This window comes from Afipia birgiae 34632, from assembly GCF_000308295.2.
GTDB lineage: Bacteria > Pseudomonadota > Alphaproteobacteria > Rhizobiales > Xanthobacteraceae > Afipia > Afipia birgiae.
In genome coordinates this window covers 2,204,818-2,262,488 of record NZ_HG326652.1, presented here as the reverse complement: position 1 = coordinate 2,262,488, position 57,671 = coordinate 2,204,818, and the positions used below count along the sequence as shown (strand labels likewise).

The window sequence follows — 57,671 nt, the reverse complement described above, 5'->3', positions numbered from 1 at the left end:
ACTTGACTGTTGCCCGCCCGGTTCTCGATCGGCTTGGCATTCCGGCCACCGTTTATGTGACGTCGGGCTTTGTCGACGAAAACGGCATGTCGTGGGTAGACCGGATCGAGTATGCGATAGAAAAGACTCGGCACGGCGTTTTGAGATTACCCTGGTCGCAACGGGCATCCCACTTCGCGAACCCTGCAGAAAAGATAGCGATCCTCAACGACATTCGCAGGAACGTCAAATCGACGCCTGGTCTCGACGTTGATGGATTTGTCAGCGATGTCTTTCGGCAATTGGACTTGGAGGAGGTGCGGTCGAGTGATGATCAGCTTGATCGAAAGATGACATGGGATCAAGTGCGGAGCTGGCGCACGGGCGGTTGCTTAGTGGGCGGCCACAGTCATACGCACGCGATCTTGAGCTTCCTCTCAGGGCCGCGACTGGAGCAAGAGATTGATATCAGTCTCCGGATGTTGAAGGAGAGAACAGGTATCGTCGCTTCCCACTATTCCTATCCCGAAGGCCTCGCACACTGTTATTCCGAGGAAGTTATCCGGGCGCTCAAGGCGAGGGGGATCGCTTGCTGCCCGACGGCCATTGACGGCACCAACCGGCCAGGCGCGGACCCATTTCACCTTCATCGGGTGATGGTGAGCTAATGTGCGGAATCGCAGGATATCAGGGTCGGAAGCCGCTCGCGCAGGCGCGGATCGACGCTTGTCTTGCGTTGATGAATCGCCGTGGTCCTGATTATCGTGAGGCGCGAAGCTGGCAGACGCCTTCCGGGACACACACAACGCTGCTGCATAGTCGGTTGTCGATCATCGACCTCGATCCGCGCGCCAATCAGCCGATGGGCTTCGAGAAAGCGTGGATTTCGCTGAACGGCGAGATCTACAACTTTGTCGAACGGCGTAAGGAGCTTGAAGCCGCCGGTGTCGCGCTCAAGACGCGGTCGGATACGGAGGTGCTGCTCGCGTCGCTGCGCCGTTTCGGATGGGACGTGCTCGACAAATGCGAGGGCATGTGGGCTTTCGGGCTTTACGATGAGCAAAGCGGGCAGCTGACGCTGTCGCGCGATAGGTTCGGCGAAAAGCCGCTGTACTATTATCAGACCGAGGACGGCATCTATTTCGGCTCGGAAATCAAGTTCATCGCGGCGCTGATCGGCGAGAAGATCGCGATCAACCACGATCATCTGTGGCGCTACCTCATCAACGGTTACAAGGCGCTGTACAAGAAGCCGCACGGCTTTTTTCACGGCATCCGCGAAGTTGCATCCGGCCATAACCTGGAATGCCGTGACGGCGAGATTGTTGGTCACAAGCCTTACTGGTCGCCGCGCATCGCAGTGAACGACGACATGAGTTTTCAGGACGCCGTCGCCGGCGCGAGGGAGCGGCTGATCCGCTCAGTAGAATTGCGATTGCGGGCCGATGTGCCGTTGGCATTCTGCATGAGCGGCGGTGTCGATTCCAATGCGCTGATCAGCATCGCCAAGCGGGTCTTCGGCCACGACGTTCACGGTTTCACGATCGTCAATACGGACTCGCGTTACCAAGAATCCGACATGGTCGATCTCGCGGTGCGCGAGCTTGGCGTGCGCCATACGTCGATCCCCGTGTCCACGGACGGTTTTTTGCCGGGCCTGCGTGCGCTGGTGAAGCAGCACGATGCGCCGGTCTATACGATTACGTATTACGCTCAGTGGATGCTGCAGAAGGCGATTGCTGATGCCGGGTATCGCATCTCCATCAGCGGAACGGCCGCCGACGAATTGTTCAGCGGATATTACGATCATCACCTTGCCTACCTGCAGGAGGTGAAGGGCGACAAGGACCACCATGCACGGTCACTGGCCGCGTGGCAGTCACATATCAAACCCGTGGTTCGCAATCCGCACTTGAGCAATCCCGATCTGTTCGTGAAAGACCCGACTTTCCGCGATCACATTTATCTCGATGCCGACGAATTCAGCACGTTCATGACATCGGACTGGAGCGAGTCGTTCGCGGAGTCGGCCTACAGCGGCAATCTGCTCCGTAACCGGATGCTCAACGAATTGTTTCACGAGTCGGTGCCGGTGATCCTGCACGAGGACGATCTCAACGCGATGTATTTCTCGGTGGAGAACCGCTCGCCGTTTCTCGATCGAGATCTATTCGAGTTCTGCAACAGCATTCCGACTCGGCATCTGATCGATGACGGAAAGGCGAAGGCTATCCTTCGCGAGGCGGTGCGCGGGATCGCACCCGACAGCATTATCGACAACCGCCGCAAGGTCGGCTTCAACGCCCCGATTATGGATTATCTCGACGTCAAGGATCCGGACGTCCGCAGCTATCTGCTGGATGAAGGCCCGGTCTATGAATATGTCCGCAAGGATCGCATCGAGCAGTTGATCGGCCAGCGCGATCTGCCGAACAGCCAGAGCAAGTTTCTGTTCTATTTCCTGAACTGCAAAATGTTCCTCGAAGAGTTCGCTACCTGATGCGTTATTGCAGCAACTGCATCCTGCCGGATACGCGCCCCAATCTCGTCATCGGGCCGGACGGCGTATGCAACGCCTGCCAGTCTCACGGCACCAAGAAAGAAATTGATTGGGATGCCCGGCAACGCGCATTCCAGGCTGTCGTTGCGCATGCCAAATCTCGCAGCACGGGTTACGACTGTCTCATTCCGGTCAGCGGCGGCAAGGACAGCACATGGCAGGTCGTGAAATGCCTTGAAGCCGGTCTCAATCCGCTTGCTGCGACGTGGAAGACGCCGGGCCGCACATCTATCGGCCAGCGCAATCTGGACAATCTCGTGGCGCTCGGTGTCGATCATATTGACTATCAGATCAATCCGAAGGTCGAGCGGAAGTTCATGTACGACGCGCTTGTACGCTTCGGCTCGACGGCCGTACCGATGCACATGGCCATTTTCGCAATCCCCGCGAAGCTCGCTGTGAAATTGGGAATCCCGCTGGTGGTCTGGGGCGAGAACTCGGCTTTCGAATACGGCGGGCGGGAAGAAGAGAGAACCGGCTTCCAGCTCGACAGTGCATGGTTGCAGCGTCACGGGGTGACTCACGGCACCACGGCGAAGGACTGGATTTCCGAGCGTCTGACCGAACGGGAATTGACGCCGTATTTCGGGCCGAACGATGCTGAACTGAAGGCCGCCGACGTTCTCGCGGTTTTCCTGGGCTACTATCTCGAATGGGATCCTGAAGTTACGCGGCGGGTTGCGGCCGAGCACGGCTTCGTGGCGGACCGGCAGGGGCCGCGAACAGGTCTCTACGATTATGCCGACATCGACGACGACTTCATTTCCATTCACCACTGGCTGAAATGGTACAAGTTCGGATTCACCCGGCTGTTCGACAATCTTTCGCTGGAAATCCGTAACGGCCGCGTGACACGCGAGCAGGCCGTCGCTGTTGTCCGCGCGCGTGGCGATGAGACGCCTCACAAGGACATAGAGAAGCTGTGTGAGTTTCTCGGCATCTCGGTGCGGGAGTTTTTTGACATCGCGGAGACATTCCGGAACCGCGATGTCTGGGTGCGCGACGGTTCGACTTGGAAAATCCAGGACTTCGTTGTCCCGGATTGGACATGGCGCGATGCCGGGCAAAGGCTGAGCGCATGAAGTTCGAGCCGAAGAGCCCGCCGCGGGAATTTGAAGTCGGTTACGACGTCAAGGGCGTCATCCGCGATTGCGGCACGATGCGGCTGGCGCCGGACGAGCAGATCACATTCGTCACCGACGACGGCGGCGAATACGATCTCACCCGTAAGGAATGGGGCTTTTACGCAACCCCGTCGTTGAACGGACGGCTGGCGGGCTTCAATCTTCGCGCAGTGCTGGTCAAGAATCGCATCGACCGCTTTTTCGTCCTCCTCGTCGAACGCGGCATGGAAGAGGCGTTCAACCGTTACGTCCGCGCGGAGCCACTGAAAATTATTGCCTGGCTCGACACGCTCGAATCCCTGCAGGCGCTGGAAAGCGCGCTGGAGCGCCGGCCGTGAGCGATCTGCGCCCCACGGCTTGTCCGATTTCCGGCGATACGCAGGCCGCGCTTGTGTTCGCCTACGATGCCCCGCCCAACGGTGAGATCGGGTTTCGCCGCCCCGATGGCGAACCGTATCGCCGCGAGGTCTGGCAGTTCGCGCAGTCGAAGCATTTTGTGTCGCGTCACGCTATGACGGTCGCGACGGATTACAGCGGTGACTACGTCAACGCCACCTACGGAGACGATGCGGGCCTGCGCGCTGCGTTTGAGCGAGTAATAGCGTTGCCCCCGGAGCGGTCGGACAATGCAGGACGGATGGCCCGAGTCCACGCCTACGCAGAGGCCTGCTTCGGCAACAAGAAAAACATCCGGTTGCTCGATGTCGGCGCGGGCCTCGGCGTTTTCCCGCATGTCGTGAAGCAAGCCGGCTGGCATTGCACGGCCATCGATCCTGACCAGCGCGCGGTGTCTCACATGCAGGACCATGTCGGCGTCGATGCAGTTAGCGGTGACTTCATGGCGGTCGAAGGTCTCGGTCGGTTCGATATTGTCACCTTAAACAAGGTGCTTGAGCACGTGGACGATCCCGTCGCCATGCTGCGCCGGGCGCGGCAGTTTCTGGCGCCGGGCGGCTTCGTCTATCTCGAACTGCCGGACGGCGAGATCGCGGCGCAGTCGGGAGCAGGGCGCGAGGAGTTCTTCGTCGAGCACCTGCATGTCTTCAGCTTTGTGTCGATCGCGATGCTGGCGGACCGGGCCGGCTTCCGGCCGATGCTTGTCGAACGGCTGCAGGAGCCGAGTACTAAATTCACGCTGCGCGCGTTTCTGGCGGCGATGACATGAGCACGGTGATTTCATGAATGCGCCGGAAAGAGATTCAGTCGAACGCAGCATCAAGCACTGCTATTCAACATGGGGAACGTCGTATTACGCGGACTATTATGGTTCCGATGCGCCGTATCCTCCTGTCCATCTCGACCTCGTCAAACGCCTTGTTGCGGAACGCGGCGTCAAGCGGTTGCTCGATGCCGGATGCGGACCCGCCTCTATGCTCAGGCATTTCATCGAGCCGGGCCGCGATGTTTATGGTTTCGATCTGACGCCCGAGATGGTCGCTGAAGCGCGGCGTGTGCTCGCTGAGCAAGGCGTGCCGCACGATCACGTCTGGGACGGAAGCGTTGCCGTTGGCGCCGACTTTGCGTCACCTGCCGGCAAAGCGGACTATGACTGCGTTCTCTGCAGCGGGGTGATGCCGCATATTCCCGACGCGATTGAGGACAATGTCATTGCGAACATCCGTCATGCCTTGCGCCCGGGAGGCCATGCGATTGTCGAGGCCCGCAATGAACTGTTCTCGATGTTCACGCTCAATCGCTATTCGCATGAATTTTATCTCAAGCAGCTTCTTCCCGTGGATGCGCTTCGCGAACAGGCTGGCGACGAGCGCGATGGCCTGAACGCGGCGCTGGCGCAGGTCGAAGGCATGTTCCGCACCGACCTGCCGCCGATCCGGCGGGGCAAGGAAACCGAACCGGGCTACGACGAGGTCCTGTCGAGAACGCACAATCCTCTGCTGCTTCAGCAACGGTTCCTGGCGGGCGGTTTCCGAGATGTACAGCTCCATTACTACCACTTCCATTGTCTGCCTCCAATGGTGAGCAGCCACGCGCCGCGGCTGTTTCAAGAGGTCAGCTTGCAGATGGAAAACAATTCGCAGGATTGGCGGGGTTTGTTCATGGCGTCGGCATTCTTTGTCGTCGCGCAACGCGCTTGAACTGATGGCTATCGCCAGCATTTCCCTGGATGGTTGGGACCGTTTTTCTATTTGGGGACACAGCGTCACCGTCCGCGAGCTATATGCGCGCAGGTGTCACAAGGAAGCCGAGGAAATGACGGCTCACGCTCAGGCGGCGGAGATACTTGCGGGCCGTATCGGCGCCGGCGATAGCGTTCTCGATATCGGGTGCGGCAGCGGCTACTTTTATCATTCGCTCGCCAGCCGCAATCTGCCTGTCGAGTATTGGGGACTTGATGCATGCGATACGTTGATCGGCATCGGCCGCGAAATTCTCCCGAACTTCGGTCTTCCGGCGGAGCGCCTGATCAACGCGCGGATCGAAGATCTGAGCGGCGAGGTCGACCATGTGGTTTGCCTGAACGTGCTCAGCAATCTGGACAACTTTCACAGGCCGCTCGAGCGCTTCCTTAAGATGGCGCGAAAGAGCGTCATCCTGCGCGAATCTTTCAAGCAGGGTGCGGAGTATCACTACGTACGAGACAATTTTCTGGACCAAGGGGTCGATCTGAAGGTCCACGTCAATCACTACGATATCGATGAAGTCACGCAGTTCGTCGCGTCCCATGGTTTCAACTCCGAGATCGTCGTGGATCGACGAAGCGGCGGGCGACCGGAACTTGTCATTGGCCATCCGCACTATTGGACGTTCATGGTGGCAGACCGCGCAGTGTCCCCAATAAAGAGCTGATATGTCACGAATTTCAGGTTTCTTCGGCGGGCGGTCAAAGTCCCAGTCAGAACTGTTCGCTGCAGGAATGGCGCGGCTGATGGCGGCTGGCAAAGCCAGATCGTTCGGCTTCCCGAGCGGGGCGCTTGCGACTGCCGGTGCCGGGAATCTCGAAATTGCCCAGGAAAGCGGATGTGTCGCGGTCGTCGACGGCGTTTTCTACAATCCCACTGAACTCGCAGGTGATGCAGGACGCGGGCCGGCCCACCAGCTGATCGCAACTTATCGCCAGAGAGGCTTTGCCGATGCCTTGAAGTGCATCAATGGCGATTTCTCGGTTGCTCTGTTCGACGAGCAGAGCGGAACCTTATGGCTCGGGCGCGATCGGATCGGCGTGCGCCCACTTTATTATTACACTCGGTCCGGTGTCTTTGCGTTCGCATCCCGGCCTCGAGCCCTCCGGTCGCTGCCAGGCGTATCGCATGACGTTAACCGGCGTCATGTCGCGGTGTTTGCCGGGAGTCACTATCGCTATATCGATAATGCACCGGATGAATCGCCATTCGCGGATATTCGCCAGCTTCCTGCCGCCAGCTTCCTGCAGTGGAAAGGTGAGACCGTTCTGGTAAGCCGTTACTGGTCTTTGGACGAGCAACCGGAGTGGACCGATAGCGAAGCCGTATTGGCGGAACGCTATCGTGAACTTCTACTCAATGCGGTCGGAGACCGCCTGAAAGCATCACACAAACCCGTCTTCACTCTCTCGGGGGGGATGGACAGTTCGTCAGTACTGGCAAGCGCCGTTCAACTGACAGGCGCACGACAGGAAGCTGTTTCGTCAGTTTACGCGGACAAGACGTATGACGAGAGCGACGATATCCGCGGTTTCGTCACCGAGAAAGTTCGGCGATGGCAGCCGATACCGATCGAGGATTTCGATTTGTTCGACGTCGTGCGCCAAATGGTGCGTGCCCATGATGAACCGGTTGCCACGGCAACATGGCTGTCACATTTTCTATTGACGAAATCTGTCGCGGAGCAGGGCTACGACGTTGTTTTCGGCGGTCTTGGTGGCGATGAGCTGAATGCTGGCGAATATGAGTACTTCGTTTTTAACTTTGCAGATCTCCGGCATCGCGGGCTGCACGCCGATCTCGACCATGAAATTTCAACATGGGCGAAGCATCATGACCATCCGATTTATCGCAAGCACCGCGACGCTGCGATGGGACATCTGGCGCGACTGGCCGGTAACACGACGGGAGAGGTTCTCGTCGATTGCGAACGTCTGAGCCGTTACTATCCAGCAGTTAAAGCCTCTTATTACGATTTGCGCGGTTTCCAGCCCGTACTCGATCATCCATTTTCGAGCTGGCTGAAGAACCGCACCTATCAGGACATCTTCCGTGAAACAGCGCCATGCTGTCTCCGTGCAGAGGATCGTAACTGCGAAGCCGCCGGGCTTGGTCATGCCGATCCGTTCTTCGACTACAGGCTGGTGGAGTTCATGTTCCGGGTGCCGGGCAGCATGAAGATCCGCGATGGCGTGACCAAGCGGCTGCTGCGTGAAGCGATGAAGGGGATTCTACCGGAAGAGACCCGCACCCGCATCAAGAAGACCGGCTGGAACGCGCCGGCCCATATCTGGTTCAACGGCCCGGCCGTCGAACAACTGCTCGATCTGGTTCATTCGCAAAGCTTCCGGGAGCGCGGCATCTATGATGTTGCTGAAGTTGTTCGCCTGATCGAAGAGCATCGTTCGATCGTGAAAAGTGGAGCGGCGCAGGATAATCACATGATGTTCCTGTGGCAGCTGCTCAATGTCGAATTGTGGTTCCAGGAAGTAGTCGATCGTGTGCCGGAACTGGTGGCGGCATGAGGATGCAAGGAACTTATACGCACCAGCCAGCAGCTGATCACGGCGGCTGGGAATCCGGATCGCCGGCGATTGCGGACAGTTGATCTAACTAAAATGAAAGCGTTGTTCTTTTCTCCTCATGCAGCACTTTGGGAACATGCATTTCCTGAAGCATTAGTTGCGGAGGCGCTCGTTAAGGCGGGCCATCAGGTAGTGTACGTCGGCTGCGGTAAGAAGCTGGATCGCTTCTGTGTTCCGATGGCTGCGCATGGTATGACGTTCCAAACTGCGGGTTCGGAGCGACACAGGGTCTGCCAGCGATGCTGTGAACACGATTCGCTCATTCGGAAAAAATTCGGTTTCGAAGGCCCGCTTTTGTCAGGGCTTGTCGATGATGATCTGGTACGCGAAGCGGATGCAATTCTCGCCGTTCCTGATCAACGCTCCCTGATTGATCTTGAAATCGAAGGGATTCAAATCGGCAAAATCGCGCTTTACCAGTTGATGCTGCGAAGAAAACGCATCGAAACGGATCTGTCGCCGGAAGAGCTTTCCGATTACGTGGTGGAGCTGCGAAACACGATATACGCCTGGCAGGCTGGGAAGATGCTGCTTGATCTTGAGAACCCGGATTGTGTGGTCGTTTACAACGCCTTGTATTCGATAAATCGCGTTATCTGTCAGCTGGCTGAACGTCGCGGAATCCCCCATTACTTTTTGCACGCCGGAGGGAATCTGTTCAACAGGCTGCAAACTCTATGGATCGGACGAGGGGATACCTTTTCCTTTTTCCCTCATTTGCTTCAACAATGGCCCCGGTTCTCGGGAATACCTTGTCGTATCGAAGATATTTCCATGATTACCGAGCATTACTTCGAGCTTTTGCGCGGCCGCAGTGCATTCGTTTATTCCAAGCCAAAGTCGTTGGATTACAAGAATATTCGAAAATATTTCGGCGTGAAGTCTGAGCAAAAGCTACTCGTAGCGACCCTCAGCAGCTACGATGAGGAACGGGCAGCTGAAATTGTCGGTGCACGTGTACATGCAACTACGCCCTTGTTTGCAACACAGATTCGGTGGGTTCAATCGCTGGTATCGTATGCAAAAAAACGGCCGGATCTGTTTTTAATCCTGCGTGTTCATCCGAGAGAATTTCCAAATAAGCGTGAAGGTGTGATGTCTCACCACGCCTTGCAACTTAAGGAAGCTTTTGCAGACGTTCCCTCCAATGTTGCCGTGAACTGGCCGGATGACGACATCTCGATGTATGATCTGGCTGATCAGACGGATGTCTTTCTGAACTCCTGGTCGAGCGTTGGAAAAGAAATGGCGCTGCTGGGGATACCCGTTGTTCTCTATGCTCCGGAACTGGCCTTTTATCCGGCTGATCTCGGATATGTAGCGACAACCGAAGCCGGCTATTTCCGGGCGATTGAACAGGCTCTGACGGATGGATGGAATTTTGAGCGCATTCGTCGCGCGTTCCGCTGGTATGTCTTCGAATTCATTCGGGCCACAGTCTTTATTGGAGACAGCTACGCCAAGCTGTCCGGCCATAATCGCAGCCTCAGTCAAAGACTCGTGGAGCAAGCCGATCGCAGGCTGCATCCGGGACTTGAACAGGCATGGGATTGCGCGCGGCGACCGGCCACGCCCAAGGCTCTCGAACAGATACGCCTCTTTTTTGAATCGCAAGCCCCATCGCTCATCGACTTGATGGATACAGCTAAAATCCAGCAAGGGGCGCTTGAAAGTGAAACAGCTGCGCTTGAGCGGGAAACAACACGAATAGCGAGGGCGCTGTATCCCAACGAAACTTCACGCGCGCAAAGCCGCCTGTACCCCAAGCTTCTCGGTACGACGAGACGCAGAACAGACGTTGCATAGTGATCGGGGCAAGCAACAAGGCAGAAATTTATCGGGCTCTCGTTGCGAGAACTAATTCAAATTAATCGTGATTGTTGGGAGGAAGAGATGAATGTGGTGGCCGATAACTTGACTTCACCGAAATATTTCTATCCGCGTATCGACTATCGGGCCCATCCGGCTTTCCGCGACCTGGACGTTGCTCCATATGCCCGTGAAACAGAGGTAAACGCCCTAATTTCTGCAATCGATTTAGCGCTTGAGAAAATGAATGTCTCCCGGCTCGGTGGGGATGCGGAGATCGATCGAGTGTTCGATTTAGAAGTAGCGGCGCGCGTGGCAGCGCTTCAAGATTTCCTCTCCGAGACGATCACTGACCAGAGAACAATCGCTTGGTTAAATCGATCTTTTGCACTGGTTATGAAAGATTTGCGCGAGCGGATCCATGTGGTGAACCGTCGCCACGAGACGGCGGATCATCGAGCCAAAAGCCCCTTGGGCTCTATCGTCGCTCGCGACCTTGAGCGCGATGGTGCCCACATTTGCAAACTGGATCGTGAAAGTCATGAAAAGTTGCTCGCTCTTTGCGCGCCGTTCATGAAAGAGCTGCGCGAGCGTTCAAAATCTCAGCCGAACGAGAGAATCGTTCATAATTTCGAACTTTACGGCGCAGTCGGATCAGAGCTTTTGAGCTTCTTCCGACGGGAGGGCATACTCGATGGTCTCTCGAGTTACGTGGGCAGCAACGTCAATTTTTCAGGATTCGCGCTTGAGTACTCCTATGCACGACAGAAATGGTGGCGGGGTGTTTATTCGGATATCGGTCTTGCAGACAGCAACGCAACCTATATGCACTACGATAAGGGGAGTCGTGATCCCAAAGCTATTATCGCAATCACCGACGTCACCGAGGAAAATGGTCCGACGAGCTTTGTTCGAGGGAGCCACAAGCAGAATCGCTCGACTTTCCTGCATTTCATGATGACCGCATTGGATTATGGCTTTCAGGCCGAAGAAAGCCATCCGGCGGTTGGAGCTAACTATCGCCCTCGGTTTGCAAGCGAGCGGTATCGCCGGGAGCTGCTTTCCTTGCCCACCGCTCTACAGGGTAGCAGTCATTTTGGCGACGATGTGTTGGATGGAACGGCACTGTCCGATGAACTACTCCGCAATGAGATCCGAATGACGAAAGATGTCGGAAATTGCATCGTTTTTGATGGAAATTACGGCATTCACCGGGGCGCGCTTGTGCGCAGTGGCGAGCGGTTCGTCTTTCAGGTCATCTTCGATATCGCCCCGCCGCTGAGTTTGATGACAAGATTGAAACTGCAGTTGCGCTGGCTGGCGCTGAAATATCTCAAAGGTCAGCGTTGAGGGATTGTCACTGTGGCATTTGAAAGAGTGGTGAAAGTTCTTCCGAAGAGTTTTGAACGCTATCTCTCGCCAGGTCGGTATGGGTTGCGGGTAGCAAGGAACTATGTGCAAGAATTGCTCGGCAATCAGCGACTGGTTGCTGTCGATGTTGGCGCTGCGCATGGGATTCTGCCGCATTGGCATGCCCTTCATGGCATTGCCTGCATTTATCAGATCGAGCCTCGGGACGAGGCTTGCGCGGAACTCGGAAGGATTAATGCGGCGAGCAGCCATCCGGAGTTTTATCGAGTCGTTCGTGCAGCAGTCGCTGGCACAGAAGGACCACGTACTTTGTACGTGTCAAACGCGCCGACTGGAACCTCGTTGTTTCCTCCTGATTTCTCCGCGGTGGCCGATGCGGGAGCATATCTTTCCGAGGATTATTTTTTTCCCATCGTTGAGCAAACCATAGAAACTCGTACCCTTCGATCGATACTTGATGAGTTGTCGGAGGCTCGCGCAGATCTGATTAAGCTCGACATTCAGGGGGCTGAACTCGAAGCGCTTCAAGGGCTCGGGGACAATTATTTGAACGAATTACTGGGGGGAGAGCTTGAGATCGGAATGACGGGTATTTATCCGGAGGCTGCTAATTTTGGTGCCTGTCAAGAGTTCATGATTTCTCGTGGATTTGATCTGTTCGATGTCCGCGTTGCCAGAGCGCATCTGCCGTATCGAGGCCAGCAAGGAGCTTTTCAGACAGAGATATTTTCCACTTACGGCAACAGCCCGACAATCTCTGCCCGCATTTGGGAGTTTGACGCAGTCTACTTTAGAAGGCGCTCTCTGCTTCTGGCTGAAAGAAATGCCGAGAAAATCCGCAGAATGGCGGTATGTTATCTGACTTATAATTTTTTTGCAGAAGCATTTAATCTTATCGAAGGCGCGGGAGAACTGAAGATTTTCTCGGAGGCCGAAGCTTCCCATTTGCGGAAACTGATAGTTGAAATTCATCGTGTTCGCGAATCTCGGCCATGGCTCGGGAATAATCGATTCTGGAGATCGATGCGCCGGATCGGCGAGCGCGTGGCTCCGCGGAGTTCGCCCAGATGGTGTCAGTATATGTATCAGAACTATCCGAGCGGATAATCCTGTCACGCTTTCTTTGACGTAAGCGTCTGACACCTCCCTCCAGTAAAACGAACTTCCATAGTGGTCCATCTCAACTATCTATACTCGCTCTTCCGCTACGCGTTTAAGCATAATCCCTTGCTTTACGTGAGCCTTGGCATTTCGGTCGCGTCCGTTTTCATCGAGCTTGCTGCGATGAGCGTATTGATGCCGCTGGCAAGCGTCGCTGGTGGCGGCAGTCCGCAGGCAGGTGCTTTTGCCGTTCAGGTGCTCGGTAAGCTTGGACTTTCTTCGGATGGTCGATCACTTCTGTTGCTTTTCATTGGGCTGTTCGCCGTGCGGGTGATGACCCAGTTCCTGAGCCAGATTTCAACGATTTATGTTGGGAGGAGATTGCTTCTTCAACTCACATCGCAAGCCTTCTCGGCTCTAATCAGAAATGTACCGATCAAGGAGCTGGAGAGCCGCAGCATCGGATACTATATTACGCTCGCGGGAGATGAAGCTAATCGCGCCAGCAATTTGATAGTTTTCATCGGACAGTTTGTGTCGACGATACTACTTGGTATCTTGTATTTTCTGGCGATCGCGTCCTATTCGCCGCCTGTTGCTCTCGCCGTTGTTATCTTCCTTGCGATAACATTTTTAATGTTATTGGAAGCGTTTCGCGTTTCGCACCGGCTCGGATTCAGACAGGTCGAACAGTCCCAGGCAGCGAATTCGATGTTTCTTGACGCTTTGAACAGCCTGCGATCTGTGCGCTCGTATTCGGCTGAGAATTACGTCACAGCAAGCTACTATGGTCAGATACTCGCCTACATGAAGACCCTTGCCCTGGTCGATGTCATTTCCCTGTCCGCGCGACTGGGGCCGGCATTTTTATTACTCGTTTGCGGTGCGGTGGCTGTGTTCTGGCCGTCCGTTGGCAGTCGGTTCATGTTCGACCTTCCGTTTCTTGTGACGATCGTCATCTTGCTGATGCGATTCTTTCCTATCGCCGGGCAAGCGCTGAACCTGACTTTACGGATTGCCACGGATTCTCGCGCCGGTCGCGACGTAACCCACATCATCACCGAGTATAGCGGATTGAGACTTGAAAGCAGTCGGCAAACAGCGCTATCCGCTGTCGAGCGCATCCAGGCGAGCGATGTTTGCTTTTCTCATATCGATGGCAAGCTTGTGCTTCGGAATCTGAACGTCAGCTTAGAGAAGGGGAGAAGCTACGCGATCGTCGGCCGATCAGGCTCCGGCAAGTCAACATTGCTCGATCTCATTTTGGGATTCTATACCCCGGATAAGGGTCATATCTTTGCCAACGGCATCGACCTAGCCGAGTTGGGTGAGTTCAAATTGCGGCAGAGAATTCTGCTGGTCTCGCAGGATGCGGCAATTTTCAACGACACGGTAGCGAGCAATCTGAAGCTCGGAATGGACGTAACGCAGCGCGAGCTCGAAAGAGCGTGTGCCATTGCGGGCATTCACGATTTCATTCAGAATCTACCCGAGGGCTATGAGACTTTGCTGCAGTATCGCGGCAGCAATCTATCAGGTGGCCAAAAGCAACGTATTGGCATTGCACGCGCGGTCCTGAGGCGTCCCGACGTTTTGTTGCTGGATGAGAGCACGAGCGCGCTTGACGCGGTGACGCGCGAGCATGTGGTTTCGAGCCTACGCGAAGAATTTAGAGATCGGATCATTGTGTTCGTTTCGCATGATGAATTTGTTGCTTCTCAGGTCGATCAAGTGTTTGACATGGCCGATATCAGCTCTATCGATGAGTCTGGTTCGGCGGCATCAAGAGAGAGCGCGGCCTGATGAGTTCGCGGTCCGGAAGTTTGTTCCGCGCGTTTATTCCGCCGTTTATCCCACGGGGACTCGGGTGGGCGTTGGAAAAGTTCGATCCCTTCGTCAATCTGGCCTACTCGCAGGATGGCGAGGACATGGTGCTCCGCCGCCTGTTTGAGCGACAGGCGTCGGGTTTTTATGTCGATGTCGGCGCGCACCATCCGTTTCGATTTTCGAACACATGCTATTTTTACCGTCGTGGCTGGAGGGGACTCAACATCGATCCCAATCCTGAGGCGATCAAAGCTTTTCTTCGGGATCGCCCTTCCGATATCAACCTTTGTTTCGGCGTTTCAGACACACCAGGAAATATTGCATTTCATTTTTTCAACGAACCAGCCCTGAATACATTTGACGTTCAACTGGCTGCCGAACGCAGTCGTATTCCGGGTTACCGCTTGCTGGAGACCAGAAGTGTACCGGTCCGGCGGCTGGACGACCTTCTTGCTGAATTCCTGCCACCGAATCAGAAGATCGATTTCCTGTCGATCGACGTCGAAGGTCTGGATTTGTCCGTTCTTCGATCCAACGACTGGAACAGGTTCCGTCCGCAACTGTTGCTGGTCGAAGCACACGAACGAACCGTCCAGGCTATCGAGAGCGATCCGATCAACTTATTTGCCGTTGCCGCTGGCTATCAGTTGATTGCGAAGACGCTTAACACGCTGATTTTTGAGGATGGTCAGGTGTCTGGGGGAGGAGGGGTTGGTGTCTGATCTCACGCCGATCGTTCTGTTCGTCTACAACCGGCCGGAGCATACGCGCAGGACGCTGGCCGCGCTTGCCGCTAATCCATTGGCTATCGACAGCGATTTGATCATTTATGCGGACGGCCCGAAAAAGCCGGAGCATGCAACGTCTGTGTCGGCAACGCGTGCGATCGTCCGGGCTGCGACAGGCTTCAAGTCGATTTCTCTGGTAGAGAGGGATGAAAACTTTGGTCTGGCGCGTTCAATCATCCAAGGTGTGACAGAGGTTTGTAATGCGTCCGGCCGAGTAATTGTGCTTGAGGACGACATCGTTGTTGTTCCCGAGTTTCTTTCTTATATGAACCGTGCTCTAGATCAGTATGCGCCGGATGAGAAAGCAATGCAGATCTCGGGATATATGTTTCCCGTCTCTCACCCCGAAGAATTGCCGGAATCTTTTTTTCTAGCCTTCCTACAAGTTGGGGATGGGCAACTTGGCGACGAGCTTGGGATTCTTTTGAAATAGACGCAAAAACTCTGCTTAACCAACTGAAGCCAGGCGATATCACTTCTTTTGACCTAGATGGTCAGTTCGCCTATTCGCAGATGCTCAAGGATCAGAGTCGCGGTGTGTTGGATGTATGGGGAGTGCGTTGGTATGCGAGCATGTTCCTGAAGGGGGGGCTTTGCCTCTATCCTTCGTACTCCTTGGTCAGCAATATCGGAATGGATGGTTCGGGTGTACACTGCGGTCCGTCGGATGCTTATGACGTCTCCCTTACGGAAAAAGTTCCGGCAAGATTCCCAGAAGAGATCAGCGTTTCCGAAATTGGTGAAGCGAAAATTCGGGAGTTCTTTAGAACGCAACGTGGGTCGATCTTGAAGCGCCTTTTGATTGGCTTGAAACAGTCGCTCGTTAAACTCATTCACTAGAAGAGGATGCTGTGCCGACCATTGACTGGCTCAAAACTGAGTTTTCTTATGGGTACGATAGTGGGAACGTCTTGTCACGGATTCCGAGTTTAACTCGGTATCGCGAAGAAAAAGCGATAGGAGCCTCCTATCGTCGTGTATTCTTGCAGGGGTTGGCTCCGTACCTCAAGCCGAATTCCCGCGTGCTTGAGCTGGGTCCGGGAAGAGGATCATGGTCACGGGCTATCCTGTCACGCATCACAAAAGGCGAACTTCATACGGTCGACTATGTCGATGTGCGTGAATGGCTCGAACCGTCAAAGTATAGCGGTCGCCTGGTGTGCCATCAGGTCACCGACAATTCGTTTAGCGAACTGCCAGACAATTCCTTCGACGTTTTTTGGTCCTTTGGCGTGCTTTGCCATAACAACATCGAGAATATCGAAACGATTCTTGTTAATGCCAGGTCAACGATGAAGGCGGGCGCAATCGCGATTCATCAGTATGGCGATTGGAGCAAGTTGGACAGATATGGCTGGGAGAAGGGAAGAGTCCCTGAAGCCTTCAGGGAGAAGCCAGACGCGGATATCTGGTGGCCGCGCAACAATCAGGAAAAGATGTCAAGAGCTGCCATCAATGCGGGATGGGAAATTGAAACGCCCGACATAGGATTGCTCGCAAGAGACTCGATGATCGTCCTGCGTAACCCCGGAACGAAGGTGCTTTAAGGTGTTGCTTCGTTCAATTCGATCTCATGCGGGAGCTATCGTGCGTCGGCTGATTGAGCCGCGTCCGAATAATGCTTCGCTTCCGGATATTCCGGAAGGCGATCGTGAGACGATACGCAGCGTGAAAGATTACACGATGACGTCCGCCGAGCGCATTCATGCGGTGTGTGAGGCCGCGCGCTATATTGAGGCGAACAATATCCCGGGTGCAATTGTAGAATGCGGTGTGTGGCGCGGCGGAAGCATGATGGCTTTGGCGCGAACGCTATTGTCTATGAACGCAGGAAATCGAGAGCTTTTTCTCTTTGATACATTCGACGGCATGAGTTCGCCGGATGACAACGATGTTTCGCTTGCCGGAGAGAGGGCGTCCGAACTAATTGAGCAGCACACGAAGTCCGAGTCCGACCTCTTTTGGTGTTACGCTCCGCTGGAGGCGGTCAAGCAGGCGGTTCTGTCGACGGGCTATCCGGAAGAGAAAGTGAACTTTGTGAAAGGTCGCGTCGAAGAGACGCTTCCTGGCGCGGCGCCGGAACAAATAGCTCTGTTGAGGCTGGATACCGATTGGTACGAGTCGACACGTCACGAACTGGAAACTCTTTATCCGCGTCTTGTGCGTGGAGGCGTTCTCATCCTGGATGACTATGGTCATTGGCAAGGCGCGCGGAAGGCTGTAGACGAATATATCGAAAGGAACAGCCTTAAACTGTTCCTGTCTCGAACGGATTATACTGGGCGCGTGGCCATCAAGGCGTTTGAATAAGGTCTTGAACAAGTGATCCGCGTCAATCTCGGGTGTGGTTCGGTCTATCATCCAGACTGGGTGAATTTGGACAGCATTCCGGCCACTGCTCTCGTCCGCCGTTGGGATATCCGCAAGTCTTTACCCTTTGAGATCGGTGAAGTTGACGCCTGCTATGCGTCCCACGTTCTGGAACATCTTCCCCGCTCAAGCGCCAAAGACTTGTTACGAGAGTGTCATCGTATTCTGCGGCAAGGCGGGATCATAAGGCTTGTGGTTCCGGATCTCGAGAATATTGCATCGGCCTATCTCAAGAGCTTAAACGATGTTGCCAATAATAGGGCTCCCAATGAGCAGCATCAATGGATGACGGTCGAGTTAATAGATCAAATGGTCAGGCAAGTTGGTGGGGGCGAAATGCACCGCTTGCTTGTTGGGGCCGATAGCGATCTTCGCAAGTTTGCTGTTCACCGAATTGGCATGGAAGCTGAAAACGTATTTTCTTTCGCCGATAGCGATGAGCGCCGTCGGCTCTCGTTCGCGAGGATGTCTCATTATATCCGTCGAGTCCGGGAGGAGGCTGCTGGACTTTTAGCTGGGTTGGTTCTGGGGGCAGAGGGCGTCGCAGCACTTAGAGAGGGCCTGTTTCGTCGTTCGGGCCAGATTCACAACTGGATGTATGACCGGATTTCCCTCAAGCTTTTGCTGGAGGATGCCGGATTTACTGATGTCAGGATATGTTCAGCGGACGAGAGTCGTATCGAGCAGTTCAACGCTTTCAATCTCGATACGTTCAATGGAGGGGTTCGAAAGCCAGACTCGCTGTTTATCGAAGCAGTGAGATCGTGATGCGGAATTTCCCGCAATGATCGAGAACTAAATTTTGGTTCCAGGTGCTGGTTAGGCGTTCGTGAGAAATTCGATTGATAAACGCTTTGTTTTGGTAACCGGGGGCGCGGGATACATCGGTAGCCACGTTTGCAAGGCTCTATCGATTTCCGGGTTGCAGCCAATTGTGTATGACGATCTATCGACCGGGAATAGAAGCTTTGTGAAATGGGGGCCCCTTGTCGAGGGCAATATTCTTGACAGAGATCGCCTGAGATCGGTTTTTGAGGAATATCAAATTAGCTCTGTATTCCATTTCGCTGCTGCTTCCATTGTGTCCAGATCGGTAGTCTCACCCAATGAATGTTTTCTCACCAATATCGCTGGGACGTTGTCGCTGCTAGACGCGATGTTGCAAGCCAACTGCCTTGATCTGGTTTTTTCGAGTAGCTGTGCAGTCTACGGAATTCCGTCCGTGGTTCCTATTTCTGAAGACGCGCCACGCGTGCCCATCAACCCATATGGACACTCAAAGGCGGCAATTGAAGACATATTGAATTTCTATCGGAGCGCCCACGGAATGCGCGCCATGGTGTTGCGATACTTCAATGCTGCTGGCGCTGATCCTGACTGTGAAATCGGGGAGTTACGCGCTGTAGAAACCCATCTCATTCCGCTGGCAATTGCTGCGCTTTTTGATCCGACGCGGAAGTTTACGATTTACGGTGATGATTATGAGACGCCTGATGGGACAGCTGTCCGGGATTATGTCCACGTCGCGGACATTGCAGCGGCTCACGTTTTGGCTCTTCAGTTACTGAGGCAGGGATTTGTTGGTGGCCCGTTTAACCTTGGCACCGGAGCCGGATATTCTGTCAAAGAAATCGTTTCGATGATATCTGAGGTGTCTGGAAAGAAAATAGCGGTGACGTTTTCCGATCGCCGCGTAGGAGACCCTCCTGTGTTGATTGCAGACCCTACAAACTCGCGGAAATCGCTAGGCTTTAATTGCAGCCATTCCAGCTTGAGCGAGATAATCGGAACGGCCTTTCGCTGGCATCAGAAAAATTTTCACGTGCATTCGTGAAAATACTTCATCTGTCTTGGTCCGACCGACACGGCGGTGCCGCGCGGGCCACGTCGCGTCTCAACGAAGCCTTGAATCAGTCCGGCATTCAATCCGGTATCATGTCGGTCAATGGCTACGTAGATGAATTGGGACAACAACGTCCATCGAGTAGAATTGAAAGCATCCTTGCGCGAGTGCTGGCGCGAATTGACCAAATTCCGCTCACTTGGTATCCGCATCGCGAAAGGACTCTTTTTTCAGTTGCAAGGGCTCCGGATCTTCTAAGGCGGCGGCTGTCGAGGCGCTCGCCCGATCTCCTTCATCTGCACTGGGTCAACAACGGATACATGAAGATCGAAACGCTGCCCAAATTTGAGAAGCCGATCGTGTGGACATTCCACGATATGTGGCCAATTACAGGCGGTTGCCACTACTCGAATGGATGTCAGAGGTACATGCATTCTTGCGGCAATTGTCCTCAACTGCACTCAAGTAGCCCGCAAGACCTGTCGTATAACACCTTCATGCGAAAAAAAGCTGCTTGGAGTAAAACCGCCATCAATGTTGTGACCCCGAGTCGATGGCTGGCAGATACAGTATTGTCGAGTGAAATTCTGCGGCATACGCAAATCCAGACAATTCCAAATGCTATCGATATGCATACGTTTGCTCCCACGGATAAGCGTGCGGCACGTTCTGAATTTGGTCTGCCAACTGAGGGAACTGTATTGTTCTTTGGCGCGCTCACTAGCGACGGTGACAAGCGGAAAGGCTTTCATTTTCTCGGCCCGCTGTTGAACAAGCTGGCTGAAAATTCGACGCTGCAGAATATCCATCTAGCTGTTCTCGGAATGAAAGAGCCTGAGGATCGTCAACCGCTTCCTTTTCCGGTCACATATCTTGGAGTGCTCAACGATGACAAGATCATCGCTCGCGCTTATTCATCGGCTGATGTGCTGATCGTGCCCTCTATGGAAGACAATCTGCCGAACGCAGTAATGGAGGCGGCAAGTTGTGGTGTGCCTTCTGTGGCATTCAAGATCGGTGGACTAGCAGATTTAATCGAGCACAAGCAGAGCGGCTATCTCGCGGAACCATTCGATGTCGATGATCTTGCCGCTGGCGTCTCTTTTCTCATCGGAGATCCGGAGATGGCGTTGAAGGCCGGTAAATTAGCTCGTCAGCATGTCTCCGACCATTATTCGTATGCGGTTGTTGCGAAGCAACACATTGAACTCTATTCAAAATTGCTGGCGAGCTAAACACGCCATGCGCATCTCCGTCGTCACGCCGTCGTTCAACATGGCGCCTTATCTCGAAGACACGATCAAGTCTGTCTTGGCGAACCTGCGGGAGGGCGACGAATACTTCATTATCGATGGCGGCTCGACCGATGGCAGCGTGGATATTATTCGTCGCCATGCCAAGAGTCTTACGGGTTGGTTCAGCGAAAAGGATGCTGGCTATGCGGATGCGCTCGCCAAGGGCTTTGATCGCGCGACCGGTGATATCCTGTGTTGGATCAATACGGGCGATCTGTATCTGGCTGGCGCACTTGACGCGGCGCGGAACAGGATGGCCGGTGATCTCGACATGATCTTCGGCGATGATTTTTACATCGGCGAAGACAATCGGATACTGGCCTTCAGCCGTGGATGGGTGCCGGACTTACGCGCGGCAATGCTTTACGGGGGCTGGACGCCGTTGCAGGACGCCTGTTTCTGGCGCCGCAGCCTCTATCAGGACATCGGGGGAATCGATCGCTCGCTGCGCTACGCCGCGGACTATGACCTGTTCCTGCGGATGGCACTTGCCGGTCGCGCCGGCTATGTGCCGGTTAGCTTCAGCGCCTTCCGGCGTCATGCGGGGCAGAAGTCGATCTCTGGTTCGGCGGCCTACAATGACGAGCGTAGGCGAGTCCGCGCCAGGGAAATCGGCTCATATCACGACGCACCGATGCTCAAGATGCTTTACCGCGGGATCAACCGGGTGGCCATGAGTGTCCGGGCCCGCCTTGCTCCGCTGGTATGGCGTCGTCCGGACCTCATAGGCCGTCCGCTTATCGGACTACCCTGCGGGGTCTATTGGCCGGCCGCACCAAACTCACTCTAGCGTTGATCGGCCTGTAATGATGGAGTTTGCAAAACGATGGGTCGGCGCGGTCGTGGACTGGCGTCGTCTCGTCTCGTTGCGGTACCTGCCGCGCTATCTGTCTGATTGGCGGGCGTTTCACAGGCGGGCTGGGACGTGGTCGGTCGCTGTGGCCGATAGTTATCCATGCCTTGCGGATCGGTTGCCGACAACTCCGTTCGATCCACATTACTTCTATCAGGGAAACTGGCTTGCGCGGCGATTGGCGGAGGCCGAGCCGCGACAGCATGTCGACATCGGATCGAGCGTGCTGATGGTCGGGGTGCTCTCGGCGCATGTACCGACCATATTCGTCGACTACCGGCCGCTGGTTGTGCAGCAAAGCGGCCTGAACTGTGTTGCAGCCGATATCAATCATTTGCCGTTTGCCGACCGGTCAGTATCGAGCCTGTCATGCCTGCATGTGATTGAGCATGTCGGCCTGGGCCGTTACGGCGATCCCATCGACCCGAAGGGAGCTCGGCGAGCCGCCGAGGAACTGCAACGCGTGGTCGGTGAGGGCGGAACGTTGTATATATCGACTCCAATTGGGCGAGAACGAGTTTGCTTCAACGCGCATCGAGTGTTTGCGCCAGCGACCATCCTGGCAATGTTTTCGCAATTGAAATTGACTCGATTTTCGTACGTGTCTGACGACGGCTCGCTCCATGACGACGTCTCTCCAGCGCAGGTTCCGCGTATCGAGTACGGATGCGGCTTTTTTGAGTTTCGCAAGTAATGGCTTTAGCAGTTCGCGAAATGAAATTTCGTCAGGGTGGGCAGCAACTTTCTCGCCCGATTCTACCGCAAAAAAGTTGCCGCGGATGATTACGGTCTCGCTGTTCGGCGGGCTGGGCAACCAGATGTTCCAGTACGCCGCCGGAAAAGCTCTCGCCGAACGTCATGGAGTCGAATTGGCGCTCGATCTCAGCGGATTTCGGGTCGATCGGTTACGTTCGTTCTTACTGGATCGGTTGCGGGTGCCGGAGGTGATGCCGGAACACGATGAATCATCGGCTTCAGGAGAAGCTGCGGGTTACTTCTTCCGCGCGCGACGACGCGAGAGGATTAATCGCGTAACGGCCCTCATTGGATTGCCAAAGTTACGCTCGTCTCCCAACAGCTACCGCGAGCCTCATTTCCATTTCGATCATGCGTTTGAATCGCTGGGACCGAATACGGAGCTGTTCGGCTATTTCCAGAGTGAACGTTACTTCAGTTCAATTGCGGACGAAATCCGCCGCCATTTCGAGCCGCGTGAACCACTGGGGACGGAAGCCCGAGTAACAGCGGACAAGATTGCACAGAGCGGGTTGCCGGTTTCCGTTCATGTTCGGCGCGGCGATTATGTTCAGGCCTCTACTGCTGCAGTTCACGGTATCCTGGACGAGGACTATTATCGAAAGGCGCTGGCAGAAATTGAAGATCGCGTCGGTCACTCGCCAGACCTGTTCGTTTTTTCGGATGATCGTGATGCTGCCGCTCAGGTTCTGAATTCTATTCCGCCGACGCGAGTAACATATGTTCAAGGTGATCCGAATCGACCTTGGGAGGACATGGCACTTATTGCACGCTGTCGCCATCATGTGCTCGCGAACAGTTCCTTCAGTTGGTGGGGTGCCTGGCTCAATCAGTCGCACGACAAGATCGTCATTGCGCCTCGCTTATGGTTTACTCAAAGAGGCCTGCTCACCCGCGACACTCGGGACCTCTATCCGTCTGGCTGGGTCCAACGGTGAGGGCGCTTTGCATTCGATGCATGCAGCGCCAGATTGAAACAGGCAGCGCAGGTCAGTGGTGAAAAACACAGAAGTCGCGCCGGTAAGCGTTGTCATTCCGACGTACCGTGATGGAGATGCGTTGCGGCGGGCGCTGGTCTCGGTTGAGAATCAGACACTCCAACCCGCGCAGGTCATCGTCGTCGATGACGGGAGTCCCGATGACAACGCAGACAAAGTCTGTGCGGCTTCAAGCTTGAAGACTGTCCAGCTGATAACCCTGAATCAGAACGTGGGGCCGGGTGAAGCTCGCAATGCAGGCATTGCCGCGAGCCGCGAGCGGTTCATCGCGTTCCTGGATGCGGATGATGAATGGCATCCGGAGAAACTTGAGCGCCAGATGTCCGTTATGCTCGAGCCTGGTGCGCCACTATTGACCGGTCATGAAAAGGGCTTTGATGGAATTTCCTGGCCGAAGCTGAGCGAGCCAGTGAAACGTTCTCCGATTCAGCGACGATCAATATTGCTTTCCAATTGTGCGTCAATCTCTACGGTCATTATAAAAAAGGACGCAATAAAGTACCTCTTTTCTCCAGCCTATGCGGGCGAGGATTATGTGTTCGTCGCAGCGAACGTGCTCTCCGGTGCTCCATCGGCTCTGTTGAATCAAATCCTTGCGCGAGCGGATAAGGAAGCTTTCGGTGCTGGTGGCCTAAGCGGCCGCTTGCATGCGATGCAGCTTGGCGAGATGCGGGCTCGTGACTTTCTGCTGAGAGAAGGATTAATAACCAAGAGTGAGCATGCAGCTGTGCTCGTCTGGAGTTTGCTCAAGTACTGCAGGCGTGTTGTCATCGTATCCTTTCGACGCGCCATGAGCTGGCTTGCAGGGAAGCGCAACAGTAAATGACATTCACAGCGCCGAAGCGCTTCTTCAAAGTGTTGAGCCTTATTGAGCGGGCCGCAGCGTACGCGCAAGGCAAGGGGTATGGCGCGGCGACAATCGAGCGGGAGATCGGTCTTCTTCAGAGTTTTCTTAAGAACCGACCTGAACTTGCAATTGATATCGGCGGAAACGTTGGGAGCTACACAGCAGAGCTCAGGAGAAGAAACCCTCATTTGGAAATTCACACGTTTGAGCCGTCTGTTGCCAACATAGCGAAACTAAGCGCTCGCTTCAAAGACGACGAATTGATCAAGCTTGTCCCACTCGCAGTATCTGACAAAGCGGGCTCAGCAACCTTGTTTTCTAACGAGCCCGGTTCGGGTCTGAGCAGTCTTACAAAGCGTAGGCTTGACCATTTCAGCATCGCTTTTGATGCAACGGAGAGCATAGAAACAATTCGCTTTGAGGATTACTGGAAAGAGCGGCTCCAGATTCGACAGCTTGATATAGTGAAGATCGACGTTGAAGGGCACGAACTCGCAGTTCTAAAAGGCTTTGGTGAAGCATTAAATGCGACGCGGATCATTCAGCTCGAGTTTGGTGGATGCAACATAGACACACGAACATATTTTCAGGATTTTTGGTATTTGTTCAAAGAACTGGAATTTGATCTTTATCGAGTGACACCATTTGGGTCGGAAAGAATTTTGCAGTACGCAGAGAGCGATGAATTTTTCTCAACGACAAACTATCTGGCTGTTAACAAGCGCTTGATTCAAAACGATTCTAGATCGTGAGTATTTTCTCTTTGGCTGCGAAACAGGTACGCGAGTTGCGGGCGAATCTCGGCCTGTTTGAGTCAACAATAATCTCATGTGCGGAATAGCGGGACTTCTCAGGCCCGGCGGCGGCGACTTCAGCGCGCTCGCGGGCCTTGCCGGCGCGATGACCGCGACGTTGCAGCACCGCGGCCCGGACGCGGAGAACGTCTGGACCCACGATCGTGCGGGAATCGCGTTCGGTCATCGCCGCCTGGCCATTCTCGATCTCACGGAGGCGGGCGCACAGCCGATGCATAGCGAATGCGGTCGCTTCACGGTCACGTTCAACGGCGAGATTTACAATCATCTCGACATTCGCAAGGAGCTGGAGGCGGTCGGCGGCGCGCCGAACTGGCGCGGCCATTCGGACACCGAGACGCTCGTCTATGCCATCCGGCAATGGGGCATCCCCGATGCGATGAACCGTTTCACCGGCATGTTCGCGCTCGCGGTGTGGGATGAAGCGAAGCAGGAGCTGACGCTCTGCCGCGACCGGTTCGGTGAAAAGCCGCTGTTCTACGGATGGAGCGGGCGCGATCTGGTCTTTGCGTCTGAACTGAAGGCGTTAAGCGTTCATCCGGACTGGTCGCCATCTCTGGACCGTTCGGCGCTGACGGCGTTCATGCGCTATTGTTATGTACCCGCGCCGCAGACGATCTGGAGCGACATCCGGAAACTGCCGCCCGGATCGCTGGTCACCTTTGCCGCGAATGCGCCGGATCGCGGGATGCCGCAGCCGGTGCAGTACTGGTCGCACAGGGACTGTGTCGTCGCCGGCCAAGGCTCGCGTATCGAGAGCGAAGCGGATGCGGCGGACGAATTCGAGCGCCTGCTGTCGCAGGCCATCAGCCGTCAATGCCTGTCCGACGTTCCGCTCGGCGCTTTTTTGTCCGGCGGCGTCGATTCATCCACCGTGGTTGCGCTGATGCAAAAGCAGTCGTCGCAGCCGATCCGCACCTTCACCATCGGGTTTTCGGAAGGCGGTTTTGACGAAGCCGGCGAAGCGCGCGATGTGGCCCGCCATCTCGGAACCTCGCACACCGAACTCTACGTCGATGCAAAAACGGCGATGGACGTTATCCCGAATCTGTCGCGTATGTACGACGAACCATTTGCGGACTCTTCACAAATTCCAACGCATCTCGTCGCCTCCCTCGCGCGCCAGCATGTGACTGTGGCGCTAACGGGCGACGCGGGTGATGAACTGTTCGGTGGTTACAATCGCCATGTCTGGGGGACGGCGCTGAACGCGCGGTTGTCGGGTCTGCCGCATCCTGTTCGAAGGGTTTTGGGAGCAGCGCTCGCCGCGGTTGCGCCTGAGCCTGCCAATACGATTGTGCAGTTGCTCGAGCCGGTTTTGCCGAAAAGTTTACGCACCCGCCGCGCCGGCGATCAGGTCGCGAAAATCGCGCGGATCGTAGGCGCCAAGTCTGCCGGTGACCTGTATCGGCTGCTGTGTTCGATCGACAGCACGCCATCCGACAGTGTGATCGGAGGCCATGAGACCGCAAGCTGGGCCGACGGCGAAATGAGCGCAATCGCCACTCGCCTTGATCCGCTGGATCGCATGATGCTAGCGGATTCGCTGAGCTATCTGAGCGACGACATCTTGCAGAAAGTCGATCGGGCGGCGATGTCGGTCAGTCTTGAGACGCGCGTTCCGTTTCTGGATCGGGATGTCGTGGAGTTTGCATCCCTCGTCCCTCCTTCGATGAAGATCAGGGAAGGGCGCGGCAAATGGCTGGTCCGTCAGGTGCTTTACAAGCATGTGCCTGCTGCATTGATCGACCGTCCTAAAACCGGGTTCAGTATTCCGCTCGATCAATGGCTGCGCGGGCCGCTGAAATCATGGGCCTACGATCTTCTGGCGCCAGCGCGGCTGCGGCAGCAGGGACTGTTCAACGTAATGCGCATCGAATTGATGCTGCATCAGCATATGAGCGGTCGACGAAACCACGGATATTGGCTATGGAACGTGCTGATGGCCCAGGCTTGGCACGACGAATGGTGTGCAAGCTGATCGGTCACTCCCGCCCGGCTATTCTTTTTCTCTGATCCAAGTTTTTCCCATGACGGTTATGACGGGCCGTAAGGCCGCAATTCTCGCGCACTCGGAAAAGTACGCTGCGACCCGCGAAGACTGGCGCAGGCGTTCGGCGTTCTTTCATCGTGAAGATGAAATCTATCTTCGCTTCCTGATTCCGAAGGGCGTGCGCGTGCTGGAAATCGGCTGCGGGACGGGCGACACGCTGGCGTCGCTGTCGCCGTCGCACGGCGTTGGAATTGATTTCAGTCCGGGCATGATCGAGCAGGCGCGCAGGCTGCATCCCGATCTCACCTTTCACGTTGGCGATGCGGAGGATGCGGCGACGATGGCGGCGCTCGGCGGCCCGTTTGACGTCATTCTGGTGCAAGACACCATCGGGTCGCTGGACGATTGCCAGAAGTTTCTCGAACAGTTGCATCCGCTCTGCACGCGGGAGACGCGCGTTGTCATCGGGCATTTCTCGCATCTGTGGCACCCGATCCTGAGGTTTGCCGAAATCATCGGTCAGCGAATGCCATATCCCTGGCAGAACGTGCTTGCGCCGGATGACGTTGCCGCGCTGGCCGATCTGGCCGATTTCGATCCCGTCAAGGCGGAGCGGCGCATGCTGATGCCAGTGTCGCTTTTTGGGATCGGGCGGCTGGTGAATCGTTTCATCAGCGTGCTGCCGGGAATTCGGCTGCTCTCCCTTCGTCATTATGTGGTTTGCCGGTCGCTGCGCGTGACGGGCGACGACCTTAAATCGGTGACGGTGGTGATCCCGGCCCGTAACGAGCGCGGCAATATCGAGCCTGCCGTGCAGCGCCTGCCGCAATTCTGCGACGATATCGAGATCATCTTTATCGAGGGTCACAGCAAGGACGGAACCTTCGAGGAGATCGAGCGGGTCAAGGCCGCCTATCCCGATAAAGACATCAAGGCGATGCGCCAGCCCGGCAAGGGCAAGGCCGATGCCGTCTTCACCGCCTACGACGTTGCGCGCGGCGATGTTCTGATGATCCTCGACGCGGATCTCACCATGCCGCCGGAGCAGCTTCCGAAGTTCTGGGACGCGATCAAGTCGGGCAAGGGCGAGTTCGTGAATGGTTCGCGTCTGGTTTATCCACTTGAGGAAGACGCTATGCGCTTCCTCAACCTGATCGCCAACAAGATTTTCTCATATCTGTTCTCGTGGCTGCTCAACGAGCGTTATACCGACACGCTGTGTGGCACCAAGGTGATGCGCAGGAGCGATTATTATCGGCTGCGCGAGGGCAAGGCGTATTTCGGCGATTTCGATCCGTTCGGCGATTTCGATCTGATCTTCGGAGCCTCGAAGCTGAACCTCAAGGCAATCGATCTGCCGATCCGCTACGCAGCGCGTGCGTATGGCGAGACGCAAATCTCGCGGTTTAGGCACGGCGTCATGTTGCTGAAGATGGTTGTCTTCGCCTTCTTCAAGATCAAGGCGATCTAACCCGCGCGCGCGATAACATTGATGCTTGCACCGTCGCCAACAAGTCGGCGAAGCTCCTCCGGCGCAAGGGGCAGCAACCGTTCGCTCCGCTCGTGATAAAATCGATAGCTATGCGGCGCGAAGCAGGCCAGCAGCTCTTCCAGCGATGAGCCGCGCTCGTCGAGCACATAGGGTGAGAGTTCCATCAGGAAAACCGGCCGGCTGTCGCGCAGCAATCCGGTCGCGCCGCGCAGGACTTCGGTTTCAAATCCATCGACATCGAGCTTGATGAGTTGCACGGCCGGGTTGCCCATTTCAGCGAGGACGCCGTCGATACTAAGGGCGCGCGCTTTGTTTGTCGGCATAGCTTGCCCCCGATGTTTGGCGTGCAGATCGTCCTGCTCCGTCAAGGGCCAGCTCGAATAGATTGAGTCCGGCACGCTCACGTCATCCTGTCCCGCAAGGAAGCAGTGAAATGTCGTGATGCGCGCAGCGAGATCGGGATTGAGATCGAGATTGCGGCGCAATTTGCGGTACGCGTAGTCGGTCGGCTCGAACGACAGGACGCGTCCGGATGACCCCACGAGTTGCGCGAGCGGAAGGGAATGCGCGCCGATATTGGCGCCGACGTCGAGTACCGTCGATCCTGGCTTGACCCATTTGCGCAGCGCATTCTGCGTGCCCCGCTCGAACATGTTTCCGAGATAAATCGCAAGATCGATCCCTTGCGACAGATCGAGATCGTACGTCACGCCGTTTCGTGTCGCGAGGCATCGATCCGAACGTCCAATGAGCGCGCGCGCAATGTGAATGTTTCGATAGGCGATGCGCGCCAGTGCGAGCTTGTGGACGGTCTTCATTCGGGTTCTCTTAAGAGCGCGCGCTGACGGTAGCGCGCGCCCGCTCTCTTAGCCGGTTTAATCCGCAAGCAAAATAGCCTTCGCTCTCATCTTCCAGAAAACATCGCATGTCACGGTCTGCTGAAACACCGCAATTCATCCCGGCGAAAACCGGAGCCATGTCCGACGCGCTTGTGCGCCTGACGCCGTTTGGCTGGTGGGGCGGTCTCGCCGTTATTTTGCTTCTGCTCGCTGCCTCGTTTCTGCTCGCGGGCTATTTCATCGCCTACTGGCGCAATGCAGATATGGATTTCATGGTCGTCTACAGCGCCCTGTCGCTGAACGACGGCCGGTATGTGTTCTTTCCGCATCCGGCGTATCTGACGATTATCTCAGTCAGCCGATGGTTTCAGTTCCTGCACCAGATTGGCCTGCTTGATGCGCCGTCGCTGTCGGCAATTCCGTCCGCGTCGAACGTCCCCGCATTCGATGCGGCCATGACGGCGGCCATTCGCGCGGGCAGGGTGCTCGCATTCTTCACGGCAACGACCTTTGTCCTCGCTTTCGCGGGTCTTGCGCGGCTTCTCGTTCGCGATTGGCGGGTCGCGCTGCTCGCAACCTTCGCTTTCGCGTTTTCAGGCGGTGTTGCGGTTCACATGCGCATCCTGCGCAGCGAGATGATTGCGGGCTGTTTCTTCGTGTTTGCCCTGATGATCCTGATCGCCGTCGCGCGCCGGGGAACGGGATGGCGGCCGCTGGCGGTCGGCTTTGCGGCAATGCTCTGCGTGCTGGCTCTGGAGAACAAGATTCATGCAATCCTGCTGATTGCGGCCTTGCCGGTCTTGATCCTGCCGTTCGGATCGGCGTCCGGCGCGAGCGCCGTTTTCTGGAACGATACGACCCGCGCCGGGCTCGCTGTTCTGGTCGCGGCATTGGCCGCGGCGCTGATGGTCTATCTGTCGGGGCCCCTGATCGCGCTGGGGATTAATCCGGCTCGGACCGACATGGCGTCGCTCAAGCCGCTGCTTTTCGGCAGGTTCGGCGTCTATCAGGCTGCGCTGCTTAGTTGGATTTTCATATGCATGCTTGCGTTCGCTAAAGTCTGGCGTGTCCGGCTTACGGAAACCCTGGCGGCGATGTTTGCGGTCGTTGCGGGGGCGGCGTTGGGTCTTCTGGCATTGTTCATCGACTTCGATGCCAGCAATGTCGTGATCGTTCTCAATCCGCTGGAAGAGATGCTGACCTTCGCCGATCCGCAGGCGATCTCGGCGGCGGGAGCGAGTGGACCGTTCGCGGCTGTCGGGTTGCTGCTGTCCGGCGTGATGAGCGTGCTGCAACGCTACACGTTCTTTTTGTTTACGTCACCGCGGCCCGCGGTTTTCCTGACATGGCTCATCTTGCCGGGGATTGTCTATGCGTGGCGACAGGGTGAACGGCAGGCCGCGCTGCAGGCGGCCATGCTCATGGTGTCGGCGATCGGTATCGACGCGCTCGGCATTCGCCGTGGACTGAAGGCCGAGTATTTCATTCTGACCGATCCGCTGATCATCATCGCCGGTATGGTTCTGCTGGATCGAATGAGCGATGTCAGATTTCAAAGATGGGCTTATGCCATCGGCGCAACCCTGATCGTGCTTCATGTCGGCATCAGTCAGGCCGAACCCGTCAAGTCGATGACCAAACGCGCCGGTCCGGAAGGTATCTGCGAGTGGAACCAGCACTATCTGCCACGGCTTCCGCTGCCGTGGTGCGCCATGCCGCCGAAGCTGTCCTAGTCGCCGGCTACAACTCTTCCTTCGGCTCGATATCTTCAGGCGCAGCAGCCTTCTCTGCGCTCAGAACCCAGACGAGGCCACCGATAGCTCCTACCAGGAACGACGAAGCGCCGAACAGAAGCGAAACCACGGTGCCATCGGTCTGTGCGAGGCCGGCGTAACCGAATGCCACCATCATTGTTGCTTCGCGCACGCCCCAGCCGGCAATTGAAATGGGCAGCATGGTGATCAGCATGATCGGCGGTATCAGCATGAACAACTGTTCGAACGCCGCCGGAGCCGCGATCGAGCGAACCGCGCACCAGGCGATCACCACAGCCATCACATGAATGAGCAGGGACAGGACCGCGACTTTCGGTCCGCTGTTGCGGTTGAAGATCACCTGGTTGGCGATAACCGAGCAGGCATGGATATGCCGTAGCGGCCAGAATGTTTTCAGCCATGGCCACGGCAGCCTGCCCAGAACAAGAAAGCCGAGGCCCGCTGAAATCGCGCCGATATCGACCAGCAGCAGGGCCAGACGGCCCCGCGCGTTGGCGATCAGGTCGTAGCTCCAGGGCAGGCTTGCGACGACGATGAGCGCGAGCGCGATCAGGCCAATGGCGCGGTCGACGAGGACAGAATATGTGGCTGCGCGCCAGCCCGCACCGGTCTGTCGCACCAGCCAAAGCCGCATGGCGTCGCCGCCGATGGTGGATGGCAGCGTCTGATTGAAGAACGCGCCGATCATATTGTAACGGAATGCCTGTCCGGTTCCGAGCGGGGCGGTGCATCGCGTGCTGATTTCCCGCCAGCGCAGTGCGCCAAGGAAAATCTGAAACATGGTCGCCAGCACGGCAAGCAGAAACCATCCAACGCTGATCTGACTCAGGCGGGACTGGATCGCCGCGAAATTGATGCCGCGGAATGCAAAATAGAGCAGGGCCGCCGACACCAGTATTCGAGCGGCAAGAAGGAGAAATCCGCGCATTCCGGACCGCGATGGTTAACGTTGCTGAATCTGAGAAGGGCCTGAATAACAGGGCCCATTTTCAAGGTCTTGGTATGGGTTTAGGGCTGTTCTGGCAATAGGTAAGCTCCGCCTATTGCGGCAGCCACCGCACGGCGGCTAAAGAGGGCGGCCGGCGTAGGCCAGATCCGCCGGGGTTGGGGACGGAATTCGTGACACACGGGCGTAAAATCGCGGTCATCGGGCTTGGTTATGTCGGACTGCCGGTCGCTGCTGCATTTGCGCGCGCCGGGGTTCCGGTCACAGGTTTCGACATCGATCAGAGACGCATCGCCGAACTGCGCGCGTTTCACGATCGCACACATGAAGTTGAAGCCGCCGATCTGCGTCATACGTCGCTTTCGTTCACTCACGAGGTGAAGGAACTGGCGTCGTCGGATTTCTTTATCGTCACCGTTCCGACGCCGATCGATGAAGCGCGGCAGCCTGACCTCGGCGCCATGTTCGCTGCCTCGCGCACCGTCGGAGCAGCGCTCAAAAAAGGTGACATCGTCGTCTATGAATCGACAGTTTATCCCGGGGCGGTAGAAGACGACTGCGTGCCGCTTCTGGAGCAGGCGTCCGGGTTGAAGGCTGGATCTGATTTCAAGGTCGGTTACTCGCCGGAACGCATCAATCCCGGCGACAAACAGCACCGGTTTGAGACGATCACCAAGGTGGTGTCGGCGCAAGATGCTCCGACGCTCGACATCGTGGCCAGTGTTTATGGATCGGTCGTGACTGCCGGCATTCACCGGGCACCGTCCATAAAGGTCGCTGAAGCAGCGAAGGTGATCGAGAACACGCAGCGCGATCTGAACATAGCGTTCATGAACGAACTGTCGCTGATTTTCCAGGCGTTGAGTATCGATACCGGCGACGTGCTTGCTGCGGCGCGGACCAAGTGGAATTTCATGCCGTTTCAGCCGGGGCTTGTTGGCGGGCACTGCATCGGGGTCGATCCATACTATCTGACATATCGCGCTGAGCGGGCCGGCTACCATCCAGAAGTCATTCTTGCCGGGCGCCGCATCAATGATGGCATGGGCCAGCGCGTCGCGCGCGAATGTATCCGGGGATTGCTGCGCCGGAAGAGCAATGGCGGCGTAGTCACCATTCTCGGCCTGACGTTCAAGGAAGACGTGCCCGACACGCGCAACTCACGCGTGATCGATATTATTCGCGAACTGGAATCCTTCGGGCTCACGGTGCAGGTCAGCGATCCGATGGCGGACTCTGAAGACGCCATGCACGAATACGGCGTGAAGCTGGTCGATGTCGATGCGCTGCAGCCCGCTGATGCGATCATCATGGCTGTTGCTCACAAGACGTACATCGATGCAGGCTGGCCGCTGATCCAGAAACTTCTGATCGGCGGGCGTGGTCTTGTTCTGGACGTAAAGATGAGGCTCGATCGCGACAGCTTGCCTGACGGCATTGAGTTGTGGCGTCTTTGATCGCCGGATGGTGAAAAGAATGTCGGATGAGACAATACTTGTTACGGGAGCTGCGGGCTTTATCGGCTTCCACGTCACGCAGAAACTCTTGCAAGCCGGCCGCCGTGTCATCGGATTGGATAACATCAACAGCTATTATGATCCGAAGCTGAAGGAAGCGCGCCTTGACGTGCTGAAGAACGATCCCTCGTTCAGTTTCGTCAAGCTGGACCTTGCCGACAGGGTCGGCGTGGCGGAATTATTCAGCGCGAAACGTTTTCCGGTGGTCATTCATCTCGCGGCGCAGGCAGGTGTGCGCTACTCGCTCGAGAATCCACATGCCTATGTGGATGCAAATCTTCAGGGTTTCGCGAACATACTCGAGGGTTGCCGTCATAACGAATGCCGGCATTTGCTGTACGCATCCTCGTCGTCGGTCTATGGCGCCAATACCAAGCTGCCATTCTCCGTGCACGACAGTGTCGATCATCCGGTCAGTCTCTATGCGGCCTCGAAGAAGGCCAACGAGCTGATGGCGCACGCCTACAGTCATCTCTATCGTATTCCGTCGACCGGCTTGCGCTTCTTTACGGTATACGGGCCGTGGGGCCGGCCGGATATGGCGATATATCTATTCGCCAAGGCCATTCTTGAAGGTCAGCCGATCAAGCTGTTCAATCACGGCGATATGCGCCGTGACTTCACCTACGTCGACGATGTGACGGAAGCGATCGTGCGGCTGATCGATCATGCGCCGGTCGGGCAGGCCAGGGCACCGGACGCAACCCCTGATCCTGGAACGAGCGCGGCTCCCTGGCGGGTGTTCAACGTCGGCAACAACCATCCCGAGGAACTCTCAAAAGTCGTCGAGATTCTCGAGAAAGAGTTCGGGCGCAAGGCAGCAAAGGAAATGCTGCCGATGCAGCCCGGAGATGTGCCGGCCACATATGCGGACGTCGACGATTTGATGCGCGAGGTCGGCTTCCGTCCTTCAACAACGATTGAAGATGGTATTGCGCGGTTCGCGGCGTGGTATCGCGAGTATCATCAGCTCTCCTGAGATCATTTCGAGGACGCATGAGCGAGCGCATTATTCCATTGATCATGTGCGGCGGGGCAGGCACCCGCCTGTGGCCTGCCTCACGCGAGGGGCGTCCAAAGCAGTTTCTGCGGTTGTTCGGCTCGCATTCGACGTTTCAGGACACGATGCTTCGCGTCAGCGATCAAGGCTTGTTTGTGCGTCCTATCGTCATCACCAATGCGGCCTATCGCTTCATGGTGCTGGAGCAGTTGAACGAGATCGATCTCGAAGCCGACATCCTTCTCGAGCCGGCCCGGCGCGATTCCGGTCCGGCGATTGCTACGGGTGCGGCGTTTGCGCTGACCCGCGACCCAGATGCGGTTGTACTGGCGCTGGCTGCCGATCACGTCGTGCGTCACCCGGCGGCTTTCGTTGAGGCCTGCCGAAAAGCGTTGAGCGTCGCCAATGCCGGCCGCATCGTCACGTTCGGCGTTTTGCCGGAGCGGCCTGCGACTGAGTACGGCTACATCCGGCCCGGTGATGTTGTATCCGGGGATGTGCGAAAGGTTGCGAAGTTCGTCGAGAAACCTGATCCCGCGACCGCCGCTGGATACGTTGCCGACGGTTACCTGTGGAACTGCGGCAACTTCATGTTTCGCGCGCAAATGCTGCTTGATGAGTATCGCAGCGTCGATGCTGACAGCGTGGGCACGCTGGTCGAAGCTGTGGGCAGTGCCGGCCGTGATCTCGGCTTTGTGACGCTGCCGCTGGAATCGTTCGGCAAGGCCACTCCGATTTCCATCGATTACGCTGTGATGGAGAAAACCACGCAAGCCGCCGTGATCCCCGTATCCTGTGGATGGTCCGACGTCGGCTCCTGGCATGCGGTATGGGAGTTGTCCGACAAGGACGAACACGGCAATGTATCGCAGGGTCTCACCGTGTTCGAGGACTCGCGCAACTGCAACGTCTCAACCGACAAGGCGCTGGTCGCGCTGGAAGGCGTCGATGATCTTGTCGTGGTGGCGACGCAGGACGCTATTCTTGTTTCCCGCCAGAGCGATCCGAACGGATTGAAGCGGTTGGTCGGGAAACTGAGGACCGTCGCTCCGCAGGTGACCGAAGATCACATCAAGGTTCACCGGCCATGGGGATCGTATCAGTCGCTTGATATTGGCGAGCGCCATCAGGTGAAGCGAATTATCGTGAAGGCTGGCGGCAGGCTTTCGCTGCAGAAGCATCATCACCGATCCGAACACTGGATCGTGGTGCGGGGAACTGCGCTGGTTACGGTGAACGATCTGCAAAAGATGGTTCACGAAAATGAGTCCATCTACATTCCGATCGGTGCGGTCCATCGCATGGAAAACCCCGGCAAGATTCCGCTGGAACTGATCGAGGTCCAGACGGGCAGCTATCTGGGTGAGGACGACATCATCCGCATCGAGGATGACTACCGGCGGTCATGACGCGGAATCATCCGCGGAAAGTCTAGAAAGATTCCAGTTTTCAATGGGTTATACCGGTGTCCGATGTAATTCTTTGAATCAAAACGTGTAGGGGATCGAGGCTGCGGCGTTCGCCACATATGTGACGGCATGCTAGGAAAGTCGGCATGTGACTGGCGAGCGACTCGCCCGAAATTCAGAGATTTCAGGGATTTCAAAAGATGAGTTCGACGGTGTCGACAAAAAGTACTGCGAGCAACGATCGGCCGCTGCGCGTTGGCGTCGTGGGCGCGGGGGTGATGGGGACCAATCACGCCCGCGTGCTGGCCGGTTTGCCTGGTGTCGAACTGGTCGGTATTGTTGATCCGCTTCCTGCGCACCGCACGCGAGCGGTGGAGATTGTCGGCTGTCCGACCTTCGCGACTCTGGAAGAGATGCTCGAGGCAGGTCCCGATGCGGTGACCATCGCCGCGCCGACACACCTTCACCGCGACGTCGCGCTTGCCTGCATCGCGCGAAAGATTCACGTTCTCGTCGAAAAGCCGATTGCGTCTTCGGTCGAGGAGGGCAACGAGATTGTCAACGCTGCGCGCAACGCGGGTGTGACGCTCATGGTTGGCCATGTCGAGCGCTTCAATCCGGCCGTCGCCGCCATCAAGCAGGCGATCAAGGATGAAGAAATCCTCTCGATCGCCATCACCCGCGTCGGTCCGTTTCCGCCGCGCATGTCGAATGTCGGCGTGGTGATCGATCTCGCCGTTCACGATATCGATCTGATCCGCTGGTTCACCGAATCCGACATTGTCGATGTGCAGCCGCAGCTTGCGAGCGCCGTGGCTGAGCGCGAGGACATCGCGCTGCTCCAGTTCCGTACCGCTTCCGGTGTGCTCGCGCATATCAACACCAACTGGCTGACGCCGTTCAAGGCCCGCAGCGTCACTGTGGCGACGCGTGGCAAGTATGTTCAGGGCGACCTGCTGACGCGGCAGGTGACCGAATGTTTCGGTTTCCAGCGCGACGGCAGTTATTCGATGCGGCATCTTTCGGTCGGTCATGACGAGCCGCTGCGTGCCGAACTGGTTGCGTTCCTCGACGCGGTGCGGACCGGCAACGCGCCTGCCGTGACTGGCGACGAAGGCGTCGCGAGCCTCGAAATCGCGATCAAGTGTCTCGACGTCCCGGCCGGCTCCATCGCCGCGCCGCTGCGCAAGGGACCGCGCGCCGTCGCAGGTTGACGGCAAACCCTGTTCTTCGAAATGGATCCGGCACGCATCATGAACCAGCATTTGCGATCAGAACCCGTGGCTTTCATCGATATCGGCGCCCAGCGCCGACGCTTGGGTACGAAGATCGATGACGCCGTCGCGCGCGTGCTGACGCACTGCCAGTTCATCAATGGTCCCGAGGTCACCCAGCTTGAGGCCGATCTGGCTGCCTACTGCGGCGCCAAGCACGTCGTCGCATGCGCGAGCGGCACCGACGCCTTGCTGATGGTGCTGATGGCGCAGGGTGTAGGCCCCGGCGACGCTGTGATCTGCCCATCGTTCACGTTCTGCGCCACGGGTGAAGTGGTCGCGCTGGCTGGCGCGACGCCGGTGTTCGTTGACGTCGATGAAACGACGTTCAACATCAACATCGCATCGCTCAAGGCCGGTATCGCTACTGCGAAGAAGCTCGGCCTCAAGCCGAAAGCAATCGTTCCGGTCGATCTGTTCGGTCAGAGCGCGGACCACGACGCCATCGCCGAGGTCGCCAAGAGCGAGGGGCTGTTTGTGCTGGACGACGCCGCGCAGTCGTTCGGTGCAACGTACAAGGGCCGCCGGCTCGGCACGTTCGGCCTTGCGACGGCGACCAGCTTCTTTCCCGCCAAGCCGCTCGGCTGCTTTGGAGACGGCGGCGCGATTTTCACCGACGATGCCGCGCTCGCGGAACGGCTGCGCAGCATTCGTGTCCACGGGCAGGGCACCGAGAAGTATGACAACGTTCGCCTCGGCCTGACGGCGCGGCTGGACACCATGCAGGCCGCGATCCTGATCGAGAAACTGAAGATTTTCGACGACGAGATCGAGGCGCGCAACAAAGTCGCGAGCCGCTATTTCGACGCGCTGCACAACATCGTGACGCCGCCGCGCGTGGCCGACGGCAACACGTCGGTCTGGGCGCAGTACACCATCCGGCTGCCACGCGGGGGCCGTGATGCCTTCGCCGAGGGTCTCAAGGCGCAGGGAGTTCCGACCGCGATCTACTATCCGAAGTCCATGCACCAGCAGACAGCCTATAAGCACTATCCGACCGCTGAAGGCGGGCTGCCGGTCAGCGAGAAGCTGTCGGAGGATGTCATCAGCCTGCCGATGCATGCCTATCTCGACCAGGCGGCTCAGGACCGCGTCATCAAGGCTGTGCGCGAAGCTCTTTCCTGATTTCGGACTCAAGATTGCAAAAATGCCGTCATGCCCGGGCATAGCCGTTCGTAGAACGGCGTCGCTTCCGCTCGCCGATGTCCCGGGCATCCACGTCTTGGCGGCAACCTAAAAAGACGTGGATGGCCGGAATAAATCCGGCCATGACGGCGCAGGTCGAAGCCTCGCTGGTTCGCGATCTGGGCAGTATGCGGTAGGACTATCCGATGCTCGGACGAATCTTCACCGTCGGCGGCTATACCCTTCTCTCGCGGGTCACCGGATTCGCGCGCGACATCATGCTCGCGGCGATCCTCGGCGCGGGGCCGATTGCGGACGCGTTCTTCGTCGCGCTGCGGCTCCCCAATCATTTCCGTGCGATTTTCGCAGAGGGTGCATTCTCCGCCGCGTTCGTCCCGGCTTACACGCATCTCCATAATCGCGATGCACTGGCTGCGCGATTGTTCGCCGATCGCATCTTCACGCTGCTGCTGAGTGCGCAGGCCGCGCTGCTGGTGGTCGCATGGCTGTTCATGCCGCAGGTTATTGCGCTGCTCGCGCCGGGATTTGCCAGCGATCCCGCACGTGCGGAGCTGGCAATATCCCTGACGCGCATCACGTTTCCCTACCTTCTGCTCATCACGCTGGTGACGCTCTACGGCGGCATGCTCAATGCGATGCATCGCTTCGCGAGCCCGGCCGCAGCGCCGATATTCCTCAACCTGTCGATGATGCTGACGCTGGCGCTTGCGGCATTTTTCCCGAACGCGGGATATGCTGCAGCATGGGGCGTGCTGCTGGCTGGCTTTCTGGAGTTCTTTCTGGTCGCGGGCGATGCTGGCCGCAGCGGCATTCTTCCAAAATTCACGTCGTTCAAGCTCGACGCAGATGTGCGTGGCTTCTTTCGCGCGCTGGGTCCCGCGACACTGGGCTCGATGGGAACGCAGGTCGCGCTGTTTGCGGATACCATCATCGCAACATTCCTGGCCGCTGGCGCGCTCTCGGCGCTCTACTACGCCGACCGGCTCAACCAGTTGCCGATCGGTGTGATCGGCATTGCCATTGGCACAGTGCTCCTGCCGGAGATGTCGCGGCGGATTACGGCCGGAGACCATGAAGGCGCGCTCGCTTCGCAGCGGCGCGCATTCGATTTCACCCTGCTGTTCTCGATTCCGTTCGTCGCGGCGTTCCTTGTGGTGCCTGACGTCATCATGCGCGCGATGTTCGCGCGCGGGGCATTCTCCAAGGCGGATGCTGCGGCGGCTGGCGCCACGCTTGCAGCCTACGCAGTCGGGCTTATTCCGTTCGTCTTGATCCGAAGCGCCGTTGCGACGTTCTATGCCCGCAAGGACACCGCCACGCCGGTCAAGGCCGCGCTCACAGGCGTTGCGGTCAATGTCGCTCTGAAAATCGCGCTGGTGGGATCGCTAGCGCAGATCGGGCTGGCGCTGGCCACTGCGGTTGGCGCGTGGGTGAATCTGCTGCTCGTTGTTCTTTTCGCGACGCGCCGCAAGTATTTTGCGTTCGACCGCGCGTTCCTCATTTCGCTGGTGAAATTCTCCGCAGCAGGCGTGGTGCTCGCTGCGGCACTCTGGCTCACGTCGCGCTGGGAGGTGTCCGCGCTGGCCAGCATGACCTCTTTACGCGATGAAACCGCTCTCGGAATTTTGATCGTGGTTGCGGCCGCCGTTTACGGAAGCTGCATACTGCTACTGTTCGGAAAGCGATGGCTGGCAACGCTGATTCGCCGGTAAGCCATTTGCGCTTCCAGCCATTCCGCTGCATGATGGACCTTAGAAGCGTTCCAGATTGCAGTTGGAGATATCATGGCTCCCGTCAAATTCGGTGTCGGTCAAAGCGTCCTTCGCAAGGAGGATGACGCTCTTATCCGCGGCAAGGGCCGCTACACCGACGACTACACGCCAGCATCAGCGATGCACGCCCTTGTGCTGCGGTCTCCGCATGCGCACGCAAAATTCAAGCTCGATGTGTCGCAGGCTCGCGGATTGCCGGGCGTTGCTGCGATTCTAACAGCCGACGACGTCAAGGATCTCGGCAGTCTTCCCTGCCTGTTCAATCTGCCTGATGAGCCCTTTATCGGTCCTCCGTATCCGATCCTTGCGCGCGATGTCGTGCGGCATGTCGGCGACGCGGTTGCGTTCGTCGTGGCGGACACCGTTGAGCAGGCGCGGGACGCGATCGAGGCGATCCAGGTCGAGTGGACCGCGCTGCCGGCGGCCGTCGGTCTGGTCAACGCGGTAAAGAAGGGGGCGCCGCAGGTCTGGCCGAGCCACGCGGGCAATGTCCTGTTTGACACGTCGTTGGGCGACAAGAAAACAACCGAGGCAGCCTTCGCCAAGGCGCATGCGGTGGCGGAAATCACCATCGTCAATCCGCGCATCGTGACGAACTACATGGAAACCCGCGCGGTGGTTTGCGAATACGACGCCAAGCGCGATCATCTGACGCTGACGATGGGTAGCCAGGGCAGCCATAGGCTGCGCGATATTCTCTGTCAGAACGTTCTCAACATCCCCGTCGAGAAGATGCGGGTCATCTGCCCGGACGTCGGCGGCGGATTCGGGACCAAACTGTTTCCCTATCGCGAATATGCGCTCGCGGCAGTTGCCGCACGCAAGCTGAAGAAGACGGTGAAATGGACCGCCGAGCGCGCCGATCATTTTGTCGGCGATGCGCAGGGGCGCGACAACGTCACCACCGCGCGCATGGCGCTGGCTGAGGACGGGAAATTCCTGGCCATGGATGTCGATCTGATGGGCGACATGGGCGCTTATCTCTCGACCTTTGGACCGTATATTCCACATGGCGGCGCGGGAATGTTGCCGGGTCTCTACGATATTCAGGCGTTCCATTGCCGCGTCCGCACCGTGTTCACCAATACTGTGCCGGTGGATGCCTATCGCGGAGCGGGACGTCCCGAGGCGGCCTATGTGGTCGAGCGGCTTGTCGATGCGGCGGCACGCAAGCTGGGCATGACGCCGGACGCGATCCGCCGCAAGAATTTCATTCAGCCGAAGGCAATGCCGTACACAACGGCCACCGGGAAGATCTACGATTCCGGTGATTTTGCCGCGCATATGAAGCGCGCGATGGATGTTGCCGACTGGAAGGAATTCCCGAAGCGCGCCAAGGCTGCGAAGAAGCAGGGACTGGTGCGCGGTATCGGTCTCGGCACCTATGTCGAGGTGTGCGGCTCGATGGGAGAGCCAGAAACGGCTCAGGTTCGGCTCGATCCCAATGGCGATGTGACGATTTTGATCGGCACGCAGTCCAGCGGGCAGGGACACCAGACCGCGTATGCCCAAATCGTTGCGGAGCAGTTCAGAATCGCACCCGAGCGAGTCCATATTCATCAGGGTGATACCGATGAGATCGCAACCGGTCTTGGCACCGGCGGTTCGAGCTCGATTCCATCCGGCGGCGTCAGCGTGGAACGGGCGACGCGCACACTCGGTGCGAATTTGAAGGACATCGCCGCCGATCTACTGGAGACAGGTGCGGGCGATCTTGAGTTCAACGACGGGGCGATCCGTATTGTCGGCACCGACCGTACGGTCTCGTTTGCCGATCTCGCAAAGCGCGCTGGCGCCGATCCGTCGAAGCTGAGTGCAAGCGCCAAATTTACGAGCGCCGACGGCACCTATCCGAATGGCACGCATATCGCCGAGGTCGAGATCGATCCCGCCACCGGCGTGATCCAGGTCGTGAACTACGTTATCGTCGACGATTTCGGCGTGACGCTCAATCCGCTGCTGCTGGCGGGCCAGGTTCACGGCGGTACCATGCAAGGCATCGGTCAGGCCCTGATGGAGCAGGCGGTCTATGACGCCGCCGACGGCCAACTCGTGACCGGCACTTTCATGGACTATGCGCTGCCGCGCGCCGCGGACGGACCGTCGATCAAGTTCGAGACCCACAATGTGCCGTGCAAGACAAATCCGCTCGGCGTCAAGGGGGCTGGCGAAGCGGGCGCGATCGGCTCGTGTCCCGCCGTGGTGAACGCCATCATTGACGGGCTCTGGCGCGAGTATGGCATCGGCCACATCGACATGCCGGCCACGGCGGAGCGCGTGTGGATGGCCATCGCGCAGAGCCGTCGCGAGCACCGTTTGTAAAAATTCCCGGCGCAGAAAGAAAATGTTGGGCTTGTCAGGCTGCAGCCGGAGTGTTCGATTCTGTCGACTTGTGTGTAAGGGCGTCGTTTCAAATTTTAGGGAAGGAAATACCGAATGAAGCGTTCTGTTCTCGTGGCCGCGATGATTGTGCTCGGTGCAACCGCGGTCGTTGCCGACCAGGCTCTGATCGAGCAAAGCCATGCGCTGATGAAAGCGAACGGCAAGAATCTGGGCGGTGTTCTCAGTCCGATGGCGAGAGGCGAGAAGCCTTACGACCAGGCGGCGATCGATGCGGCGCTGGCGCAGCTTGATGACACGGCCAAAAAGCTCCCCTCGCTCTATCCCGCAAGCGTCAAGGCTGTGAAGCAGACCAGCGAATACACTCCGTCTCCCAAGATCTGGGACGATCGAGCTGGATTTGATGCGGCTATCGCTGCTTTCGGCAAGGCCGTGACCGAAGCCAAGGGCAAGATCAAGGATGCGGACAGCTTGAAAGCGACGCTGCCGACGATCGGCAAGTCATGCTCGGGCTGTCATGAGACATTCCGCGTAAAGAACAGCTGATCCGAGACTACGCTCCGCAATTTGAAGGGCGGGTGCCAGTGGCGCCCGCCCTTTGTTTCTGCATCAATGCAGCAGCGTTTACTTCGTGACCTGTCCGCGAATTTCGCCCGCGGGATGTGCTGCAGTATGAATGTTGATGTAGTACTTCCCGGCCATCAGGTCGGCGGCCTGCGCGTCAGTCAGGGTCGCGCTGCCCTCGGCGCCGCTGGCTGCATCCTTCAATGGAACGGCGACCGGAGCATTCTTGCCGGCTTCAGCGGGACCATGAAAATGCGCCATGGTGGCGGGTCCCGTAAGGCCCGAATAGGTGACCTTCCAGGTCAGCGTTTTGGTCGCGCTATCGAAGCTGACATCGGCCGTGCCCTTGCCGGGACTGGTGACAGCGGGCACCTCGGCCGCTCCCGTGAGGTTGACCTTCATGGTCATCATTTCGGCAACTGCCGGTCCGCCAAGTGAAATGCACAGGCCTGCGGCCGCGGCCATAGTCGCAAATCTTTTGCTGTTCATCGTTTTCTCCCGTAGTTTTCGGACTGCCGATACCGATTGAACACTGGCCGCAGCCGTTTGGTTCCTGTCGATTTCCAGTTACTCCCATTGGGGGCGCATATGTTTCGGAAGCTTTTCCTGCTGGTGGCTGTCGCTCTGATCGCCAGCATGGGTGTTTTCTGGCTCGTCACCATTCCGGCAGTGGTGTCCGCCGAAGCCTTGCCGGCTTACTCGCCCAACGTCGCCAACGGACAAACGGTGTTCAACGCCGGCGGTTGCGCGTCATGTCATGCGGTGGTTGGCGAGCCGCGCACCATGCTCGGAGGGGGACTGGCCATTCCGTCGCCGTTCGGCACGTTCTATGCGCCGAACATTTCGCCCCACAAGCAGAACGGCATCGGCGACTGGACCGAGGCAAACTTCGTCACCGCTGTGAGGAAGGGGACTTCACCGGCCGGGGCGCATTATTTCCCGTCGTTTCCTTACGGCTCATACGTTCACGCGACTGACAACGACATCCGCGACCTGTTTGCCTATATCAAAACCTTGCCTTCGCTCTCCGGCCGTCCGCGCCCTCACGATGTAAGCTTTCCGTTCAACATCCGCCGCCTTGTGGGTGGATGGAAGTTCCTGTTCGTGGATGGCAAGCCGCTTACCCCTGATCCGAAACAATCGGCGGCGTGGAATCGCGGCGCCTATCTGGTCAATGGGCTCGGCCATTGCGCCGAGTGTCACAGCCCCCGCAATTTCCTCGGCGGCATCGTGTCCTCGCAGCGGTTTGCCGGCGGACCGAATCCTGAAGGTGAGGGCTGGGTGCCGAACATTACCCAAAAGGGCCTCAAGGACTGGAGTGAGAAGGAAATCGCCTGGTTCCTCAAGACCGGCGAACTGCCCAGCGGTGACACCGCCGGCGGCTCAATGGTGCGGGTCATCAAGAACACGTCGGAATTGAACGACGAGGATCGTGCGGCAGTGGCGGCCTATCTCAAGTCCTTGCCTCCGGTGGATGGCCCGGTGAAGCCGAAAAAGAAGACCTGAGCGCCGGGTTGTTCCTGCCGTCTGCATAGCCGCTCAACAAGCCATGTTGAGAGCGGGGTTTTCCGGGTTGCCGCCGCGTGCTTTGTCGGGCGGCAATTGCCGCAGGATTCCCGCTTTTCTCCATGAATATTGTCAAAGCCGTTTCGTTCAAGATCGCCAGTACGCTGATGTTTGCGGTCATGGGTGCCCAGGTGCGCTATCTGGGCGGAGCGTATCCGGAAGGGCAGGTGGCGTTTTTCCGCTCGATATTCGCGCTGATCCCGATCCTGATCGTGTTCGGCTGGCGCGGACAACTCAAGGGCGCCCTGCAAACCGAGCGGCCATCGGAACACCTGCTGCGCGGTGTCTTCAGCGTCGTCGGCACCTTCTGCACGTTTGCCGCACTTGCGCGAATTCCGATTGCTGACTTTACTGCCATCGCGTTCGTGGCTCCGTTGATTACCGTCATCTTCGCGGCAGTATTCCTGAAAGAACAGGTTCACGCGTATCGCTGGTCGGCGGTGGCCTTCGGTTTCAGCGGGGTGATCCTGATGCTGACGCCCTATGCGCGCGACCATGCGGCGCTCACAACATCCATGGCCATTGGCCTTCTGTTCGCGCTGACCAATGCCTTCACATCAGGCGGTGCATCGATCCAGATCCGGCGGCTGACGGCGACCGAGACGACCTCATCCATCGTCATCTTCATGACGTTGCTTGTTCTGTTGGTTTCGCTGCTGACCGCGCCGTTCGGCTGGCGCATGCCTTCCACGTGGCAGGATGTTGCGATCCTGGCCGGGATCGGCATCGCGGGAGGACTCGGGCAGATTTTCTTCACCGACAGCTATCGTTATGCGCCGGCATCGTTTCTGGCGCCGTTCGATTACACCGCCATGCTGTGGGCGTTCATGCTGGGTTACTGGTTCTTCGGAGAGGTGCCGACACTCTACGTTGTTGTGGGGGCGATCATTGTCGCCAGCGCCGGGATTTTCGTGATCCTGCGCGAGCGCTATCTCGGCCTGAAGCGGCTGCGCGATACGCCGGTCGCGGCTATCGCCACCATTGCAGATGACGAAGAGGATCCGGACGCGCCGGTTTCAGGCGCCTCCAAAGCGGCCTGACAGGGCATGATCCCGAAAACTGCCCTCCGGCTTGACCGGAGGGTGGGCCGGTCTTCGGAGAAGACCATGCCCCCGCAAACTCTACGTGCCAAACGCCTTGAACGTGATGATGGTGTAGGTGTCCTGGATGCCGGGAATGACCTGGAGCTTCTCGTTGACGAAATGCCCGATGTCGGTGGCGCTGTCGACATAGAACTTGACCAGCAGGTCATAGTCGCCCGCCGTCGAATAGATTTCGGAGGCGATTTCGGCCTCGGCGATCGCATTGGCGACCGTATAGGACTGGCCCAGCTTGCATTTGATCTGGACAAAGAAGGGGACCATCACTGTCTCTCCCGGCGCGGGTGGCTATCTCTTGGAGCGCAATAGAGCCAAATCCGGCCACGGTGGCAACCCGGCTTGCTGGAGTTTATTCAGCGCGTTAGAGCAGGGGGCGAAAGGCCCTGAATACCATGAGATTGCCATGAGCATACCGATTGCGCTCACGATTGCCGGCTCGGATTCGAGCGGAGGCGCCGGCATTCAGGCCGACCTCAAGACGTTCGCGGCCTGCGGCGTCTATGGCGCGTCCGTGATTACCGCGCTGACGGCGCAGAACACGCAGGGCGTGACCGGCATCCATGATGTCCCGGCCGACTTCATCACCGCGCAGATCGATGCGGTATTCTCCGATCTCGACGTCAAGGCCGTCAAGATCGGCATGGTGGCCCGCCATGAGGCGATCGACGCCATCGCTGCCGGCCTCGATCGCTGGTCGCCAAGGTACGTGGTGCTCGATCCGGTGATGGTTGCGACATCGGGCGACCGGCTGCTGTCGTCCGACGCGATCGACGCCCTGCGCATCAAGCTCTTTCCGCGCGTCGGCCTGATCACGCCCAATCTGCCGGAAGCCGCTGCGCTTCTCAATGAGGCCATGGCCGAGAGCGAGGCACACATCGAGCGTCAGGGCAGGCGGCTGCTGGCACTGGGCTGTCCCGCCGTTCTGATCAAGGGTGGTCACGGAACCGGTCCCGAGAGCACCGACTATCTGATCGACAAACATTCCGTCGTGCGGCTCGCTGCCCCGCGCATCGCAACCAGCAACACCCACGGGACGGGCTGTTCGCTGTCATCGGCCGTCGCAGCAGGTCTTGCCAGGGGCGACGGCCTTGAAGCTGCCGTTCGCAATGCCAAGGCGTACGTCAGCGCAGCCATCGCCGCGGCCGACCGGCTCGACGTCGGTCACGGCCACGGGCCGATCCATCACTTCCACGCCTTCGACACTTAAGAGCCGATGAGTTCCGGCCGAACTGTCCCCGGACGTCATTGCGAGCGAAGCGGAGCAATCCAGTCTTAGGCATAGCAAGAACTGGATTGCTTCGTCGCAAGTGCTCCTCGCAATGACGATTTGTGGTGAAGTCTCGGTCACATCTGAGGTCACCGTGACCCAGCGCGCGACAAGCTGCCGCGCTTGTCGCCTGTTTGTCGCACTCCGCTGGTAATCGCCAATAAGCGAATAAAAATCTGATTCCTCAGATCGCTTATTGGAACCAAGATGATCTCATCCGATCTCGACAAATCCGTTGTTCAAACTGCTTACGCGCGTTGGGCGCCGATCTATGACGCCGTGTGCGGACCGGTCATGGTGAAGGGCCGGCGCGCAGCTGCTGCGGCAGCGCGGGCCATCGGCGGCAAGATTCTTGAGGTCGGCGTCGGCACGGGATTGTCGTTCGACGACTACGACACCAGCACCGAGATCACCGGCATCGATATGAGCGCGCCGATGCTCGAGAAGGCGCGAGCCAAGATGACGAGCGGGAAGTACCCGTTCGTCAAAGCCGTGCACCAGATGGACGCTCATCAGATGACGTTCGCGGATGCCACCTTCGATTGCGTCGTGGCGCAGTTCGTCATCACGCTGGTCGCCAATCCCGAGCAGGTGCTGTCCGAATGCCATCGTGTGGTGAAGCCGGGCGGCCGGATCATCCTCGTCAACCACCTCTACTCGGAAGTGGGTGTGGCGGCTGCGGTCGAGCGCTGGGCCGCGCAGAAAACCCGGGCGCTGGGGCTGCGCCCTGAATTTCCCTTCGCGCGGCTGCAGGCCTGGGCGCAATCAAACGCAGGCACGACCCTTGTCGAGCGGCGCAAAGTTGCGCCCTTCGGCATCTACACACTGGTTTGTTTCGAGCGGACTCTCAATTCGCAGGCCGCGTGATCTGTCATCACGCTGTCATGGATTTTTGATAAAGGCTCGCGCATGGAAAGACAGGCTATCAGCGATAGCAGTCCCGAACGACGCTTTCGCACTTTGTTTATCTCCGATGTTCATCTCGGAGCCCGCGGTTCGCAAGCCGACCGCCTTCTTGACTTCCTCCGTTGTCACGATGCCGACACCATCTATCTCGTTGGCGATATCATCGACGGATGGGCTTTGAAGTCCAGCTGGCACTGGCCGCAATCTCACAACGACTTTGTCCAGAAGATGCTGCGCAGAGTCCGCAAGGGCGCGCGCGTCATCTACATCCCCGGCAATCACGACGAATTCCTGCGCTCCTATTACGGCACGCACTTCGGCGGTGTCGAAGTTGTCGAGAACGCCGTTCACGAAGGTGCCGACGGCAAGCGCTATCTCGTCATTCACGGCGATATCTTCGATCTTGTCGTTCAGAACGCGCGCTGGCTCGCGCATCTTGGCGACAAGGCCTATGACTTCGCGATCCAGATGAACCGGCTGGTGAATGCCTTCCGCAAACTGTTCGGCGTGCCTTACTGGTCGCTCTCGCAGTGGGCCAAGCAAAAGGTGAAGAACGCGGTCAACTATATCGGCGCGTTCGAACAGACGCTGGCCGGTGAAGCCAGGCGCCACGGCGCCGATGGCGTGATCTGCGGCCACATTCACTACGCGACGATCCGCGACGAGAACGGCATCCGCTACATGAACTGCGGCGACTGGGTCGAGAGCTGCACCGCGCTGGTCGAGCACGAGGACGGGCGTTTCGAAATCCTGGTATGGACCGATCCGCTGCGCCGATCTCAGCCGGTGCCTCGCGTGACGGCGCAGGCTGCCTGATGCGCATTCTTGTCGCAACGGACGCCTGGCATCCACAAGTCAACGGTGTGGTGAGAACGCTCACCAAGATGGCGGAAGCCGCCGCCTCGATGGGCGTCGACGTCGAATTCCTCACGCCGCAATCGTTTCGGACTATTGCACTGCCAGGCTACGCCGATCTGCATGTCGCGCTGCCAAGCCCGGGCAAGATCGCGCGCATGATCGAAGAGGCACAGCCGGACTACATCCATATCGCGACCGAAGGTCCGATCGGAATTCTGGCGCGGCGCTATTGCCAGAAGAACAAGGTGCCGTTTACGACGAGCTTCCATACCCGTTTTCCCGAATATGTCTCCGCGCGATTCCCGATTCCGGAATCCTGGGTCTGGGCGGCGTTGCGTTACTTTCATGGCACCAGCGATGCTGTGATGGCGGCGACGCCCGCGCTCGCGGATGAATTGCGCGGACGCGGCTTCCGTAATGTCGTGCTGTGGTCGCGCGGTGTCGATGCCGAACTGTTCCGGCCGCGCGATTTCGATCTCGCTCTGCCGCGGCCGGTCTTTCTCTCGGTCGGCCGCGTCGCTGTCGAGAAGAACCTCGAGGCGTTTCTGGGGCTGGATTTACCCGGCACCAAGGTCGTGGTCGGCGACGGCCCGGCGAAGACCGAACTTGAGCGCAAGTATCCCGATGCGGTGTTTCTCGGCACCATGCAGGGTGAGGCGCTCGCGGAAACATATTCTGCCGCCGATGTGTTCGTATTTCCGAGCAAGACCGACACCTTCGGTCTGGTGCTGCTTGAGGCGCTGGCCAGTGGCGTACCCGTCGCGGCGCTGCCGGTGTCCGGCCCGCTCGATGTGATCGGTGATGCGCCGGTCGGCGTGCTGAACAACGATCTGCGTGCGGCCTGTCTGGCCGCGCTGGATATTCCGCGCGAAGCCTGCCGCGATTTTGCTGCGTCCCGAAGCTGGGGTGCTTGTGCGCAGGCGTTCATTGACAATGTGACGCGCGAGCGGCCGCCTCAGGTCAAGCGCCGCTGGCGGCGGCGGCTGGCCCGGCGGCTCCGATTGACTTCGGAATCCGTTCCCACCGCCTGATCGCATAGCCGTTGTTCCCTAGTGTGGTGGTTCGCAAGTCCGCATCATTTCTACAGCGCATTCTTTTGCGGACTTGCGAACCAAAACCACACTAGAATCACTAATTGCTAGTGTCCTTCCGAATCCGAAGTTCGCTCGGGCAGGTGCTGCAGAATGAGGCGAACTTCGGATTCGGGACACTAGCGATCTTGCTCTGAAAGGCTGGCGCGCTATACATGCGCCATGGCCTCTCTTGTTCTCCCGACAAATGTCGATATCGAAGCCGCCGCGCGCGTTCTCGCGCCCGTCGCCGTCAGAACCCGTCTCATCACGTCACCTGCGCTCGATGCGCTGACTGGCGGACGTATCTTCCTCAAACCCGAGGTGCTGCAGCGAACAGGTTCTTTCAAGTTTCGCGGCGCTTTCAACAAATTATCCTCCATTCCGGAAGCGGCGCGGAAGGCTGGTGTCGTCGCGTTCTCGTCGGGCAACCACGCGCAGGGCGTCGCGGCTGCGGCGCAGATCCTGAACATGCCGGCGGTGATCGTGATGCCGTCCGATGCACCGGTCTCCAAGATCGAGCGCACCAAGAGCTATGGCGCAGAGGTCGTTCCTTATGACCGCGACAAGGAAGACCGCGATGCCATCGCGCGGGGTCTTGCGAGCAAGCGCGGGGCCACTGTTGTTCCGCCCTATGACGATCCGTGGGTGATCGCGGGGCAGGGGACAGTCGGCCGCGAGATCGCGGAGGACTTTGCCGCGCTTGGCTTGACGCCCGACATCGTGTCCGCGCCCGCGTCCGGCGGCGGCTTGATGGCCGGCATTGCTCTCGCGACGAAAGCGAAGTTTCCGAATGCCGGTCTGATGACTGTCGAGCCCTGCGGTTTCGATGATCACGCCCGGTCATTCAGCGCTGGGAAGCGCGAGCCTCACCGGGCGGTTGGCCGTACCATCTGCGACGCGCTGATGGCATCGATTCCCGGCGAGATCACGTTCGCGGTCAACCAGAAGAATGGCGTGCAGGGCGTCACGGCAACCGACGATGAAGTCGCGAAGGCCGTGGCATTCGCGTTTCGCGAGTTGAAACTCGTGGTCGAGCCGGGCGGTGCCGTCGCGCTGGCCGCGCTTCTCGCAGGGCATATCGATGCCAGGGGCAAGACGGTTGCGATCGTGCTGTCCGGCGGCAATGTCGACGCGGATCTCTACGCGCGGTTGATTCAGTAGGCGTCACAATTCGGTCTTTTTCTCGCCTTTTGCAGCGAAGATTGCCGCCATTCTGCCTTTAGCTGAAGAACGCGACTTTTTCCGCCTGGCTCATGCGCCGAATGGGCGCGAGCGGATCGCTGCGCGGTGAAACCGGCCTTGCGATAATGCCGCTGGCGAGCAGGCTTGCGCCCAGCGACGCCGGCGCAGTTGCCGCTATCTCAGGCTCAATCCCAAGAACCGGTTCCGGTGCGGGCTCCGGCACAAGCTCCAGATGCACCGTCTTAACCGGCTCCGGCGCTTCATCCAAGTCTATGATCGCCGCAGCCATTTCTATTGGCGGGATGTCGTCCGTCAGCAGAACCGTTTCGGCCACCATTTCTGGCAACGACTCTTCCGAAGCGGAGATCGCTACGTCGAACAGTTCGTCATCGACGATGGCCATCTGCAGTTCGTCGGACGTTTCCGCCGGCACCGGACTGAAATCGACGGTATGGAGGACCGCAACAGGTCCGGGTTCGGCCTGCGGCTCCATCGTGGAAGGGGCGATAGCTTCGATGTCTCGCGCGGCTTGATCGAAGGCTTGCAAAACGCCATCGCGAAGTCCGCCGGCCGCGACGTGATCGCAGGCCGCGTTGATTGCATCGACCTGAGACTCAAGCAGAGAGCAGATGCGGCCGTCCGCGCCGGACTCGCGCAGTCCCCATGCGATTTCGCGGATCACGCGCGCGCATTTGCGCGACGGCGCGAGGGCTTCATCGAAAACCGGACCTGACAGCGTCACCGAGACGCTTTCGCGGGCAGCCGCGACGATCGCCTGGACCGCGGCTATTGCTTGGGGCAACTCGTTTGAACGCGGTTCAATAGGTGGCGGTTCGCTCAGCGCTTGCTGCTTTTGTTCTTCCTTCTGGGCGGCAAGCGAGCTTTCGATCCGCGCGACCGCTTCCAGCACCATGGCGGTGTCGGCGTTCCGGTTGCGCTTCGTGTATTCGTCCAGAAACCAGCGGCCGCGCGCAGTCTCCAGAAAGGCCTCGCGAATAGCCTCAAAGTCCGCGTCCGTCGGAGACGCGGCGCGGGCTGAGATCGGCGACAGGGCGAAGGCTTCGTTGGCCATAAAAACCTGTAGGACAGAAACGCGTTGACGCAATCCGCACGCAAAAGCGATGTCCAGATACGCCGAACACGCGCTAAACATTCACCAACACGAACCGCGGCGAATCGCAATTCCCTTGCTCACCAGAGAATCACAAAAGCATCCGGCCGGGCAATCCGTTGCTCGCCGATTTGCCGTCGGCGCCAGCCTGTTTTACGCCTCGACACTGGGCATGGGCGGAACATACCTGCCGTTCTTTCCGGTTTGGCTGAAGGCTATCGGCGTGGACGTGTCGTGGATCGGCATTATCACGGCGGTGCCGTCGTTCTCCCGGTTCACCGTCCTGCCGTTCGTGACCGCCTTCGCTGAGCGGCGTCAGATCTTGCGCGAGGCCATGATCGTGCTGGCCTTCGTCACCGCCTTCGGGTTCGTGGCCGTAGGATTGCTGCATCAGCCGCTCGCGATCCTGATCGTCTTCGGCCTGATGGCCTGCGCCTGGACGCCGCTGGCGCCGCTGACTGACGGTTACGCGCTGAAAGGTGTGGTGCGCTACGGCCTGAACTATGGGCCGATGCGGCTCTGGGGATCCGCTGCCTTCATCGTCGGCGCGATTGGAGCCGGGCTGCTGCTGTCAACGATCGACCCGCAATATCTGATCTGGGCCATCGTGGCGGTGGCTTTCCTGAGTGCATTCGTCAGCCTCGGTCTCGCGCCGCTGGATGCACCTGCCAGCGCGGCTCCTCCTGCACGTGCCAGCCGCTTGCTACGAAGGCCGCTGTTTCTCTCGATCATCGGTGCTTCGGCGCTGATCCAGGCCAGCCACGCGGCCTATTACGGTTTCTCTGCAATCACCTGGCAGAATGCCAGCCTTGGCGGCATCACCATTGCGGCGCTGTGGTCGCTCGGCGTGATCGCCGAGATCGTGATCTTCGCGATCTCGCCGCGCTTCACCCTGTCGCCGGCGGTCCTTGTCATGATCGGCGCGGCGAGCGGCGTGTTGCGCTGGGTGATTACCGCACAGGAGCCTCGGATCGAGGTTCTTGCCGTCGCTCAGCTCATGCACGGACTGACCTTCGGTATCACTCAGGTCGGTACTGTGGCGTTGCTGGTTCGCAACGTGCCGCATCAGCTCCTCGCCAGCGCGCAGGGCTATTTGTCCGCCCTGACAGGCATCAGCTTTAGTGTGGCCATGGTGTGCTCTGGACTGATCTACGCCCGGGTCGGCGAGGGCGTCTATTATGCGATGGCTGCGATAGCGCTTGCAGGCGGTATCGTGATGACCCTCGCGCGCAAGCGCCTCGACGCCCATCGCGCGGTGATGGACTGACTAACCCCAGAGGCTGGCATCAGGCGGATACACCGTGCTGCCATCATAGCGCAGGCCGTTGTCGCGGTCCTCAGCCAGCAGCAACGGGCCGTCGAGATCGACCACGCGGGCGCCCTGCGCGATCATCATCGCGGGGGCCATCGCCAGCGATGTGGCGACCATGCAGCCGACCATCAGGTCAAATCCCAGCGCTCGGGCGGCTTCGGCCATCGCCAGCGCCTCAGTGAGGCCGCCCGTCTTGTCGAGCTTGATATTGATGGCGTCGTAGCGATCGCGCAGGCCTTCGAGCGACGCGCGGTCATGCACGCTTTCATCGGCGCAGACGGCCACGGGCCGCTTGATGCGCGCCAGAGCCTGATCCTGACCGGCGGGCAGGGGCTGCTCGATCATGGTCACCCCGGCATCGGCGCAGGCCGCCAGATGCCGTTCCAGATCAGCCTCGGTCCAGGCCTCGTTGGCATCGACAATCAGCTCGCTGGCCGGGGCGGCCTTGCGGACGGCCGCGATTCGGGCCTCGTCGCCGTCGCCGCCGAGCTTGATCTTGAGCAGCGGGCGATGGGCGGCTTTCGCGGTCGCCTCCGCCATGGTCTGCGGCGTGCCCAGCGAGATCGTGTAGGCGGTGGTCAGCGGGCGCGGCTCGGGGCGTCCGAGGAGTTCCCAGATACGCATTTTTGCCACCCTGGCGTCCAGATCCCACAGCGCGCAATCGAGCGCGTTACGGGCCGCTCCAGGGCGCATCTGCGATTGCAGCGCCTGCCGGTCCAAACCGCCGTGCAACGCGTCCTGCAGGCTAAGAATGGCCCCGAGCGTTGCCTCCGGTGTCTCGTTGTAGCGGGCATAGGGAACGCATTCGCCGCGCCCGATAATGGCCTTACCATTAAGACCTTGGCGACTTACCTCAGCCACAATCACAACGGCTTCTGTCTTGGCGCCCCGGCTGATGGTGAAGCCGCCGGCAATGGGCCAGCGCTCGATCCGGGCGGCGAGAGTCAGCGATGGCATCATTTGTGAAATCGATTTTCGTGAGGGCGGGCTTGCTCAGACGCGCCAATTATGGCTCTTAAGGTCATCCCCGTACAGATTGTTGGCATCGTGGTAGGTTGCTTGGTCAGCCGGACGCGGAATCGGCGCAGGAGTTGGGCTTGAACGGCAATCCGACATTGGAGCAGGTGACCGTCGGCGCAGGTCTCGCGCTGCGCGCGGCTGGCCAATGGACCGTCCATCACGCGCCCGACCTCGAAAAGATCGTCGAAGACACCGAACGGCTGTCCGGCCGGCCTGCCAACATCGTGATCGACGTGTCGCAGGTCTCCAGTCTCGACACCTTCGGGGCCTGGCTGATCGAACGGCTGCGCCGCAGCCTGACCCAGGGCGGCGTCGAGCCCAATGTCGCCGGCCTGTCCGCCAACTATGCAAGCCTCGTGAACGAGGTCCGCCAGGTAAAATCCAGCATCGTGCACAAGCGCCAGCGGCAAACCCTGCTTGGCATGCTTGACGGCATAGGCCGCAGCGTCGTCGATGTCGGCGGTACGCTGGTCGGGCTGATCGGCATGCTGGGGGCGATCCTCAACGCGATGTTCCGGGTGATCCGCCATCCGACCAGCTTCCGCTTCACCTCGATGATCCATCATCTCGAACAGGTGTGCTGGCGTGCGGTGCCGATCGTGGTGCTGATCACGTTCCTGATCGGCTGCATCATCGCCCAGCAGGGTATCTTCCATTTCCGCAAGTTCGGCGCCGACGTCTTCGTGGTCGACATGCTCGGTGTGCTGGTGCTGCGCGAACTCGGCGTATTGCTGGTGGCGATCATGGTCGCCGGCCGCTCCGGCAGCGCCTATACGGCCGAACTGGGCTCGATGCGGATGCGCGAGGAAGTCGATGCGCTGCGCACCATGGGTTTTGATCCGACCGAAGTGCTGATCCTGCCGCGGATCGTTGCGCTGATCATCGCCATGCCCATTCTGGCCTTCCTTGGCGCGATGGCTGCGCTCTATGGCGGCGGGCTTGTCGCGTGGGGTTACGGCGGCGTGCAGCCCGACGCGTTTCTCATCCGCCTGAAGGAAGCAATTTCGATCAATCATTTCACGGTGGGCATGGTGAAGGCGCCGTTCATGGCGCTGGTGATCGGCATTGTGGCGTGTGTGGAAGGCGCTGCAGTCAAGGGCAGCGCCGAGTCGCTCGGCCAGCACACCACGGCGTCGGTGGTGAAATCGATTTTCTTCGTCATCGTCATGGACGGCCTGTTCGCGATCTTTTTCGCGACGATCAATATTTAGGACCAGACGATGGCGGCTTATTCCGACGATGCGATCATCCGCGTGCGCGATCTCACGGTGAAGCTGAACGAGAACCTCATTCTCGATCATCTCGACCTTGACGTGCGGCGGGGCGAGATCCTCGGTTTCGTCGGCGCATCGGGCGCGGGCAAGTCGGTGCTGACGCGCACGATCATCGGTCTGATCCCGAAGCTCGCCGGTAATATCGAGGTGTTCGGCGTCGATATGGGCAAGGCGAACGAGGATCAGCGCCGCGCGGTGGAGCGCCGCTGGGGCGTGCTGTTCCAGCACGGCGCGCTGTTCTCGTCGCTGAACGTGCGGCAGAACATCCAGTTTCCGGTCCGCGAATTCATGAACGTGTCCGGGCGGCTGCTCGATGAAATCGCCATCGCCAAGCTCGCCATGGTCGGCCTCAAGCCGGAGGTCGCCGACCGGTTCCCGTCGGAACTGTCGGGCGGCATGATCAAGCGCGTGGCGCTGGCCCGTGCGCTCGCGCTCGACCCGGAGATCGTGTTCCTCGACGAACCGACGTCCGGCCTCGATCCGATCAGCGCCGGCGATTTCGATCAGCTTGTGATGACGTTGCAGCGCACTTTGGGGCTGACCGTTTTTATGGTAACCCATGATCTCGACAGTCTTAAAACGGCCTGCAACCGGATTGCAGTGTTGGGGGATCGCAAGGTTCTCTTGGTAGGCACGATGGATGACATGCTGGCCTCGCAGCATCCTTGGCTGCGGGCCTATTTTCATGGCAATCGCGCCCGTGCCGTGATCGCATAAGCACATTGCGTATTTGGAGTTAAGTTGATGGAAACAAAGGCAAATTTCGTCCTCATTGGGGCGTTCACGCTGGCGGTGGTCGCGGCGGCGTTTGGCTTTGTGTTCTGGTTCCAGAACCTTGGTGCGGCGGCCCAGCGCATTCCGCTGCGCATCGTATTCGAGGGCGCGGCCTCCGGCCTGCGCACCGGCGGCAACGTCAACTTCAACGGCATCAAGATCGGTGAAGTCACCTCGATCAAGCTCGACGATCCGAAGCGCGTGGTCGTCATTGCCAACGTCGACAAGAATGCGCCGATCCGCAAGGACTCGCTGGTCGGCCTCGAATTCGCGGGCCTCACCGGCGTCTCCTCGGTGTCGCTCAAGGGCGGCTCGGTCGAAGCGGGGGGCGTGCCGGTCGCCGAAGATGGCGTGCCGACGCTGACGGCTGATCCCAACGCGATCCAGGACATCGGCGAGGCGGTGCGCGGCGTGCTGCAGAACGTCAACAGGCTGGTCCTCGAAAACCAGGAGACCCTGCACAACAGCATGGCCAACATCGAGGTGTTCTCGAAGAGCCTTGCAGAGAACTCCGCGCGCATTGACAGCATCATGGCCGGCGTCGATGGCCTGATGGGTGAGAAGGGCGAGTTGCATGCGGCCGCCAAGTCGTTCCGCGAACTGGCCGACAATCTCGACAAGCGCTCTGCCGGCCTGATCATCGACGGCCGCCGCACGCTGGCCGACATCAGCCGGGCGGTGAACAACTTCGACCGCAACCCGACCCGCGTGCTGTTCGGCGCCAGCGGACGCGACGCTGTTCCGGCCCAGCCAGCTCCGGCTCCAACTCCGGCCCGGAACCCCAGCGACGCCCGCGCGCGGCAGCGGTAAGACCTCTCACTGGTCGTCCCGGCGAAGGCCGGGACCCATACTCCCTGAGTTCTCGATTGGAGGGAGGTGTTGGAGCAATCTTCTTGCGATCATCACCGTGTTTTGTGGTTATGGGTCCCCGCTTTCGCGGGGACGACGACTGCGGTGTTGCGCTGGTGTGCATCACCTCATCATTCCAGATTCGATTTTCAAACAGCCCGTTCATTCACGCACGCGTATTCGCTCTCGCGCATCGCGCGAGGTGAGCTTTGGTCTTGCCCCCCCAAAAGGTGAGGGGCATGGAGCGCCG

General features: G+C 58.4%; 52 protein-coding genes (1 of these 52 running past the window's edge). 46 read left to right on the top strand and 6 right to left on the bottom strand.

Annotated features, from left to right (window positions below):
* The 26 genes from BN32_RS10630 to BN32_RS10505 all read left to right on the top strand — a co-directional run.
* Nucleotides 1-647, top strand: the 3' portion of a protein-coding gene (locus BN32_RS10630; RefSeq protein ID WP_162161305.1) for a polysaccharide deacetylase family protein. 262 nt of this gene lie to the left of the window's left edge; 647 of the gene's 909 nt are visible here — the last part of the coding sequence; its start codon lies beyond the left edge, outside the window; the stop codon is at nucleotides 645-647.
* Complete coding sequence (gene asnB, locus BN32_RS10625) at nucleotides 647-2,479, top strand: asparagine synthase (glutamine-hydrolyzing) (protein ID WP_019198171.1); 1,833 nt, start codon at nucleotides 647-649, stop codon at nucleotides 2,477-2,479. Before BN32_RS10630 ends, asnB (BN32_RS10625) begins: the two co-directional genes overlap by 1 nt.
* Nucleotides 2,479-3,621, top strand: coding sequence for an N-acetyl sugar amidotransferase (locus BN32_RS10620; RefSeq protein ID WP_019198170.1), 1,143 nt, complete (start codon nucleotides 2,479-2,481; stop codon nucleotides 3,619-3,621). Before asnB (BN32_RS10625) ends, BN32_RS10620 begins: the two co-directional genes overlap by 1 nt.
* Nucleotides 3,618-4,001 carry a hypothetical protein gene (locus tag BN32_RS10615; RefSeq protein WP_019198169.1) on the top strand — a complete coding sequence of 128 codons (384 nt, stop codon included), beginning with the start codon at nucleotides 3,618-3,620 and terminating at the stop codon, nucleotides 3,999-4,001. Before BN32_RS10620 ends, BN32_RS10615 begins: the two co-directional genes overlap by 4 nt.
* Entirely contained in the window at nucleotides 3,998-4,828 is an 831-nt protein-coding gene (locus BN32_RS10610; RefSeq protein WP_019198168.1) for a class I SAM-dependent methyltransferase, read from the top strand. The genes BN32_RS10615 and BN32_RS10610 overlap by 4 nt, the downstream gene beginning before the upstream one ends.
* 13 nt (nucleotides 4,829-4,841) lie before the next feature.
* Nucleotides 4,842-5,759, top strand: coding sequence for a class I SAM-dependent methyltransferase (locus tag BN32_RS25590; RefSeq protein ID WP_019198167.1), 918 nt, complete (start codon nucleotides 4,842-4,844; stop codon nucleotides 5,757-5,759).
* A 115-nt stretch (nucleotides 5,760-5,874) separates the two neighbouring features.
* Nucleotides 5,875-6,471, top strand: a complete 597-nt coding sequence (locus BN32_RS10600; protein ID WP_202962518.1) for a class I SAM-dependent methyltransferase — start codon at nucleotides 5,875-5,877, stop codon at nucleotides 6,469-6,471.
* Nucleotide 6,472: 1 nt separating this feature from the next.
* Nucleotides 6,473-8,329, top strand: coding sequence for an asparagine synthetase B family protein (locus tag BN32_RS10595; RefSeq protein WP_156946964.1), 1,857 nt, complete (start codon nucleotides 6,473-6,475; stop codon nucleotides 8,327-8,329).
* Between the two features lie 93 nt (nucleotides 8,330-8,422).
* Complete coding sequence (locus tag BN32_RS26780) at nucleotides 8,423-10,195, top strand: capsule biosynthesis protein (protein ID WP_156946963.1); 1,773 nt, start codon at nucleotides 8,423-8,425, stop codon at nucleotides 10,193-10,195.
* A gap of 87 nt (nucleotides 10,196-10,282) precedes the next feature.
* A complete protein-coding gene (locus BN32_RS10585; protein WP_019198162.1) occupies nucleotides 10,283-11,548 on the top strand; it encodes a phytanoyl-CoA dioxygenase family protein in 1,266 nt (421 codons plus the stop codon).
* 30 nt (nucleotides 11,549-11,578) lie between these two features.
* Nucleotides 11,579-12,676 (top strand): FkbM family methyltransferase, encoded by a 1,098-nt coding sequence (locus BN32_RS10580; RefSeq protein ID WP_162161304.1) that lies wholly within the window; start codon nucleotides 11,579-11,581, stop codon nucleotides 12,674-12,676.
* A gap of 63 nt (nucleotides 12,677-12,739) precedes the next feature.
* Nucleotides 12,740-14,473: an ABC transporter ATP-binding protein gene (locus BN32_RS25575; RefSeq protein ID WP_019198160.1), complete on the top strand. Its 1,734-nt coding sequence runs from the start codon at nucleotides 12,740-12,742 to the stop codon at nucleotides 14,471-14,473.
* Nucleotides 14,474-14,544: 71 nt separating this feature from the next.
* Nucleotides 14,545-15,219, top strand: a complete 675-nt coding sequence (locus tag BN32_RS10570; protein WP_051488504.1) for an FkbM family methyltransferase — start codon at nucleotides 14,545-14,547, stop codon at nucleotides 15,217-15,219.
* Complete coding sequence (locus BN32_RS26155; RefSeq protein WP_162161303.1) at nucleotides 15,212-15,718, top strand: glycosyltransferase; 507 nt, start codon at nucleotides 15,212-15,214, stop codon at nucleotides 15,716-15,718. Before BN32_RS10570 ends, BN32_RS26155 begins: the two co-directional genes overlap by 8 nt.
* Before the next feature lie 418 nt (nucleotides 15,719-16,136).
* Entirely contained in the window at nucleotides 16,137-16,832 is a 696-nt protein-coding gene (locus tag BN32_RS10560) for a class I SAM-dependent methyltransferase (RefSeq protein ID WP_040425633.1), read from the top strand.
* Nucleotides 16,833-16,872: 40 nt separating this feature from the next.
* Nucleotides 16,873-17,595, top strand: coding sequence for a TylF/MycF/NovP-related O-methyltransferase (locus BN32_RS10555; protein ID WP_019198157.1), 723 nt, complete (start codon nucleotides 16,873-16,875; stop codon nucleotides 17,593-17,595).
* Nucleotides 17,596-17,607: 12 nt separating this feature from the next.
* Nucleotides 17,608-18,423 carry a methyltransferase domain-containing protein gene (locus tag BN32_RS10550; protein ID WP_019198156.1) on the top strand — a complete coding sequence of 272 codons (816 nt, stop codon included), beginning with the start codon at nucleotides 17,608-17,610 and terminating at the stop codon, nucleotides 18,421-18,423.
* Nucleotides 18,424-18,484: 61 nt separating this feature from the next.
* Nucleotides 18,485-19,489: a UDP-glucose 4-epimerase GalE gene (gene galE, locus BN32_RS10545; RefSeq protein ID WP_244438125.1), complete on the top strand. Its 1,005-nt coding sequence runs from the start codon at nucleotides 18,485-18,487 to the stop codon at nucleotides 19,487-19,489.
* Nucleotides 19,486-20,733: a glycosyltransferase family 4 protein gene (locus BN32_RS10540; RefSeq protein WP_040425631.1), complete on the top strand. Its 1,248-nt coding sequence runs from the start codon at nucleotides 19,486-19,488 to the stop codon at nucleotides 20,731-20,733. The genes galE and BN32_RS10540 overlap by 4 nt, the downstream gene beginning before the upstream one ends.
* A 7-nt stretch (nucleotides 20,734-20,740) precedes the next feature.
* The gene (locus BN32_RS10535) at nucleotides 20,741-21,583 is read left to right on the top strand and encodes a glycosyltransferase family 2 protein (protein ID WP_019198152.1); all 843 of its coding nucleotides are present in this window, start codon (nucleotides 20,741-20,743) and stop codon (nucleotides 21,581-21,583) included.
* Nucleotides 21,584-21,764: 181 nt separating this feature from the next.
* The gene (locus tag BN32_RS10530; protein WP_202962517.1) at nucleotides 21,765-22,340 is read left to right on the top strand and encodes a DUF268 domain-containing protein; all 576 of its coding nucleotides are present in this window, start codon (nucleotides 21,765-21,767) and stop codon (nucleotides 22,338-22,340) included.
* A complete protein-coding gene (locus BN32_RS10525) occupies nucleotides 22,270-23,340 on the top strand; it encodes an alpha-1,2-fucosyltransferase (RefSeq protein WP_084494563.1) in 1,071 nt (356 codons plus the stop codon). The genes BN32_RS10530 and BN32_RS10525 overlap by 71 nt, the downstream gene beginning before the upstream one ends.
* Before the next feature lie 58 nt (nucleotides 23,341-23,398).
* A complete protein-coding gene (locus BN32_RS10520) occupies nucleotides 23,399-24,226 on the top strand; it encodes a glycosyltransferase family 2 protein (RefSeq protein ID WP_162161302.1) in 828 nt (275 codons plus the stop codon).
* Nucleotides 24,223-24,999 (top strand): FkbM family methyltransferase, encoded by a 777-nt coding sequence (locus BN32_RS10515; protein ID WP_019198148.1) that lies wholly within the window; start codon nucleotides 24,223-24,225, stop codon nucleotides 24,997-24,999. Before BN32_RS10520 ends, BN32_RS10515 begins: the two co-directional genes overlap by 4 nt.
* Before the next feature lie 76 nt (nucleotides 25,000-25,075).
* A complete protein-coding gene (asnB, locus tag BN32_RS10510) occupies nucleotides 25,076-27,043 on the top strand; it encodes an asparagine synthase (glutamine-hydrolyzing) (protein ID WP_019198147.1) in 1,968 nt (655 codons plus the stop codon).
* A 49-nt stretch (nucleotides 27,044-27,092) separates the two neighbouring features.
* On the top strand, nucleotides 27,093-28,526 hold the full coding sequence (locus tag BN32_RS10505; protein ID WP_019198146.1) for a glycosyltransferase: 1,434 nt from the start codon (nucleotides 27,093-27,095) through the stop codon (nucleotides 28,524-28,526).
* Here BN32_RS10505 and BN32_RS10500 read toward each other — a convergent pair.
* Complete coding sequence (locus tag BN32_RS10500; protein WP_019198145.1) at nucleotides 28,523-29,365, bottom strand: FkbM family methyltransferase; 843 nt, start codon at nucleotides 29,363-29,365, stop codon at nucleotides 28,523-28,525. The genes BN32_RS10505 and BN32_RS10500 overlap by 4 nt on opposite strands.
* 107 nt (nucleotides 29,366-29,472) lie before the next feature.
* On the opposite strand from BN32_RS10500, the gene BN32_RS10495 reads away from it, so the two are divergent.
* Nucleotides 29,473-31,119, top strand: a complete 1,647-nt coding sequence (locus tag BN32_RS10495) for a hypothetical protein (RefSeq protein WP_040425630.1) — start codon at nucleotides 29,473-29,475, stop codon at nucleotides 31,117-31,119.
* A 7-nt stretch (nucleotides 31,120-31,126) separates the two neighbouring features.
* Here the strand turns inward: BN32_RS10495 and BN32_RS10490 are convergent, their stop codons facing one another.
* Nucleotides 31,127-32,089, bottom strand: a complete 963-nt coding sequence (locus BN32_RS10490) for a lysylphosphatidylglycerol synthase transmembrane domain-containing protein (protein ID WP_019198143.1) — start codon at nucleotides 32,087-32,089, stop codon at nucleotides 31,127-31,129.
* Nucleotides 32,090-32,280: 191 nt separating this feature from the next.
* Between BN32_RS10490 and BN32_RS10485 the strand changes: the two genes are divergently transcribed.
* From BN32_RS10485 to BN32_RS10450, 8 genes are all read left to right on the top strand, one after another.
* Complete coding sequence (locus BN32_RS10485; protein WP_040426254.1) at nucleotides 32,281-33,564, top strand: nucleotide sugar dehydrogenase; 1,284 nt, start codon at nucleotides 32,281-32,283, stop codon at nucleotides 33,562-33,564.
* Nucleotides 33,565-33,583: 19 nt separating this feature from the next.
* A complete protein-coding gene (locus tag BN32_RS10480) occupies nucleotides 33,584-34,603 on the top strand; it encodes an NAD-dependent epimerase (protein WP_040426252.1) in 1,020 nt (339 codons plus the stop codon).
* A 17-nt stretch (nucleotides 34,604-34,620) separates the two neighbouring features.
* Entirely contained in the window at nucleotides 34,621-36,033 is a 1,413-nt protein-coding gene (locus BN32_RS10475; protein ID WP_019198140.1) for a mannose-1-phosphate guanylyltransferase/mannose-6-phosphate isomerase, read from the top strand.
* Nucleotides 36,034-36,233: 200 nt separating this feature from the next.
* The gene (locus tag BN32_RS10470) at nucleotides 36,234-37,247 is read left to right on the top strand and encodes a Gfo/Idh/MocA family protein (protein ID WP_019198139.1); all 1,014 of its coding nucleotides are present in this window, start codon (nucleotides 36,234-36,236) and stop codon (nucleotides 37,245-37,247) included.
* Between the two features lie 39 nt (nucleotides 37,248-37,286).
* The gene (locus BN32_RS10465) at nucleotides 37,287-38,432 is read left to right on the top strand and encodes a DegT/DnrJ/EryC1/StrS family aminotransferase (RefSeq protein WP_040426250.1); all 1,146 of its coding nucleotides are present in this window, start codon (nucleotides 37,287-37,289) and stop codon (nucleotides 38,430-38,432) included.
* Between the two features lie 206 nt (nucleotides 38,433-38,638).
* Nucleotides 38,639-40,165, top strand: coding sequence for a murein biosynthesis integral membrane protein MurJ (murJ, locus tag BN32_RS10460; protein WP_019198137.1), 1,527 nt, complete (start codon nucleotides 38,639-38,641; stop codon nucleotides 40,163-40,165).
* A gap of 69 nt (nucleotides 40,166-40,234) precedes the next feature.
* Nucleotides 40,235-42,547, top strand: coding sequence for a xanthine dehydrogenase family protein molybdopterin-binding subunit (locus BN32_RS10455; RefSeq protein WP_040425629.1), 2,313 nt, complete (start codon nucleotides 40,235-40,237; stop codon nucleotides 42,545-42,547).
* 114 nt (nucleotides 42,548-42,661) lie between these two features.
* Nucleotides 42,662-43,111 carry a c-type cytochrome gene (locus BN32_RS10450; RefSeq protein WP_019198135.1) on the top strand — a complete coding sequence of 150 codons (450 nt, stop codon included), beginning with the start codon at nucleotides 42,662-42,664 and terminating at the stop codon, nucleotides 43,109-43,111.
* 78 nt (nucleotides 43,112-43,189) lie between these two features.
* Here the strand turns inward: BN32_RS10450 and BN32_RS10445 are convergent, their stop codons facing one another.
* Entirely contained in the window at nucleotides 43,190-43,618 is a 429-nt protein-coding gene (locus BN32_RS10445; protein WP_040425628.1) for a CHRD domain-containing protein, read from the bottom strand.
* A gap of 99 nt (nucleotides 43,619-43,717) precedes the next feature.
* On the opposite strand from BN32_RS10445, the gene BN32_RS10440 reads away from it, so the two are divergent.
* Nucleotides 43,718-44,635, top strand: coding sequence for a c-type cytochrome (locus BN32_RS10440; RefSeq protein WP_019198133.1), 918 nt, complete (start codon nucleotides 43,718-43,720; stop codon nucleotides 44,633-44,635).
* 122 nt (nucleotides 44,636-44,757) lie between these two features.
* Nucleotides 44,758-45,735 (top strand): DMT family transporter, encoded by a 978-nt coding sequence (locus tag BN32_RS10435; protein WP_019198132.1) that lies wholly within the window; start codon nucleotides 44,758-44,760, stop codon nucleotides 45,733-45,735.
* An 81-nt stretch (nucleotides 45,736-45,816) separates the two neighbouring features.
* Here the strand turns inward: BN32_RS10435 and BN32_RS10430 are convergent, their stop codons facing one another.
* A complete protein-coding gene (locus BN32_RS10430; RefSeq protein ID WP_019198131.1) occupies nucleotides 45,817-46,059 on the bottom strand; it encodes an Lrp/AsnC ligand binding domain-containing protein in 243 nt (80 codons plus the stop codon).
* Nucleotides 46,060-46,198: 139 nt separating this feature from the next.
* Between BN32_RS10430 and thiD the strand changes: the two genes are divergently transcribed.
* From thiD to BN32_RS10405, 5 genes are all read left to right on the top strand, one after another.
* Nucleotides 46,199-47,002, top strand: a complete 804-nt coding sequence (thiD, locus tag BN32_RS10425; RefSeq protein WP_019198130.1) for a bifunctional hydroxymethylpyrimidine kinase/phosphomethylpyrimidine kinase — start codon at nucleotides 46,199-46,201, stop codon at nucleotides 47,000-47,002.
* 267 nt (nucleotides 47,003-47,269) lie between these two features.
* The gene (locus tag BN32_RS10420) at nucleotides 47,270-47,929 is read left to right on the top strand and encodes a class I SAM-dependent methyltransferase (RefSeq protein ID WP_019198129.1); all 660 of its coding nucleotides are present in this window, start codon (nucleotides 47,270-47,272) and stop codon (nucleotides 47,927-47,929) included.
* A 42-nt stretch (nucleotides 47,930-47,971) separates the two neighbouring features.
* A complete protein-coding gene (locus BN32_RS10415) occupies nucleotides 47,972-48,784 on the top strand; it encodes a UDP-2,3-diacylglucosamine diphosphatase (protein WP_019198128.1) in 813 nt (270 codons plus the stop codon).
* On the top strand, nucleotides 48,784-49,857 hold the full coding sequence (locus tag BN32_RS10410; RefSeq protein WP_040426248.1) for a glycosyltransferase family 4 protein: 1,074 nt from the start codon (nucleotides 48,784-48,786) through the stop codon (nucleotides 49,855-49,857). The genes BN32_RS10415 and BN32_RS10410 overlap by 1 nt, the downstream gene beginning before the upstream one ends.
* Nucleotides 49,858-50,079: 222 nt before the next feature.
* Nucleotides 50,080-51,060, top strand: coding sequence for a threonine ammonia-lyase (locus BN32_RS10405; RefSeq protein WP_019198126.1), 981 nt, complete (start codon nucleotides 50,080-50,082; stop codon nucleotides 51,058-51,060).
* Nucleotides 51,061-51,118: 58 nt separating this feature from the next.
* On the opposite strand, the gene BN32_RS10400 is transcribed toward BN32_RS10405, so the two are convergent.
* Nucleotides 51,119-52,153, bottom strand: a complete 1,035-nt coding sequence (locus tag BN32_RS10400; RefSeq protein ID WP_019198125.1) for a hypothetical protein — start codon at nucleotides 52,151-52,153, stop codon at nucleotides 51,119-51,121.
* 49 nt (nucleotides 52,154-52,202) lie between these two features.
* Between BN32_RS10400 and BN32_RS10395 the strand changes: the two genes are divergently transcribed.
* The gene (locus BN32_RS10395; protein WP_084494562.1) at nucleotides 52,203-53,459 is read left to right on the top strand and encodes an MFS transporter; all 1,257 of its coding nucleotides are present in this window, start codon (nucleotides 52,203-52,205) and stop codon (nucleotides 53,457-53,459) included.
* Here BN32_RS10395 and dgcA read toward each other — a convergent pair whose 3' ends face one another.
* Complete coding sequence (dgcA, locus tag BN32_RS10390; RefSeq protein ID WP_019198123.1) at nucleotides 53,460-54,464, bottom strand: N-acetyl-D-Glu racemase DgcA; 1,005 nt, start codon at nucleotides 54,462-54,464, stop codon at nucleotides 53,460-53,462. It abuts the gene before it with no gap.
* Between the two features lie 137 nt (nucleotides 54,465-54,601).
* Between dgcA and BN32_RS10385 the strand changes: the two genes are divergently transcribed.
* The 3 genes from BN32_RS10385 to BN32_RS10375 are packed head-to-tail and all read left to right on the top strand — an operon-like array spanning nucleotide 54,602 to nucleotide 57,382.
* Nucleotides 54,602-55,735, top strand: a complete 1,134-nt coding sequence (locus BN32_RS10385; RefSeq protein WP_040426246.1) for an ABC transporter permease — start codon at nucleotides 54,602-54,604, stop codon at nucleotides 55,733-55,735.
* 9 nt (nucleotides 55,736-55,744) lie between these two features.
* Nucleotides 55,745-56,515, top strand: a complete 771-nt coding sequence (locus BN32_RS10380; protein WP_019198121.1) for an ABC transporter ATP-binding protein — start codon at nucleotides 55,745-55,747, stop codon at nucleotides 56,513-56,515.
* A gap of 27 nt (nucleotides 56,516-56,542) precedes the next feature.
* Nucleotides 56,543-57,382 carry an MlaD family protein gene (locus tag BN32_RS10375; RefSeq protein WP_019198120.1) on the top strand — a complete coding sequence of 280 codons (840 nt, stop codon included), beginning with the start codon at nucleotides 56,543-56,545 and terminating at the stop codon, nucleotides 57,380-57,382.
* The last annotated feature ends 289 nt before the right edge of the window (nucleotides 57,383-57,671 follow it).

Excerpts from the sequence above, each read along its gene's own strand:
- asnB (WP_019198171.1), top strand. The coding sequence starts at position 647 with ATGTGCGGAATCGCAGGATATCAGGGTCGGAAGCCGCTCGCGCAGGCG.
- BN32_RS10620 (WP_019198170.1), top strand. The coding sequence starts at position 2,479 with ATGCGTTATTGCAGCAACTGCATCCTGCCGGATACGCGCCCCAATCTC.
- BN32_RS10615 (WP_019198169.1), top strand. The coding sequence starts at position 3,618 with ATGAAGTTCGAGCCGAAGAGCCCGCCGCGGGAATTTGAAGTCGGTTAC.
- BN32_RS25590 (WP_019198167.1), top strand. The coding sequence starts at position 4,842 with ATGAATGCGCCGGAAAGAGATTCAGTCGAACGCAGCATCAAGCACTGC.
- BN32_RS10600 (WP_202962518.1), top strand. The coding sequence starts at position 5,875 with ATGACGGCTCACGCTCAGGCGGCGGAGATACTTGCGGGCCGTATCGGC.
- BN32_RS10595 (WP_156946964.1), top strand. The coding sequence starts at position 6,473 with ATGTCACGAATTTCAGGTTTCTTCGGCGGGCGGTCAAAGTCCCAGTCA.
- BN32_RS26780 (WP_156946963.1), top strand. The coding sequence starts at position 8,423 with ATGAAAGCGTTGTTCTTTTCTCCTCATGCAGCACTTTGGGAACATGCA.
- BN32_RS10585 (WP_019198162.1), top strand. The coding sequence starts at position 10,283 with ATGAATGTGGTGGCCGATAACTTGACTTCACCGAAATATTTCTATCCG.
- BN32_RS10535 (WP_019198152.1), top strand. The coding sequence starts at position 20,741 with ATGCGCATCTCCGTCGTCACGCCGTCGTTCAACATGGCGCCTTATCTC.
- BN32_RS10525 (WP_084494563.1), top strand. The coding sequence starts at position 22,270 with ATGACGACGTCTCTCCAGCGCAGGTTCCGCGTATCGAGTACGGATGCG.
- BN32_RS10515 (WP_019198148.1), top strand. The coding sequence starts at position 24,223 with ATGACATTCACAGCGCCGAAGCGCTTCTTCAAAGTGTTGAGCCTTATT.
- asnB (WP_019198147.1), top strand. The coding sequence starts at position 25,076 with ATGTGCGGAATAGCGGGACTTCTCAGGCCCGGCGGCGGCGACTTCAGC.
- BN32_RS10505 (WP_019198146.1), top strand. The coding sequence starts at position 27,093 with ATGACGGTTATGACGGGCCGTAAGGCCGCAATTCTCGCGCACTCGGAA.
- BN32_RS10500 (WP_019198145.1), bottom strand. The coding sequence starts at position 29,365 with ATGAAGACCGTCCACAAGCTCGCACTGGCGCGCATCGCCTATCGAAAC.
- BN32_RS10495 (WP_040425630.1), top strand. The coding sequence starts at position 29,473 with ATGTCACGGTCTGCTGAAACACCGCAATTCATCCCGGCGAAAACCGGA.
- BN32_RS10490 (WP_019198143.1), bottom strand. The coding sequence starts at position 32,089 with ATGCGCGGATTTCTCCTTCTTGCCGCTCGAATACTGGTGTCGGCGGCC.
- BN32_RS10480 (WP_040426252.1), top strand. The coding sequence starts at position 33,584 with ATGTCGGATGAGACAATACTTGTTACGGGAGCTGCGGGCTTTATCGGC.
- BN32_RS10475 (WP_019198140.1), top strand. The coding sequence starts at position 34,621 with ATGAGCGAGCGCATTATTCCATTGATCATGTGCGGCGGGGCAGGCACC.
- BN32_RS10470 (WP_019198139.1), top strand. The coding sequence starts at position 36,234 with ATGAGTTCGACGGTGTCGACAAAAAGTACTGCGAGCAACGATCGGCCG.
- BN32_RS10465 (WP_040426250.1), top strand. The coding sequence starts at position 37,287 with ATGAACCAGCATTTGCGATCAGAACCCGTGGCTTTCATCGATATCGGC.
- murJ (WP_019198137.1), top strand. The coding sequence starts at position 38,639 with ATGCTCGGACGAATCTTCACCGTCGGCGGCTATACCCTTCTCTCGCGG.
- BN32_RS10450 (WP_019198135.1), top strand. The coding sequence starts at position 42,662 with ATGAAGCGTTCTGTTCTCGTGGCCGCGATGATTGTGCTCGGTGCAACC.
- BN32_RS10445 (WP_040425628.1), bottom strand. The coding sequence starts at position 43,618 with ATGAACAGCAAAAGATTTGCGACTATGGCCGCGGCCGCAGGCCTGTGC.
- BN32_RS10440 (WP_019198133.1), top strand. The coding sequence starts at position 43,718 with ATGTTTCGGAAGCTTTTCCTGCTGGTGGCTGTCGCTCTGATCGCCAGC.
- BN32_RS10435 (WP_019198132.1), top strand. The coding sequence starts at position 44,758 with ATGAATATTGTCAAAGCCGTTTCGTTCAAGATCGCCAGTACGCTGATG.
- BN32_RS10430 (WP_019198131.1), bottom strand. The coding sequence starts at position 46,059 with ATGGTCCCCTTCTTTGTCCAGATCAAATGCAAGCTGGGCCAGTCCTAT.
- thiD (WP_019198130.1), top strand. The coding sequence starts at position 46,199 with ATGAGCATACCGATTGCGCTCACGATTGCCGGCTCGGATTCGAGCGGA.
- BN32_RS10420 (WP_019198129.1), top strand. The coding sequence starts at position 47,270 with ATGATCTCATCCGATCTCGACAAATCCGTTGTTCAAACTGCTTACGCG.
- BN32_RS10415 (WP_019198128.1), top strand. The coding sequence starts at position 47,972 with ATGGAAAGACAGGCTATCAGCGATAGCAGTCCCGAACGACGCTTTCGC.
- BN32_RS10410 (WP_040426248.1), top strand. The coding sequence starts at position 48,784 with ATGCGCATTCTTGTCGCAACGGACGCCTGGCATCCACAAGTCAACGGT.
- BN32_RS10405 (WP_019198126.1), top strand. The coding sequence starts at position 50,080 with ATGGCCTCTCTTGTTCTCCCGACAAATGTCGATATCGAAGCCGCCGCG.
- BN32_RS10400 (WP_019198125.1), bottom strand. The coding sequence starts at position 52,153 with ATGGCCAACGAAGCCTTCGCCCTGTCGCCGATCTCAGCCCGCGCCGCG.
- BN32_RS10395 (WP_084494562.1), top strand. The coding sequence starts at position 52,203 with ATGTCCAGATACGCCGAACACGCGCTAAACATTCACCAACACGAACCG.
- dgcA (WP_019198123.1), bottom strand. The coding sequence starts at position 54,464 with ATGATGCCATCGCTGACTCTCGCCGCCCGGATCGAGCGCTGGCCCATT.
- BN32_RS10380 (WP_019198121.1), top strand. The coding sequence starts at position 55,745 with ATGGCGGCTTATTCCGACGATGCGATCATCCGCGTGCGCGATCTCACG.
- BN32_RS10375 (WP_019198120.1), top strand. The coding sequence starts at position 56,543 with ATGGAAACAAAGGCAAATTTCGTCCTCATTGGGGCGTTCACGCTGGCG.